The following is a 57,671-nucleotide window of genomic DNA, read 5'->3' on the forward strand; positions in this document are numbered from 1 at the left end:
GAGAGCAGCATGCCGGTGATCCCGGCGGCCTGTACGGCCTCCGGGCCGCCGACGGTGGCCAGGACGATGCCGTCCGCGGCCGTCGTGACCGTGAACAGCCGGGCCCGGTCCGCCCGCGCCAGACCGGCCTCGGAGAGCCGTACGTGCAGGGCCTCGGCGAGCAGCGGGTGGGGGCCCAGGACGTCGGTCAGCTCCGCCCCGGAACCGCTGTTCATGATCGCCTGGCGTATCCGGCGCAGCAGCGCGTTGTCCGGGCCCGCCAGCAGCGGTACGACCACCGCGGCGGGGCCTTCCTCGCCGGACCGCGCACCGTCGCCGCCACGGAGCTTGTGCTCGGCCGCGGCCTGTGCCAGTACGGCCTCCAGCGCGGGGAACTCCGCGTCTCCACCGTCGATGTAGCCGACCCGGGTGTCCAGGCCGGGCAGCTCGGAGCGGGCGAGGAAGGAGATCTCCTCCGCCAGGCTCCGGGACGCCGCGTCGGGTGTGCCGGGAACGGCCAGGACCAGGGCGGGCGCGCCCTCGGGCGCGGCGACCGGCTCCGGTCGGCGGTGGCGTCCGGACTGGCGCGGACGCGGCATTCGTACAGGCAGGCCGGGTGCGGCCCCCGGGCTCGGGGAGACTTCGTCGAAGTGGGGCGAGCCGGGTGCGGGCCCAGTGGGGGAACTCATGGCGTCGGATGCTAACGCCTCGACAGGTTCCGGTGCGGAGGGAGGGCTCGGTCGGGAGGTATCCGTCCCGTTTTATCCCGCGCGTCTTCGCGCACGCGCCGGTCGGGTCAGCCCAGGAGCCGTGTGATCTGCAACAACTTCTCGTCATGGGGCAGCAGGAGCCGGTCGGCGGACAGCGCCGCCGCGATGCGCAGGGCACCGTCGAGCGGAGTGCCCGGGGCCTCGACCGGCTGTGCGTACGGCAGCCGTTCGGCGAGCGCCGCGCGCAGCGGCGCCAGCAGCGGTTCGCCGATGCGGAACAGGCCCCCGGTGAACGCCACCGCGCACCGGCCGCCCGCGGGGCACACGGCCACCGCCGTGTCCGCGATGTGCCGCGCGGCCTCGCCCAGGATCCCTGCGGCCACCGGGTCCCACCCGGCACAGCGGGCGACCTCGGGCGCGAACGAGGCCAGTACGGCGGTGCGGTCGGCGCGCGGATAGAGCCGGCCGGGCAGCTCGGCCACCGGCCCCAGCACCGCTTCGGTACGGGCCAGCAGCGCGGCCGAACCGCCCGTACGGCCGTCGTGGGCCCGCAGCGCCGCCTCCAGGCCGGCCCGGCCGATCCAGGCGCCGCTGCCGCAGTCGCCCAGCAGATGGCCCCAGCCGTCGGCGCGCCGCCAGCCGGCCGGGCCGCTGAGGTCCGTGCCCAAGGCGATCAGGCCGGTGCCGGCGGCGACCACGGCGCCGGGGCGCTGGCCCAGGGCCCCGGCGTAGGCGGTGACGGCGTCCGCCGCGAGCGCCAGATGCCGGATGCCGAACGCGTCGGCCAGTGCGGCGGGCAGATGGGACCGCAGATCGGCGCCCAGGGTGACCATCCCCGCCGCCCCCACGCACGCCGCGTCGTAGCGCCGGCCGCCCACCTCGTGCAGCAGCTTCCGCGCGGCGGGCAGGACCTGGTCCAGCAGGTGGGTGGCGTCCATGCCGCGGGCGCCCGTACGGACCGGTTCGCGTGAGGCGTACGAGGCCAGCGGCCGGGCCTGGCGGTCGTCGGAGCGGGCGACCGCCAGGCGCAGGCCCGAGCCGCCCGAATCGACCCCCAGTACGTAGGTGGCCGGGTCGGGCCGCCGGGCGGACGGAGCGTGTGCCGGGGCGCCGCCGGGCTCGTCCGCCGGGGCGCCGCCGGGCTCACCCAAGGCCGCGGGCATCCTGCTTCAGGGCGGTGTCGACGGTCAGCGCCGTGGCGAGGACCAGGCTGAGCAGCGGATCGGGAAGCTGGTGGTGGATCTGGAGGACGTAGTTGTCCGCGGTGGTGAACATCGTCTTGGCCAGCCCCTCCCAGGTCTTGGTGATCCGGGCGACCTCTTGGTCGGCGTGGTCGACGATGGCGAAGTTCCAGGCACGCCAGTTCTCGGCCTTGATCGCGCCGATCTGCATACCGTCGGCGATCAACGCAAAGTTGATCTTGCCGATGGCGTTCTGCTGTACGATTTCGCCGACCGGCCGGCCGTCGGGGCGCTCCACGACGACCTTGGACTTGATGACCTTGGCCGGGCGGGTCAGGACGAGCTGCGGCTGCCCGTACGCGTCCCGGATCTCCAGCTTGTGCGTCAGGAACTGGTCGAGGCTGGAGACGATGCGCAGCACCTTCTTGGCGGCGCTCTGACCGACCTGTACGACCGTGCCGAGCGTGTTGCCGTGCTGGTCGAAGACGCTGTACTCGTTCGTCACCTCGATCAGCTTGGCCTTCTGGTTCACGACCAGGACCGGCTCGGTGAACAGGGTGCCGCCGCCGGGGGCGGCCGGGGCGATGCCGGCCTGCTGCTGGACCTGCCGCTGGACTTCGGGGTTGACGCCCGGGTGTCCCTGCTGCGGATGCTGCGGAGCGTACGGCTGCGGCCCAGGCTGCTGGTGAGGCGGGTAGCCCTGTCCGCCGCCCGGCTGCCCGCCGCCCGGCTGTCCGTACGGCTGCTGCCCGTACGCCTGGCCCGCTTGCTGGTGAGGCGCCGGGGCCTGAGCGGTCTGCTGCGGGGCCTGCGCCTGCGGGGCCGCCTGGGAGTGCGGCTGTGCCTGCGGCACGGTCCGGGCGGGCACCTGCTGCTCCTGGGCCGGCCGGCCCGGATGGGTGTGCTCGGTCCACCGGGAGCCGTCCCACCAGCGGAGCTGGTCGGGCGTGCCCTGCGGGTCGGCGTACCAGCCCGCAGGGATGTTCGCATTGGTCATGCGGGAACACTATCCCCCGCGGTCAGGGAGGCTTCCAGCCCACCGGAGGTGCGCCGTGCCACGGCAGGAAGCCGCTGGTGCCGCCGGACCGGGCGGCCGGCCGGAAGCCGAAGGCACCGTTCCCACGGCGCGGGGCCACGGCATAAGATCACCGTGGGACGGTCGTGGGACCACCCTGGGGCGGTCGCCGGGCAGGGGTGCGGGGGCTGCTCGATTGGGGGCACGGGGTGCGCGCCAGTAGAGTAACGCGGCGTGGCAGCACGACCGTTGAGTGAACTTGTAGAGCCCGGGTGGGCCGATGCGCTGAGCCCCGTGGCCGAACGTATCGCCGCTATGGGCGACTTCCTGCGCGCCGAGATCGCGGCCGGCCGCTCCTATCTGCCCGCCGGGCCACACATCCTGCGGGCCTTCCAGCAGCCCTTCGACCAGGTACGCGTACTGATCGTGGGGCAGGATCCGTACCCGACCCCCGGGATGGCGATCGGGCTGAGTTTCGCGGTCGCGCCCGAGGTGCGGCGCCTGCCCGGCAGCTTGGAGAACATCTTCCGCGAGCTGAACACGGACCTGGGGCTGCCCCGGCCCTCCAACGGTGACCTGACGCCCTGGACGAAGCAGGGCGTGCTGCTGCTCAACAGGGCCCTGACGACCGCACCCGGCCGGCCCGCCGCGCACCGCGGCAAGGGCTGGGAGGAGGTCACCGAGCAGGCCATCCGCGCGCTGGCCGCCCGTGGCACGCCGCTGGTGTCGATCCTGTGGGGGCGCGACGCCCGCAACCTGCGGCCGTTCCTCGGCGACTTCCCGGCCGTGGAGTCGGCCCACCCCTCGCCGATGTCGGCGGACCGCGGTTTCTTCGGCTCACGGCCGTTCAGCCGCGCCAATGAACTGCTGGCCCGGCAGGGGGCCCAGCCGGTGAACTGGCAACTGCCCTGAAGGTGCCCCGCCGTGCCTCGAAGGCGCCCCACCGTGCCTCTCGGACGGCCATGTTGACATGGCCTTCCAGAGGCGGGCCTGACACACACCTCCTTTGATGCCGGCCCGGCGCGCTACGACCGCCGGGCCGGCCCCCGGGGGCACGTACGGTTCCGTCGGAAGTGCCTCAGGCCACCACCGCCGCCCGTACACACAGGACGTCCGGCAGATGGGCCAGGAGCTGGCGCCAGGTGTCGCCGTCGTCCGCGCTGGCGAACACCTCGCCGTTGCGGTTGCCGAAATACACGCCCGCGGGGTCGCAGCCATCCACGCACAGCGCGTCCCGGAGCACCGTGCCGTAGTGGTCCTCCTGCGGCAGGCCGTCGGCCAGTGCCTCCCAGCTCCCGCCGGCGTCGCTCGTGCGGTACACCCGGCAGCGGTGCCCGGCCGGCACCCGGTCGATGTCCGCGGTGATCGGGAAGACGTACGCCACGTTTCCCCGCGAGGGGTGGGCGGCCGTGGCGAACCCGAAGTCGGAGGGAAGGCCGCCGCCGATGTCCGTCCACCGCGCCCCCGCGTCGTCGCTGCGGTAGACGCCCCAGTGGTTCTGAAGATAAAGACGGTCCCGGTCCGCCGGGTCCTGCGCGATCTTGTGTACGCACTGGCCGAACTCCGGATCCGGGTCCGGCAGGAAGACCGCCTTGACCCCGCTGTTGGACGGCGCCCAGCTCTTGCCGCCGTCCCGCGTACGGAACACCCCGGCCGTGGAGACCGCGACCGTCACCGCGTCGGCGTCCCGCGGGTCCGTGATCACCGTATGGACCGCCAGGCCGCCCCCGCCGGGCACCCACCTCTCCCGCGACGGGTGGTCCCACAGGGGGCGTACGAGCGTGAAACTCTCGCCGCCGTCCTCGGAACGGAAGAGTCCGCCCGGCTCCGTCCCCGCGTACACCACACCGGGCGCGGCGGGTCCCGCCGGATGGAGCTGCCACACCCGCTCCAGCGAAGTCCCGGTATCGGGCGGGTACTTGATCGCCGGCTGCCGTGGCTCCAGCCAGGTCTGGCCGAGGTCGTCGGACCGGAAGACGGAAGGGCCCCAGTGCGCGCTGTCGGCCCCGGCCAGCAGCCGGGGAGTGGGGCGACGGGTGTCGATCCCGATGGCGTACACGGCCTGGGCGGGAAAATGCGGGCCGTCCCAGCCCCATGCGCCGTTTCGTCGTCGGCCGATGAACAGCCCTTTGCGTGTGCCTACCGCGAGCAGTACGTCAGTCATGCCGGACACCTCCGGACGCCGTTGTCTCAGGTAGGTGTCAGTCTGCACCCGGCCACTGACAACGGCGCCCCGGCGTGACAACCGGCCAGGTCACCTCGGGCGGGGCGGACCGCGAGCCGCGTATCGGCCGAAGGGGCGGTGGTGGTGCCGCGCGACGGGGGAAGCGTCGACCGGCGTGCGGGGGGAAGTCGGTGGAGGGCTTGTGACCTGCTCTGTTACGGTTCGGTGGCCGGCCGCGGGACTCCGGCGCGACTTCCGGAACCTGCCTCTGAAGCAACGATTCGCAGCTCGTGCCCCCATTCCCCGGCCGGCATCCGCCAGGCCGGCACACGCGCCGTGCCGGCATCCATGCCGGACCGGCGTCCGTGCCACGGGAAGTGACGGGAATGGAATCGTACGGGGACCTCGTCGCGGCCGACGACGTGCTGCTGTTCGTCAACGCGGCGATCACCTCCACCGGTCAGCGGGAATTCCACGGCGACGTGGACGAGCAGCGGCTGTCGTTGGACTTCCTCCACGCGTACATGCTGGGGAACTACCGTGATCTGTACGCCGGGGTCCTCGCGCTCGACATCAACGACCACAACGCGGCCCTGATCATCCGGCGTCTGCTGGAGACCGCCAAGGAGGCCACCGCCGAGCAGCGCCGCAGCGAGGGCCGGCTGATCGCCTCCCGCCTGGCGACGCTGCCGCCGCAGCGGGTGTACGGACTGTTCGACGCGCTGCGCCGGGCCGGGGTGAACAACCGGCGCACCCGGGCGATCATGCGCGACTGGCTGTCCGCCCGACCGGACCCGGCCTTCGACGCCGTCAAGTACCGCGGCGGCCTCAAGAGGGCCCTTCGGCACGCCCATCTGGCCCCGGCCACCGAAGAGCTGGGGACGTTCGTGTTCGCGCCGCTGAGCCGGCCGCACTATGCGACGCCCCTTTTGGAGACATGGCGCCGCGCCCACTACGAGCAGGCCGCCCTGTACGAGCTGCCCTATACGGCTGCCGAGGGCTTCGCCGCCCGGCACGGCATCCCCCGGGAGGTCTTCCTCAAGCGCATCGCCCCACGGATGACCCGCCTGGAGACCCTGCGGCTGCAGGAGTCCGCGCGCCGGCGCGGGGCGGCGGGCGTGGAGACGGACCTGTCCACGATGCCGCTGACCAGGCTGGCGGCCTACGTACTCTCGCTCCCGGCCGAGGACTGCCTGCGCCGGCGCGCCGAGCTGACCCACGCCCTGGAATCGGCCGCCGGCCGGGTGGCGGGCACCCACCGGGGAAGCTGGGGCAAGGTCACCGCCGTCCTGGACGACAGCTTCTCCGCCTCCGGCTCGGGCCACAAGCGCCGCCGACCGCTGGCCGTGGCTCTGGCCTGCCACTACCTGCTCGCCGCCCTGGCCGGCGACTACACCGGACTGTGGACGTCCGGGCGCAGCGACGCGCTGCTGGCCTCTCCGTACGGGCCGACGCCGCTGGGCCGGCGCATCCTGGACGCGCTGGACACCGCCCCGTCCAGGCTGGTGATCGTCTCCGACGGGTGGGACAACGCGCCGCCCGGCCTGGCCGGGGAGGTGCTGCGGGTCTGGCGGACCCGCCTGGACCCCGGGCGCCGCACCAGCGTCGTCCATCTGAATCCGGTGTACGACGCGGCCGGCTTCGACGTGCGCCGGCTGTCCGCGACGGTGCCCACCGCGGGTATCCGCGATGCCGAGGACCTTCCCGCGCTGGTGGAGCTCGCCCAGTTCGCGGAGGGCCGGACCGGCCTGGCCGAACTGACCGCCTACATGGACAGCCGAGCGGCCCATATGACCAGCGGGCGCCACCGGGAGCGGACGCGATGGCCACACTGGACCTGACCGGCCTGGACACCCGCCCCTCCCAGGTCTGGGGTGGTGTCCGTCTGGTGCCACTGGTACGGGAGGAGCCCGTCGACGACCTCCGTCTGGGCTCGCTGAGCTACGGCGACGCGATGGGGGTGGTGCAAACCGGCCCGCGCCGTGCCTACTTCTCCTACATCCCGCACGGGTTCGTCGCCACGTGGTCCAAGGACGGCACGCCCGCAGCCGCCTACGGCACCCAGCTCCTCGCCGACGGCGACCCGGCTCCCGCCGACACGATGAGCCTGCGCTTCCACCGCGGGACGGCCCGCCGCGAGGCCAGGAACCGGCTGCGGTTCCTCCCCGTGCACCTGGCGCTGGAGGGCTATCTGACGCTGCACTTCGGCGGCCCCACGATCGCCTGGGAGGAGTGGTCGCAGCGGGCGGTACGCCAGGGGCTCGCACCCCGCGTCGAGGAGGCGTACGTGGGGGCGGAGGTGCGCGGACTCGCCGACGCGCTGCGCGTCTTCGAGATCCACCCCGGCCAGTGCGGCGTGCTGGTCCACCTCGCCGACGCCCTCGCGGCGGCGTTCGTGGTCCCGCACCCCGAGGACTACCGCGCGCTCCACCCGACCCTCGTCCAGGACCTGTACGGCGAACTGATCCACCACTACGCCACGCTGATGTCGCCGGTGCCGGACTTCAAGGCCCGCATCCCCGACGCCGGGATCAGCTCCCTGGCCGGCCTGCGCACGGCGGTCGCCGAGCAGGAGGACGCCTGGAAGCGCTTCCACGACACGACCATGGCGGGCGGTCTGCTGGAGCAGGCGTACACCTGGCGGACGGTTCACCGCATGGGGCGCTTCACGCTCTCCCGGTTCCTGCCGCCGTTCCGTCCCAAGCGGGAGAACCACATCGGTGAGGCCATCACCGACGACAGCGGCCGAATCGCCTACTTGAAGACATTCCGCCTCTCGGAGAGCCAGGTCCGCCGCGGTCATCTCCTGAGCCGGCTGGCCGACCACGACTGGCACCTGGGGGACACCGCGGCCGGCCTGGGCATCGACGAGGCTCAGCTCGGCCTGCGGCTGCGGTCCGCGGGCTTCGGCCACCTGCTCCGTCAGGACATCCTGGACGCGTACCGCAAGCAGGAACGGATCCGCCAGGGATGAGCAGGGGCGAGCGTTGAGCAAGGGTTGAGCGTTGAGCAAGGGTTGAGCGATGAGCAAGGGATGAGCGCGCCGCGCCCCGGCCTCACAGCGCCCGGTGGTAGGGCTGCGGCATGGCTGTCTCCACGCCCAGCTCCCGGGCGGCGCGACGGGCGAAGTACGGGTCGCGCAGCAGCTCCCGGCCGATGAGCACCACGTCCGCCCGCCCGTCGGCGATGATCTTCTCCGCCTGCCGGGGCTCGGTGATCAGCCCCACGGTGCCGACCGCCAGCCCGGCCTCCTTCTTCACCCGCTCGGCGAACGGCACCTGGTAGTCGGGCCCCGCCGGGATCCGGGCGTTCGGCGCGATGCCGCCGGTGGAGGTGTCCAGCAGGTCCACGCCGTGGTCGAGCAGGTCCGCGGCGAAGCGCACGGTGTCCTCGGCGGTCCAGCCCTCGCGCTCGTCCTGCGTGTTCTCCGAGAGCCAGTCGGTGGCGGAGATGCGGAAGAGGACCGGCAGTTCCTCGGGCCACACCGCCCGTACGGCGTCCACGACCTCCAGCGCGAAGCGCGTCCGGTTCTCGTACGAGCCGCCGTACTCATCGGTGCGCCGGTTGGTGTGCGGGGAGAGGAACTGGTTGATCAGATAGCCGTGGGCGCCGTGGATCTCGACCACCTCGTAGCCGGCGTCCAGGGCCCTGCGGGCGGCGGCGGCGAACTTCCCGACGATCTCCGCGATCTCCTCGGTGGTCAGCTCCCGGGGCGTGGTGTGCCGCTCGTCGAAGGGCAGCGGGCTCGGGCCCACCGGCAGCCACCCGTGACCCACGCCGGGGGCGAGCGGGCTGCCGCGGTCCACCCAGGTCCGCTCGGTCGACGCCTTGCGGCCGGCGTGTGCGATCTGGATGCCCGGGACGGTGCCCTGGGACTTCAGGAAGCGGGTGATGCGCCGGAACGCCTCCGTCTGGGTGTCGTTCCACAGTCCGAGGTCGTACGGGCTGACGCGGCCCTCGGGGCTGACGGCGGTCACCTCCGTGATGATCAGGCCGGTGCCGCCGACGGCCCGGGCGGCCAGGTGCTGGAAGTGCCAGTCGGTGGGGACGCCCTGCTCGGGTCCCTCGGGTGCCGCCGAGTACTGGCACATGGGGGCCATCCACAGGCGGTTCGGGACGGTCAGCGACCGGAGGGTGATCGGGTCGAACAGTGCGCTCACGGCGGGCTCCCACGTCAGGGGTTCGGTGTGCTGGACGCCTCGTACGATAACTCTCGTAGTACGGCACCTGTCAAACTACGGTGATCCTCGAACAAGAAGCCCGCCGAAGTATCATGGACACGCTTACGGCCGTACGGCGGCTTGTCCCCGGCAGCCCGTAACCCCCTTGCCGTGCCGGCCTCTTCCCCGTGCCGCGCCGTCCGGAGCCGACCTCTCAGGAGCCAGCAGTGCCGATCCCCCCGACGCCGCCGCCCGCCGGGAGCGCCTCCCGCGTCCTGGACCACCCGGAGCCCGCCGACATCTGCCTGGAGGGCGTCCTGCACGCCCTCGCCGACCCGGTGCGGCTGCGGATCGTCCGCCGGCTCGCCGCCGACGGGGAACTCTCGTGCGCGGCCATCGACCTGCCCGTCAGCAAGTCGACGACCACCCACCACTTCCGGGTGCTGCGCGAGCACGGCGTGGTGAGCCAGATCTACCAGGGCACGGCGAAGATGAACGTGCTGCGCCGCACCGACCTCGACGCGCTCTTCCCCGGTCTGATCGACAGCGTGCTGCGCGCCGCGGAGCTCCAGGAGCGGCGGGGGAGCGGGGCCGCCGGACGCGGACCGCAAGGGGAGTGAGGCAGGGGCGGATCAGGGCGGATCAGGCGCAACCGGCTGTCGGCCACTTGACCGCCGGTCAGCCGCCGGACATCCGGTCGCTGCTCAGCCGGTCGCTGCTCAGCCGGTCGTCCGCGCCGCGGCCAGCAGCCCGTCCCAGTCCGGGATCTTGACGACCGTACGGCCCAGCTCCCGGCCCAGCGCCGCCTCCGCCGCCTCGATGCCCAGCCACCCCCGCCACGGCACCGGCCGCTGTCCGGCCTGCCGCAGCACGGTCACCGGGTCCTGCGCCGGCGGCTCTTCGTCCAGGGCACCGGCACCGGCGTCGGCCAGCAGTGAGGCCGCGGTCTGCTTCGCGCACGGACGGTTCGTGCCGATCACCCCGGTCGGGCCCCGTTTGATCCAGCCCGCCACGTACTCCCCGGGGGACGGTACGCCGTCCCGCAGCACCCGGCCTTCCAGATGGGGCACCGTCCCGCCCTCCTGGTCGAACGGCAGTCCTTCCTGGGGCGTGCCCCGGTAACCGACCGAGCGCAGCACCAGTTCGCCCGCGATGTCCTCGTACCGCCCGGTGCCCCGTACCCCGCCCCAGCCGTCGGGCGCGGTCCGTTCGAAGCGCACCCCGCGCACGCCCGATTCCGCGTCGCCCAGGATCTCGGCCGGCCGCAGGAAGAACCGCAGATGGATCCGGCGTACGAGGTCCGTCCCCGGCCGGCCTGTCCCCGGCCGGTCCGTCCCCGGCCGGTCCGGCTCCTGGGGCGCGGGGCGCTCCGCCCACCCGCGCAGTACCTCCACATTGCGCCGGTTCACGGCCGGCAGACCGCCCGGATCGCCGTACGCCGGGTCCAGGGCCAGCTCCTCGGGCCGTACGCACACCTCGGCGTGCGGCAGCGAACCGAGCTCGCGCAGTTCCTTCGTCGTGAACTTCGCCTGTGAGGGCCCGCGCCGCCCGACCATCCATATGTCCCGCACACGGCTGTCCGCGAAGGTTCCCAGCGCCGTCTGCGGCACGTCGGTGCCGGCCAGTTCGGCGGCTTCGCGGGCCAGTACCCGGGCCACGTCCACGGCCACGTTGCCCACCCCGATCACGACCGCCGAGCGGGCCGTGAGCGCGAAGCGGCCGGCCGGGGCGTCCGGATGCGCGCTGTACCAGGAGACGAAGTCGGTCGCCGAACAACTGCCGGGCAGGTCCTCGCCCGGGATGCCCAGACGCCGGTCGGTGGCGGCCCCCACACAGTAGACGACCGCGTGGAAGGCGCGCCGCAGCTCGCGCGGCCCCAGGCCGGGCGCGCCCACGTCCACGTTGCCCAAGAAGTGCACCCGGGGGTGCTCCAGCACCGTACGGAGGTTGTTCTGCAGCGACTTGATCTTCTCGTGGTCGGGCGCGACACCGTACCGGACCAGTCCGTAGGGACACGGGAGCCGGTCGAGCACGTACACCTCGATGCCCGGTACGGCCCGCTGTTCGACGAGCGCCTGCGCGGTGTAGACCCCGCTGGGTCCCGAACCGATGACTGCGACGCGAAGCACGTTGGGCCCCTTCTGTCGGAGTGCCCCCAGGATCCCACCGCGGCGGGGCGGGCGGGAACCGACGCGCCACCGCCGGCACGGGGCACGGCGAGGGGCGTCGGCCGCGCCTCACGGCGACGGCTTCGGTGCTGCCGGCCCTGCCGGCCGCAGGGACCGCATCCGGCCGATCTCCGCGGTCTGCTGGGCGATGACATCGTTCGCCATCTCCTCCACGAGGGTGTTGTTCCCGTCGGACAGCACATCGGTGGCCATCGTCACCGCACCGGTGTGGTGGGTGGTCATGAGCGTCAGGAACAGCTCGTCGAAGCGCTGTCCGCGGGCCTCGCGCAGCGCGGCCAACTGCGCGGCGGTGGCCATCCCCGGCATCGACGCGTGCTCGTGGTGGCCGGAGGTCTTCCGCGGGCCGCCGTGGAGCTTCAACCAGCCCCGCATGGCGCCGATCTCCGGGCGCTGTGCCGCGGCGATACGTTCCGCCAGCCGCTTGACGCGCGGCGAGCCGGCGTACCGGGCCGCCAGTCCCGTCATCGTCAGCGCCTGCTCATGATGCTTGATCATCATCTGTACGTAGCCGAAGTCCGCGGAGTTGGGGGAGTCGTCCCCGACCGCCTCGCCGGCCTCCTCGGCGGAGAGCGTACGGGCGGGTCCGCCCGGTTTCCCCGGCGCGATCACCTTCGGCGCCCGCCCGCCGTCCGCCCGCCCGTCACCCTCCGCGGAACAGGCGGAGACGGCAAGAGCGGCAAGGGTCATGACGAGACAGAGCGCGACGGCGCGGCAGGGCGCGGGGGCACCACTCGGCCTGGTGGGCGTGCGGACCTTTCCGGTACGTGTCAATGCGCGCTCCTCGGTCGTCGCGGCGGCCCCCTTGATATGTACATGAGCGTCGCGATACTACCGGGGGCCAGGATCCTTTCAACTCCCATGGAGACAAGGGAGGGCACCGTGAAACCGCTGTCCAGACCCCGGGCGCCACACAGGCCCCGGACATCACAAAGATCCCGGACATCACCAAGATCCCAAGCGCCATACAGACCACGTGTGTTACGCAGATCGCCGGCACGGCACAGGTTCGGCGGACTCACCGCGGCGGTCGCGGCCTTCGGCCTCGCCGCCTCGCTCCTGGTCGCCGGTCCGGCCGCCGCGATCCCCGGCCCGGGAGACACCCCGGTCCCCGACCGGCCGGTGAGCCGCTCACAGGAGGCCGGCACCCGGGCCGCGATCCGCGACGGCCGGATACCCGGCGTGGACGAGGCCGTGCACAGCGACAACGTCCGCCACCTCGCCAACATCCCCAAGCAGGCCCTGAAGGGCACCAACTCCGACCTGGCGTTCCAGGGGAAGTACGCCTTCGCGGGCAACTACGACGGCTTCGCGGTCTTCGACATCTCCCGCCCCGCGAAGCCCCGGCTGGTGAGCCAGGTCCTGTGCCCCGGGTCCCAGAACGACGTGTCCGTCTCGGGCAACCTGCTGTTCCTGTCCACCGACTCCTCGCGCAGTGACGATTCCTGCGCCAGCACCACCCAGCCCGCGACCGAGAAGTCGTCGTGGGAGGGCATGAAGATCTTCGACATCAGCGACAAGGAGAACCCGCGGTACCTCGCCGCCGTCGAGACCGCGTGCGGCTCGCACACCCACACCCTGGTCCCCGACCGGCGCGACGTCTACATCTACGTCTCGTCCTACTCGCCCAGCGAGGCGTTCCCGGACTGCCGGCCGCCGCACGACGGCATCTCCGTCATCAAGGTGCCCCGCTCCGCGCCCCAGAAGGCCGCGGTCATCGACTTCCCCGTCCTGTTCCCCGACGGCGGCAACCCCGGCGACCCGGTCAACCCCGGTGTCTCGGAGACCACCGGCTGCCACGACATCACCGCCTTCCCCAAGCTGCGGCTGGCCGCCGGTGCCTGTATGGGGGACGGCATCCTGATGGACATCTCCGACCCGGCCGCGCCCCGGGTCATCGACCGGGTCCAGGACAACGTCAACTTCGCCTTCTGGCACTCCGCGACCTTCAGTGAACGCGGGAACAAGGTGGTCTTCACCGATGAACTCGGCGGGGGCGGAGCCGCCACCTGCAACGAGAAGACCGGACCGAACCGTGGCGCCGACGGGATCTACGACATCACCGGCAAGGGGGACCGCCGCAAGCTGGTCTTCCGGAGCTACTACAAGATCCCCCGTCACCAGGCCGACACCGAGAACTGCGTTGCCCACAACGGCTCGCTGATTCCCGCCAGGGGCCGCGACATCATGGTCCAGGCGTGGTACCAAGGCGGAGTCTCCATCTGGGACTTCACCGATTCCGGCCACCCCAAGGAGATCGGGTACTTCGAGCGGGGGCCGCTCTCGGCGGACACGCTCGTGTCGGGCGGCTCCTGGTCGGCGTACTACTACAACGGCCACATCTACTCCAACGACATGGCCAAGGGCTTCGACGTCCTGAAGATCGAGGACCGCCGTACGGACAGCGCCGGGCCGGTACGGCTGCGTGAACTCAACGTCCAGACGCAGCCCGACTACCGGTGACCCACCGCCCGCCGGTGCGACGCGCGTCCGCCGGCCGTGAACCTTCCCGTTCCCGGCACCTTCCGCGACCGCGTCCCTAACCCTGGTCCCGGCCCCGGCTGTCCGGGCCGGGAACCTGGTCCCGGCCCTCCTGGCCCTTCCGGCCCTCCTGGCCCCGGTCCTGGTCGGGCTGCCGTCGCACCAGCCCGCCGGGCGGCTTCTCGCCCGGCGGGTCCCCCATCTCCCAGTCCAGCTCATACCGCTGGAACAGCTCGGCCCGCAGCCGGGCCACCGGCATCGGGGCTCCCGGCAGCAGCACCGCCACCACCGCCCCATGAGCAGCGCACGCAGCAGCCGGTAGTCGGTGTCCGGGTCCGGGGACCCGTACCGCTGGACCGTCTCCCGCAGCAGGGAGGCCAGTTGCTGCTGTTCCGGGCACTGGATGAAGCCCTCGGCCGTCAGGATGCCCGCCATGTGCGTACGCATCAGCATCGGCCGGTCCCGCGCCAGGCCCAGGATCACATCGATGGCGCGCGCCAGCAGCTCCCGCCCCGCGTCGGCCCCGGCCGGCTGTGGCTCCCGCTCCAGCCTCGCCTGGAGCGACAGATGCATCAGCCGGTGCACCGCGGACTGGAGGAGCTGCCGCTTGCCCGGGAAGTAGTACGACACCAGCCCGCGCGCCGACCCCGCCCGGCAGGCGATGTCCCCGAGCGTGGTCGCCTCGTACCCGCGCTCGTCCACCAGTTCGACGGTCGCCTGAAGCAATCGCTCACGTGAACGCCGCCGCAATTCTTCATTGACCGAGGCGCTTCGGGGGGACATGCTATAACTCTCCTGCGTTGACTGGCTCGGAGCCAATATACTCAGTGAGTCTCCGGGTGTCCGGCCTGCCACGGGTCGGTATCCGGCCAAACTGCCTAATTCGGGCGACGCGGGGGATCGCCCGAATTAGGTGGTGTTGCTCTCGGCCGACCCCTCCCACCTGCGCATGTCAGGGGGGGAGGGGTCGGCCGAAGCGGTATACGGAACCGGTGGGGTTCTCCGTGGGGACGGGCCGTCAGATCGGCGGGTCGGCCCCGGCGTCAGCCGGAGTGGGGCTGCCGGGCGGCGGAGGAGAGATGGCCGGCCGCGAGCTGCCACTCACGGTGCAGGGTGCCCAGGGGGATGCGCTTCTGGAAGACCGGGGTGCCGAAGATCGTCAACTGGGTCTGGAGCGCACCGGACAGGTCCAGTCCTCCGAAGACCTTCCAGTCGGCCGTGGCGGAGCCCTTCCCGTCGGAGGAGCCGGTGGCCGTGGCGGTGGCCTCGCCGCGCAGATACGGAGCGATGTCGGCGCTCACCCCGGCCACGCCGTACAGGCCCACGCTCGCCTCGGCGCCCAGGGTCGCCTTCGCCCGGCCCGCCGCCGTCACGGTGGCCCGGACCGGCGTGGAGGTCAGGCCGGACTCGCTGACGGACTTCCAGCCCTTGGACCAGTTGTAGCTGCCGCCGACCCGGAAGTCGCCCTTGATGTCCTGCTTGACGTCGACGCTCACCCGGCCGTCGGCCTCCACCGTGAGATAGCAGGTGAGGTCCAGGTTGACGACCACCGGCACCGGGCCGACCTGGATGACCGGATCGGCGTGCAGTTTGGCGAACGGCATCCGCAGCGGCTTGCCGGCCCCGGTCGAGGCGGCGGCCCGGCCCTTGAACTCCCACTGGGAGGACCAGTCGCCGGACAGCCCGATGAACGCGCCGCCGGGAGCCGTACCGCGGGGGCCGGATCCGGCGGCGGACGAGGCGTGCGCCCGGCTCCCGTCGTAGGCGAACTCCACCTTGGGGGAGAGCTGGAGGAAGCCGGAGACCGAGGCCGCTGCGCTCGCCGGGGCGCCCTCGGCGGTGGCGACCGACGCGCCGACGTCCACCCGCAGGCTGCCCAGGGGCAGCGTGGCGCCGTGCGGGCCGAAACGGCGTTGACCGTTCTTCGCCCAGGAGACCTGTACGCCCTTGACCAGCGGCCGGACGGTGACGTCCGCCGGGTCGACGGGGACCTTGCCGTTGGCCTTGCCCTTGCCCAGCAGCGCGTCGAGGGTGGCCGGGGCGGTGTTGACCTCGGTGCCCGCCCGCGTCGTGCCCAGCACCTTGGTGACCTTGGCCAGTACGCCGCTGGGCGCGCCGGGGGCGGGCGCGGCGGCGATGACGTCACCGACGGCCACGGCCGCGTTCTTCCCGGCACCGGCGGACTCCGAAGCGCCGGGGCTGCCGGTGTTCCCGGTGTTCCCGGGGCTCCCGGAAGGCTGCGGCGACCGGGTGGGCCGGGAGTCCTTGTGGCCGGGGTCGGACGGCGTGGGAGCGGTCCCGGGCTTCTTGGGGGAGCCGGCCGGACCGGCGATGACCGCGCGTCCGCTGCGGCGGTCGTACGAGGCGATCCGCAGCGCGGACTTGTGAGCCCCACGCCCGCCGGCGGACGGGCGGGCGACAGCGGTGGAGCCGGTGGAACCGGAGGAGGCGGGAGCCGCGGCGACCGGCAGCCGCTGTCCGTCGGCGGCGGTGTTGCCGACGGCGCTCCCGGCGGCGTCCGCCTCGGCGGCCGGGGCGGCGGCAGCCGCTTGGCCACCGGCCCCGGCGGACCTCGCGGGGTGGCCGGCGCCGGCCGACGAACAGCCCACGGCCAGCAGGGAGATGGTGGTCAGGGCAGGTATGAATGCCTGCTTGGTGCTTCTGCGCAAAGTGGACCCTTGAAAACGTGGGGTGGGGTGCGCCGCGGCGGAGTCGATGCCGATTCCGTGGACGACGCCTCACGACAACGGGACAACGAAATAACGGAAGAACGGGAAGAACAGGACAGCGGACCGTCCGCGAGCGGTGGCTCGCGGAAGGATCTGCGTGATCATGCCATGATCGCCGCGCTCGGGCGAACCGGGCCGCGTTGGTCCGGTCCAGCCCAACGGACGGCAGCCGCAGGTTGGTTGAGGCGTCAACGGCAGGAGCGTCTCCGCGACACGCCCCGGTGGTCCGGGCGCGGAACAAAGAGCGGGACGAGGAAGCGGGAAGAGGAAGTGGAACGAAGAAAGGGCCGGGCACGAGGAAGGGGCCGGGCACGAGGAAAGTCCTCGCGCCCGGCCCCTTCACGGCCTGACGGCAACCGTCCGGCCGCCCGTCGTCCAGTCGGCCGCCGGTCCTCCGGCAGCCCGCTCAGGCGTTCTTGGCCGCCTCGAACATCAGGTCCGCCACCCGGCGGGACGCCTGCCCGTCGTCCAGGTCGCAGAAGTTGTGGTGGAACCGGTCGTACTGCTCCTGGTACCGCGCCGAGACCGCGTCGATGTCGGCGATCGCGTCGATCAGCTCCTCCGAGGTGTGGATCAGCGGCCCCGGCGCGTCCTGCTCGAAGTCGAAGTAGAAGCCGCGCAGGGTGTCGCGGTAGTGCTCCAGGTCGTACGTGAAGAAGAGCATCGGCCGGCGCAGGTGGGCGTAGTCGAACATGACCGACGAGTAGTCGGTGATCATGATGTCGGCAGCCAGGTACAGGTCGGCGATGTCCGGGTACTCCGAGACGTCGAAGACGAAGCCGCCGCCCGCGCCGGGGATGCTGTCCACGATGTTGGAGTGGCGGCGCACCAGCAGGACGTGGTCGGCGCCCAGCCGACGCTCCGCGTCCTGGAGGTCCAGCCGCAGGTCGAAGCGGAACTGGCCGACGCGGTGCGAGATGTCGTCCCGCCAGGTCGGTGCGTACAGCACGACCTTCTTGCCCTCGGGCAGGCCCAGCTTCGCGCGGATCTCCCGGGCCCGGGCGTCCCGGTCCGGCGCGTAGAGGTAGTCGTTGCGGGGGTAGCCGGTCTCCACGACCGGGCCGTCGAAGGCCATGGCCCGCTTGAGGATCGGGGTGCTGAAGCGGTTGGAGGAGACCAGCATGGACCAGCTCCTGGCCTCCTCGCGCAGCCGCTCGTGGTACTTCGGGTCGAACTTCGGCGCGTCGATGTCCAGACCGATGCGCTTGAGCATCGTGCCGTGCCAGGTCTGCACGATGACCTGGCCCTCGCGGCGCTCCACCCAGTGCGGCAGGTGCGCGTTGGTGACGATGTACCGGCAGCGGGCCAGCGCCTCGTACCACTCGGTGGACTGGAAACGGACCTTCCCCACCGTGTCCGGCAGTTCGACCTGACCGTCGCGCACCACCCACAGGTGCTCGACGTCCGCGCCGCGCCGCAGCAGTTCCTCGTGGATGGCCTTGGGGCTGTCGGAGTACTGCTTGCCGTTGTAGCTGATGTAGAGGACCGCGTCCCGCAGCGGCTGCTGACGGCCCTTCTCGTAGACCTCGGTACGCAGGTGGTACTGACGGTACTTGCCGCGCTCCAGGACCGACAGGTCGCTGACGCAGTTGAGCTGCGGGAAGTCGAACCAGCGCGCCTCGACGGCGTACTCACGGCCCAGGTCGGTGCCCTGCACGGGGAACTTGGGGTTGGCCAGCCGGTCCAGGATGAAGGGCACCTCGCTCTCGCCGTCGGCCGAGCGCAGGAAGAAGTTCCAGCGGCCGGTCTTCAGCGGCAGCGTGCCCTGCGGGCCGCCCATCCGGGCCGGGGTGAACTCCGCCTCGAAGGTGCCGTCATCGAACATCCGGACCGGCACGGTCTTCTCGTCGAAGCGGTCCCGTGCCTTGATCACCAGCACCGGGTCGACGAGGTCGGCCGGGGTGCTGCCGATCAGGGTGAACCGGCCGTCCCGCCAGTACACATCGGTCAGCTTGGCCTGCAGGACGCGGCCGGAGAACTTCAGATAACCGGTCTGCCCGGCGAACACGCCGACCTCGTTGCGGTCCGCGCCCTCGCCGAGCGAGGCGGGCAGCCGCACCTGCGCGTCGGCCAGCCCCGGCCGTACGACCGTGGAGAAGCGCCGCTCCTTGCCGGAGGGCGAGGTGGCCACCAGTACGGTGCTCCAGTTCCGCCGGGCGGCCAGGGAACGGGAGCGCCGTACGCTTTCGAGCGGGCTGTCGGACAGGGCGTCCTGGTGCTCGGGCAGCAGCGCGATGTCCTCCAGCGGCACCGGCACACGGAAGCCCGTGACGCCGTTCGCGGCGGGGAACAGATCGGCCCGGTAGCTGAGCACGTCACCGGTGCCGCGGTTCTTCACCCCCAGCTCCACCACCTCACCGGGCGCCAGGGACTCACGGATCTCGCCGGTGACCTCGATGGTCCCGCCCGCCGCGCGGTAGCCGGTGACCAGCGCCCGGACCTTCTCGATCCGCAGCTTGAGCAGGTCCTTGTCGGGCAGCGGCAGCAGCCGGTGGTTCTCGTCCAGCCAGTGGTACGGGGGGTTGCCCGCGCTGGTGGCGCCGGCCGCGCGCACCGCCCGCTTGCGCACCAGCCCGCCCGCGACCATCCCGATGCCGACGTGCCAGGTGCCCTCCTCCCACTGCTTGCCGCGGCGCAGCTTCCTGGGGTCCAGCAGCAGTTCCCAGCCGGACCAGTCGTAGTTGTGCTGGGTCTGGCCGGACTCGGTGGTGGCCTGGGGGCGGTAGACGTTGCGGACCGGCAGGACCGTACGGCGGCGCGAGCCCTCCTTGCGCAACTGGACGACCTTGACCGCGCTGTGCTTGGCGGGCTGGTCCATCCGCTCGATCCAGGCGTGGCCCAGCAGGCGCAGCTTGCCCTGTTCCCAGGAGATCTCCTGGATCGGGGCCTTCATCTTCAGGTCCTGGTCGATCCGGCGGATCTGCTTGGGCAGCCGGGCCGCGGCCCGGCCCGTACCGGCGAAGCCCGCGTACTTGCGCAGCAGGCCCTGGATCTCGATCGGTTCGCCCTGCCGCTCGGCGTTGAGCATGCCGATCAGCTCGTCCATGGCGTGCTTGCGCACCAGCAGCCACTTCAGCCGTGCGCGGGCGGGCAGCGCCAGCGCCACCTGCGGGTCGACCTGGTCCAGGTAGCGGTTGACGGACTTCAAGAACTCCGCGCGGTACTCGTCGTCGCCGTCCGGCAGGACGTTGAGGAAGATCCGGATGTCACCGGTCAGGGCGGTGCGGTCGTACTCACGCTTGAGGTCGGCGCAGTCCGGTCGGGCGGCCAGGAAGCGGCTGACGGATTCCACGGCCGCGGTGCGGTCGCGCACGGCCTTGGGCTCGGTACGGCGCTGGGTGATCGAGGCGGGGCCGGAGCCGTCGCGCAGCCGCCAGTAGTACGTCGGCTCGCTGACCACGTCCACCGCGTCGGCGAGCACCTGCGCCGGCACGATGACCGGGGTGTCCTCGTACAGGACGCCCTCGGGGAAGCGCAGGCCGTGCTTCTCCCAGAAGGTGCGGCGGAAGACCTTGTTGCAGGCGATCCGGTCGGTCAGCAGCCGCTTGTCCTCGGTGACATGCGTACGCCGCCGGGCGCCGCCCGCCAGGATGCGGTGCATCGGGGACTGCCAGACCCGGGTGGAGTTGATGTGGTGGACGTTGCCGGTCACGAAGTCCGAACCGGACTCGTCCAGGCTGGCCAGCATCATCCGGTAGGCGTCCGGCGGGATCACGTCGTCGCTGTCGACGAACGCGATGAACTCGCTGTGCGGGTGGATGCGCTCCAGGCCGGTGTTCCGTGCCGCGCCCAGACCCGCGTTCTCCTTGCGGATCAGGATGAAACGCGGGTCGCGGGCCGCGTACTCCGCCGCTATCGCCGCGCAGTCGTCGGGGGAGCCGTCGTCGACCACGATGATCTCGATCTCGCGGAGCGTCTGCTCCTGGAGCGAGTCCAGGCAGGCCGGGAGGTACTCCTCGACGTTGTAGACGGGGACGATGACGCTGAGCCGTGGTGGCATGGGGAGGGAGTTGCCTTCCTGAAGGAGTGGTGCGAGGCGCCGGGCGCGGCGGCCGGTCGGGCCGCCGCGGCGCGGGCGCCGGACGTAACGGTCGGTCAGAGCGCCGGACGCAGCGGCTCCGTGGTGCCCGTCGTCGTCCGGGGCGCGGTCGCCGGGTTCAAAGGCTCGGTGGTGGCCGCCGCCGTGGTCGTGGCTGCCGTGGTGGTGGCCGGCGTGGTCGTGGCCGGCGTGGTCGTCACCGCCGTGGTCGTCGCCAGGGGAGGACCAGGCGCATCTGCTCGGGGGCGCTGCTCGGCGTACGGTCCGTCCGTGCCGTGTCCTGCCGCGGTGCGGCGCTCTGCGGCGGTACGGCCTTCTGCGGCGGTACGGCGCCGAGCAGCAGGGCCGGGGCCGGCGCGGGGACGCGCTGTTCGAGGGGGACGATCGCCGGCAGGTCCGTCTGGCCCAGGAAGACCCGGCGTACGACCCGTTCGGCGGCCCGGCCGTCGTCGAACTCGCAGAACCGCTCCCGGAAGGCCGCCCGGCGGCGGGCGGCCCGGGCGTCCTGCCAGGCCCCGGAGCGGAAGACCTCCACCAGCTCGTCGGGGGTGGTGGCGACCGCGCCGGGCCCCTCCTGGAGCAGGTCGAAGTAGACACCGCGGACCGCGGCGTAGACGTCCCAGTCGTCGGCGAAGGTGACGATGGGGCGGTCCAGGTTGGCGAAGTCGAACATCACCGAGGAGTAGTCGGTGATCAGGGCGTCCGAGGCCAGGCACAGCTCCTCGACCGAGGGGTGCCCGGAGACGTCCAGGACCCGGCCGTCGGCCCGGAGCTTGGCCAGGTCCGGGGAGTCCTTGTAGAAGTAGTGGGCGCGCACCATCAGGGTGTAGCGCGGGCCCAGCCGCTCGGCGAGGGCGGCCAGGTCCAGCCGGGGGGTGAAGCCCGGCTCGTGGTCGCGGTGGGTGGGGGCGTACAGCAGGGCGACGGTGCCCTCGGCCAGACCCAGGGAGCGGCGAGCCCGCGCGACCTCGGCGGCACCGGCGTTCAGCAGGATGTCGTTGCGCGGGTAGCCGTATTCCAGGGAGGTGTACGAGCAGGGGTAGACCCGCTCCCAGATCTCCGTGGAGAAACGATTCGCCGAGAGGCTGAAGTCCCAGCGGTCGCACCGCCTCATCAGATCCTCGAAGTCCACGCCCTTGGCCGAGGCGGGGAACCTCTGCTGGTCCAGGCCCATCGACTTCAGCGGGGTGCCGTGGTGGGTCTGGAGGTGGACCGAGCCCTCCCGCTTGACCACCTTGTCGGCGAAGTTGGCGTTGTTGACCAGGAACTTCGCCCGCGCGACGGCCGTCCAGAACTCCCGCGAGCCGACCCGTACGAACTCGGTGCCCGCCGGCACCTTGTCCTCCTCGCCGGCCTTGATCGCCCACACCCGGCGGATGTGCGGGGCCAGCCGGGCCAGCTCCCGGTCGATGGCGGCCGGGTTGCAGGCCACCGAGCGGCCCCAGTAGGAGGAGAACACCGCCAGGTTCTCCTCCAGGGGACGCCGCAACTGGGAGCGGTAGTGCAGGTCCATGCCCGTGCGCTTGGCCTGGCGCAGTTGCTTGCCCGCCTGCCGGCGCAGTCCCCGGTGGATCCGCCCGGCCGACTTCACCCCGGCCAGGGCCGGGTAGAGGTCGCGGGCGAGCACGGCGTACTTGCCGCCGGCCACGCCCCCGGGCCGTACGAAGCCCTCCGGCTCCAGACGGCGGTAGTCGGACGCGGCCCGGTGGAAGAACTCCGCCCGCGCCTCCTGGGGCAGCCGGCCCGGCTTGTCCAGGACCGTCAGGTAGTGGTCGATCATCTTGCGGAACAGATGGGGGTGCCAGGTACGCAGCTCGGGGTGCGCGTCCAGGTAGGCGAAGACCCGCGCGTACTGGTCGAAGACGTCGAAGTGCTTGCGGCTGGTGGTGCCCAGGATGTTGCCGCCCTGCCGGCGCTGGCGGTAGTGCAGGCAGACGCGGTCCAGTACGGCGATCCGCTGCGCGGTGATCATCGTGCAGAACGTCCAGGGGGCGTCCTCGTAGTACCCGGGCGGGAAGCGGAAGCCGTGCTCCTCCACGAAGGAGCGGCGGTAGGCCTTGTTGCAGGCGATCTGGAGCAGGTCCAGGAGCTCGGGTCGCTCGGCCAGGGAGAACACCGGCGCACCGGACTCGGCGAGCAGCGCCGCGAGCTGGTTGCGCAGCACCTTGCCGTCCCAGTAGGTGCGCGCGTAGTCGAAGACCAGGATGTCGGGGTCCTCGGTGCCGGACAGCCGCGCGGCGAGCGCGCCCAGCGCGCCGGGTGTGAGGGTGTCGTCGCTGTCCAGGAAGAGGAGGTAGTCACCGCGGGCCCGCTCCAGGCCGGCGTTACGGGCCCGGCCCAGTCCGCCGTTCTCCGGCAGGTGCAGCACCTTCACCCGCCGGTCGCGCGCCGCGTACTCGTCCAGGATCTCGCCGCTGTGGTCGGGGGAGCGGTCATCGACCGCGATGACCTCGAAGTCCGTGAAGTCCTGCCCGAGCACCGAGTCCATGCACTCGCGAAGGAGCTCGTGCACCTTGAACACGGGAACGATGACGCTGAAGCGCGGGCTGCTGCCCAGGCCGGTGTCGGACATGGTCGGTGTTACTCCTCGTAACGGGCATATACGCAATTTCGGAAAAGACCCGCCGAGGCCCTTTCGGTCAACTAGTTGACATTAGTCGACGCCGAAAGGTTGTTTATTGTTGGCCTGCTGTTTCTGTGGTATGCGTCACGTCCGCTTGTGGCGGACGAGTCTGCCGAGCCGCGTCAATCGGTCGATCCATGGGCATCATACGGGGTTGGCCACCGGACCCTCCGGCATGGGAACGCCGCCCCGGCAGCGGCGGTGGGCTCCACCGCCGGAGCGGGGCCGGCGGGCCGCGCCGAGGGGCGCGGCAGGCCCGATACGATCGGCGTACGTGGTCGTCGCCGGGAGGGCGGGAGGAAGAGATGGGCCTGTTCCGTCGCGGACCGAAGCGGGACCCGCGCGAAGCCCCGCGCGATGGCGAGTTCGCCTTCTTCTCCGACCGGGAGGGCGGCTTCTTCAGGTCGCAGGTCCGCCAGGCGTTCGCCGAACAGGGGCTGGAGGTCACCGTCTACGCGGGCGTGGTCGCCGACTCCTCCGGGCGCCAGTTCGGACTGGGCAACCTCGCCGCCGTCTGCCACCGCGACCGGCGCGGCGAACGCTCCTGGCCCGCGATGATCCGGGACCACGTCGGCAAGGTGCTGCGGACGATGGACGGCCCGCAGCCCCTGGAGACCCTCTCCGAGGACGAGATCCGGGCCCGCCTGTACCCCCGGGTCGTCGCCGAGGACACCCTGCCGCCGTCCGACTCCTTCCGGTACGGACGCAGCCCGGCCCCGGGGCTGCGCGAGGTCCTGGCCCTGGACCTCCCCGAGGCCGTACAGATGCTCAGCGAGGACTCGCTGCTGGACCTGGGCGAGGTGCCCGAGCTGCGCATCCGGGCGATGAACAACCTGCGCGCCCTGCCGGTCGAGGGACACGAGACGGTGCGGCGCGGTGACGGCTCGGCCTTCGAAGTCGTCCTCGGCGACTCCTTCTTCACCGCCAGCCGGGTACTGGTGCTGGACGAACTGGTCCAGCGGGTCGTGGGCACACCGCTGACCGCGGACGGGGCCCTGGTGGCCCTGCCCTTCCGCCACCAGCTCGCCTTCCACCCCATCCGCGACGCACAGGTCATCCCCGCGCTCCAGTCCATGGCGCAGTTCGCGGCGTCGGGCCACGAGGACGCGGCGGGGGCGATCAGCCCCAACGTCTTCTGGTGGCGGCGCGGAACGATGACCCGGCTGAGCGAGCCGGACGGCGACGGGCTGCGGGTGGTCGTCGACGTGGACTTCCAGGACATGCTGGAGCGCCTGGTACAGGACGAGGCGTAACGTCACCGAAGCGGCAACGAGAACATCGATGGCGTTGACGGCCCCGGGTGGCGAGCCGTCGTCTGCCCGTACCGCCGTCTCAGCCGTCCAGCAGTTCCCGCTCCTCCTGACTGAGCAGCCGGGAGCGGATCAGGAAGCGGACCCCCTCGGGCGCTTCGAGCGAGAAGCCGCCGCCGCGCCCGGGAACGACGTCCACCGTCAGATGCGTGTGCCGCCAGCGCGCGAACTGGTCCGCCGACATGTAGAAGCCGACCGGTTTCCCGACACCGCGCACGGCCAGCCGCCCCAGCAGCACGTCCGAGGCACCCGTACGGAACTCACCGGCCGGATAGCACATCGGTGAACTCCCGTCACAGCAGCCGCCCGACTGGTGGAACATCACCGGCCCGTGGGAGGCGTACAGCTCGCGGATCAGCTCCTCGGCGGCGGGGGTCAGCGCGATCCGCGCCACCTCCCGCGCGGACCGGCCGCCCTCCTCCCGGCCCCGGGACACGGGCTCCACGGCTTCGTCACCCGGCATGCCTGGCTCCTTCCTCGCCTGCCTCGCGCCGAACGCGGCCGTCACCGGCCGCCGCTGATGTGAGACTCGGCCACCTCCCGGCACGCCGCAAGGGGGGCGGCTGAGCACAGAGCCGCCGGTTATCGCTCCTCAGTTCCACGAGGGCGTCACGCATCCGCTCCGCCTGCTGACGACCGGCGGCCCCGGTGAGGGGCGACGCCGAGGTAAGCCCAAAAGCCGCCAGTACTTGATCTTGATTGCCTGCCCGGCCCCAGCCGTCACCCATTCGGCCGAAGGTCGTTGGTGCTGATACCGACTGATCTCTGGGCCTGGGGCGGGACTTGTGACCTCGATCGGGCGGACCGCGTACCCGCGGTTCAAGCGGCTGATCACCGCGCATGAGCTGCATCTCCTCTTCGCGCCGACGAGGGAAGAGGCTGCGTGGGCTGCTGAGCGGATGGACTCCGACGGGCATCAGCTCGCCCTGTTGTTGGCGCTGAAGTCGTATCAGCGGATGGGCCGGTTCCCGAAGCCGGACGAGTATTCGGAGATGGTGGTCGACTTCGTCCGCCGTACGGTCGAGCTGCCGGAGGGCACGCTCCCGTCGTACGAGACGGGCCGGACCGCTGAGCGGCAGCGTGCCGAGGTGCGCCAGTGGGTGGGGACGAAGTACCAGCAGTCCCGGGCACGGCAGATCGCTGAGGGACAGTGACGGCACCACGCAGTTCAACCGGCTGAAGCAGACCGCCCAGGGCCCGAGCTGGTCGTACTTCAAGCGCCTGTTCACGCACCTGGAGTGGCTGGACGAGCTCGGCGACACCGCGGTGTGGGTGGACGGCGTCGCCGCGCCGAAGGTCACCGACTTCGCCGGGGAAGCGGATGCGGCGGACGCCTCCGAACTGCGGGACTACGTGGTCGTCAAGCGGATCGCGCTGCTGGCCTGCCTTGCGCACAAGGCACGGATGCGGGTCCGGGACGATCTGGCGACGATGTTCTGCAAGCGGGTCGCCATGAAGATCAAGAAGGCCAAGGAGGAGCTGGAGAAGATCCGGCTCGCCGAGCGGGAGATCGCCGATGCTCTGATCGGGAACTACCGCACCGTGCTCAAAAGCCTCGACGACGGCGGGCCCGCGCAGGAGGCGCTGGCGAAGGCTGAGGCGATGACCGCCGAGGCGGTGAAGGCCCTGGACGGGATGGACGAGGCGGCGCCGGTGGAAGAGGTCGCCCGGCGCCTGGGCGGGGAGGCTTCCCCGGCCGTGCTCGCCCTGGCTAAGGCCCAGTTGGTGCAGGCCGGCGGCGTGGGCGCGGTCACCAGGGCGGTGGAAAGCTTCGGTGGATTCGCGGGGCAGTACGAGCAGATCGAGAAGGTCTCCGCGCATCACGGCAACTTCTGGGAGGTGCTGCTGTACGGGCAGCTCGGCCGGGACCGGTCGGGGACATCCAGGAGAAGCTGGCCGACTACCTGGTGGAGGTCGGTTTGTGCGAGGAGGGCGGTGGCGGATGCCGGGTACCCGGACAACGAGGGCCTGGTCATCGACCCGCAGACCGGCATCCCGTCACTGAAGCCGCACCGCTCCGAGGGACAGCGGCCTTCGGCGAAGCGCCTGGAGCAGGAGGTCAAGGCCCGGATGCCGGAGCGCACACTGATGGGGATCGTGGCCCGCACCGCCTACTGGGTGGAGTGGTGGCGCCGCTTCGGTCCGCCCTCGGGCCACGACCCGAAGCTGAAGGACCCGTTTGGCCGGTACGTGCTGACCACGTTCGTCAAGGGCACCAACATGAACATGGGCCCGTACGAGGCGGCGAAGCACATCCCGGGGGTGTCCGGGCATGATCGACTCCCTGTTCGGGGAGGCGGGCAAGAACGTCATCGACTGGGATCTGATCGAGTCCCAGTTCCGGCACCTGATGAAGGTGGCCGTGTCCGTGCGGGAGGGCGCCATCTCCTCCGCGACGCTGCTGAAGCGGCTGCAGTCGGGCTCGCACAAGAACTCCACTTACACCGCGTTCCGCGAGGTCGGCCGCGTGATCCGCACGGTGCAGATGCTGCGCTACCTCTCGGACGCGCCGCTGCGCCGGCGGGTGACCGCGGCGACGAACAAGGTCGAGTCGTTCAACCGGTTCTCCCAGTGGGTCGGCTTCGGCAACCAGGGCGTCATCGCCGACAACGACCCCATCGAGCAGAAGAAGGCGATGAAGTTCAACGCCCTGCTCACCAACGCCATCATCTTCCATAACGCCCTGGACATCGCCGAGATCGTCCGCCAGCTCCTGGAGGAGGGATGGAAGATCGACCCGGAGGACCTGGCCCAGGTCTCCCCGTACCTGACCGAACACATCAAACGGTCCGGCGAGTACAGCACCCACGAACTCGGCATCCGGCCCGAGGCATACGACCCCAAGCTCGACGTTGACTTCACCCAGCTCCGCGAACAGGAACCGGCAGCCTCCGGCTTCGGCACGGTCGCCTGAGCACCGAAAGGGGCTCCGATCAGGAAAAGGACCAGGAAACCGGTGTTGAGCAGCTCAGGAACCGGCCAGGACGCTGATGATCTTCCCCGGAGGCATACGATGAACTGACCTGGATCGGGCCCGTGCTCGCTCAATCGACCCGTCGTCCGACGCGCCGCGCGAGAGCCGGATCGTCCCGTCATCCCGTGACTCGAAAGCGATGTCCAGCACGGCCCCCGGCCCCACGCGTCGAAGCCGTCAGCAGGTGCTCCTGAGCGAAGACAGCCTCGCCTCTCAGCGTCAAGAACCTGTACCTACAGAGCGTCACAGATCACCGATTGTGACATGGCTTCTCACCAGCATCGAGGAATTGCAGATCGGGCTGTGGACCGGGCTGGAAAGCCTTCAGCCGCGGGAGCGCAGTATGCGGCGCATCCGGTCGGCCTGGTCCAGGAGGTTCGTTCGGACGACCGGGACAACCTGTGCCGCGAGGTCTTGTGCTCGTTCCACGAAGGTCAGGTCGATACCGAACACCGGGAAGAGGCTCTTGGTGTAAGTCCGTGCCGGCATGGTTCCGCTGTGGTGGATAGTTTGCACGAGATCGAGGTAGGCCTCCGTGTGGGGCCTGAGCAAGTCGTCCTGACCGGCGCTCCAGAACAGCGTCGCAACTGACTGGATTGAAGCGAGGGGCACCGCGCAGTCTGTCACCAGCGCCTGCCACACCGCTTTCTTCTCTGCCGCGTCCAGGGTCGCCGCGCGGACCTGGAGCCTGCTGATCCATGCGTCGGGATCCGGGTCGCGGTCGAGCAGCGCCTGTGCCTCGACTGCGGTCGGGCTTCCGAGCTGAGCCTTGCGAACCAGTGCTCGCCACTGGAGATCGATGTCCTCTCCGGCCTTGGCCTGGAGCCAGGCAACTTCCTCCGGTTCGGTCGCGGTGCGAGCGAAGCCGCGCAACGCCGCTTTGCGGTAGGCGCCGACGCCGGAGAGGCTGCGGCACGCCGCGGCTACTGCTCGCAGCAGCTCGTCCCGCTCCGACTGTGGGCTCCACAGATCTGCGGCCTCGACAGCCAGGTTGAGATACGGCTCGATCACCGACGCGGACGTCTCGACAGCGAGCACTCCGGTCAGGCACTGCACGGCTTCGGCGGCTGTCGCTTCGCCGTTGATCAGCATGTCCCAGGCCGTGGCGACGGCGACACCTCGCGCGGTCGCGGTGGGCAGGCGGGCGGCATTGCGGAAGAACGCGTCTCTGGTTGTGGCGTCAGGTCTCGTCGAGGTGAAGGTCAGGTCTTCATCGTTGACCAGATAAAGATCGGCTCCGGCAGGCAGGTCGAGCCGGGTTCGTTCGCCCGCTACCTCGACTTTGACGAGTGCCATGCGCTCAAGATGATCCCCGGAGCCCTCGTAGGCGCCGACGGCAAGCACATGCGGGCGTGGACGGCCACCCGGTCCTTGAGCGACGAGGGTGAACCCGTCTGTGTCGTGGTCGAGAGTGAGCCGGTCGGTGCCCGCTGTTTCCAGCCATGCCGTGCGCCATTGGTCCAGGTCACGTCCGCTGGCGCCGGCGACGGCGTCGATCAGGTCCTGCAGCGTGGTGCTGCCCCAGGCATGCGTGGCCAAGTAGTTGGTGAGACCGGCAGAGAAGTTCGCTTCGCCGACGTACGTCATCAGCTGGTGCAGTACGGATGCGCCCTTGGGGTAGGTGATGGCGTCGAATGTCGCTTCGGCCTCGGAGACGTCGCGGACCTGCTGGCGGATCGGATGCGACATGGGTCCCTGATCCATGAAATACGCTTTGAGTTTCTCGCCGACCAGGTGTGCCGTCCAGGCATCGGTGTACGACGTCACGCTCACGGCGGCCCAATTGCTGGCGAACTCCGCGAATGCCTCGTTCAGCCACAGGTCGTCCCACCAGCGCATGGTGACGATGTTGCCGAACCACATGTGCGCGAGTTCGTGCAGCAGGTACCGCGAGAAGATGTCCCACTCCGCTCTGGTCGGCGTGGTCCTGCGCAGGAACCAGTCCATCCAGGTGACGCAGCCGAAGTTCTCCATCGCGCCGGGGTACTCGGGCGTGAAGACCTGGTCGTACTTGTGCTGCGGAAACGGCATGCCGAACTTGCCGGCGAAGAACTCGAGCCCCTGGGTGGTCAGGGTGAACAGTTCGTCGGCGTCCCGGTCCAGGATGGAAGCCAGCGACTGCCGGCAGAAGAGCCCGAGATCATGACCAGCCCCGCGACGACGCAATTCGTAGTACGGGCCCGCATTGATCACGGTGTTGTACGCCGCGAGCGGCGGCGTGGGCGGGAAGGTCCAGCGTCGCACGGAGCCGAGGTCTTCGATCTGCGGGTCACCGCTGTTGCTCAGCACCCGCCAGCCGGCGGGAGCGGTCACGGTGAACGCCCACGGCGCCTTGAGGTCCGGCTGATCGAAGCAGGCCGACACATGGTGGGCGTAGTCGGGAGCGAAGTCGGTGAAGAAGTACCTCTCGCCGTCGGCGGGATCGACCGCCTTGTGCACGCCCCAGCCATCGGCCGAGCACTCCGTCACCGAGACCACCGTGAGGACGTTGTGCTCGGCAAGATCGGTCAGCGCGATCCGGCCCTCGACAGCCGACCGCAGCACGACCCCGTTGAGTGTGGCGCTCTCCACCGCCGCCGGACAATCGACAAAGGTCTCGGCCCCGGGCTGGTGAGACGTAAAGGTGATCGTCGATTCGCACCGGACCCGCGAGCCGGTCAGCAGATCCGAAAGGTCGACGGCAACGTCATACCGCTCGACCGTCAGCAGGCTTGCGCGCCCCTCGGCCTCAGTTTGGGTCAGACTCCTGCCGCTCACTGATTTCCCTCTCCGAGATTCGTGCATTCGCTGCGAACCACCCGCTCAGCAGCAACCAGCCCACGTGAATCGGGGTGTGTGTCCATCGCGTCGCCTATCGGCTGATCGGCGGCTTCCTCCTAGACCTTGGAGGGCAGAGCACCCGGAAACGGCATATGATCACCCCCTGCCGCATTGAGTAGTCCCTGCTCGGGTGCCGTAAACGAAGGGCGAACCAACCGACATGTAGCTGAGCGTGGCATTCAGGTCGGCGGCTCGGCAGTGTGATACCGGTCAGGCGACATCGTCGGCGACAGGCCCGACGAGTCTTCCGCTAACTTCCGGACAGGTCGCGCATCTGCTCCGCGTCAGCAAGCTGAGTCAAGCGCCGACGCCTCGCCTGCCTGTCGTCAAACGATCGAATGACGACAGGCGCGAAGGACGTCCAATGAGCCCGGACTCTCCGGGGCCTGATGACGGCTCAGGTCCAATGGGATCCGATGCCGGTTGACGACAGGATTAGATGACATCTGGCGTCCGGTGCAGGGCAGAAGCGAGGGACAGCGTGGCCAATCCCGTCTACAAGCGGGTGTCGACCGACCAGCAGTCGACCGACCGCCAGAACCTCGTCCTGGACGAGGCCGGGATCGAGGACCCGGTCGTCTTCGAAGAGGAGGCAGGAACCTCCAGCCGCCTGCATGAAGTTCATGGTGCAGACCCTCGCCGCCGTCGGCGAACTCCAACGCGATCTCCAACGGGAGCTGACGTACGACGGGCTACGGACCGCCGAGGCCAAGGGCAACATGGGCGGACGCCGCCCCGTCCTCGCGGGCGAGACGGTCGCCGACGTGCGCACCGCCTACCTGGAAGGCCAGTCCCTCGCCGCCCTGGCCCGTGAACACGGCGTCAGCCGCGGCGCCGTCCGTACCGCCGTCGCCGACCTCCTGCCCGAGCACGTCGCCGACGAGAGTGCCCCGGTCCCGGAACTGCCCGTCACCCTTGACATGCCCGGCAAGGTCGCCGGCTTCCTCCGCGCCGCTGAGCTGGACGACGCCGGGCGGGTCGCGCTCGACCACGGCGTCGCCGTACGACGCGGCACGGGCTAAGCCCTCCGCGTCACCGCCCCGCCCGCGATCCACCGCCAACTCCTAGTCCGCTGCCGGACCCTCGACGGCGCTGGGCGATCCCCGCCCAGCGCAAGGCCCGCCGCGAGTACGAGAACCGTGTCAAAGCCCTCGCGCCCGACACTCCGTAGGAAGCTCTTCGGGCGCCAAGACCAAGTACTGGCGGCTTTGGGGCTTACCTCGGCGCTACCCCGGTGACGGACAGGGCAAGATCAATACTGACCGGTGTGCGGGCCGGACCAGGGCATGCCACCGACAGGCCATCGCCGGGCGGAAAGCCGGGAGCGGAACGCGGCCGTGCGGGAAAGGGCCGCACGGGAAAAGGTTGTACGGGAGAGGGAAAGCCACCCCGGAACGGGGCCGTCCGTCCAGCGGCCGGTGATGCAACGAGCGCATCCGTGCCCGGTGCACTGCGACCACCTCTTGTCCCGTGCCACGCAGCGGTGTTCGACTCTCGGACGCCTCCGGCCGGGAGGCCCGGACACCCCGGGAGGGAGGGCCCATGCCCGTACGCGCACGTGTGCTCCTCGGTGGCGCGCCGGCCGTCGCCTGCTGCGCCGCCGCGCTGCTCGCACCGCCCGCCGCAGCGGGCGCGGGCACCGGCACGGAGAGCGCCCACAAGCCGCGTACCGAATGGGCATCGGCGCCGTGGCAGGGCGCGCCGGACAGGCTCACCGCCACGGCACCCGCCGTCAGCGGCAACGGCCGGTACGTCGCCTTCCAGGCCGGGCCCCGGGTGACCGGCCCGCCCGGACCACCCTCCGGAAGTTGGCAGATCCACGTCCGCGACCTGTGGACCGGCGCCGTCGAGACGGTCAGCGTCACCGCCGACGGCAGGCCGTCCGCCAAGAACGCCTCGACCCCGGCGATCAGCGACGACGGCCGGTACGTGTCCTTCACCTCGCCCGCCTCCGACCTGGTGCCGGGCGACACCAACAACGCCTGGGACGTCTTCGTCCGCGACCGGCACACCGGCACCACCCGGCGGGTGAGCATGGACCAGGACGGCGGCCAGATCGCCGGCGGCGCCTTCTACCCGGCTCTGAGCGGCGACGGACACCATGCCGCCTTCCAGACCCGGCAGGCGCTCGACCCGGAGGACACCAACAAGGCGGGGGACATCTTCGTACGCGACCTGCGCGCGGGCACCACGCGTCGGGTCAGCCTCGCCGACGACGGCGCCCAGAGCGACGGCGAGTCGCGCTACCCCGAACTCAGCCGGGACGGCCGGACGGTGGCCTTCATCTCCGACGCCGGCAACCTGGTCCACGACGGCCCGCAGCGGCCCGGACAGAAGTTGTACGTACGGGACCTGCGCGCCGGTACGACGGTGCGGGGCAGCGTGTACCCGGACGGCACCGTCTCGGGCGTCTCCCTGTCCGACGGCGCACTGAGTCCCGACGGCCGGTACGCCGCCTTCACCTCGGGTGCCCACGTCTACCTGCGTGATCTGCGCGGGCGCAGCACCCGGCAGGTGGACGTCACCTACGACGGCAGCGAGCCGTCGATGTGGTCCTACAAACCGAAGGTGAGCCCCCAAGGCCGGTACGTCCACTTCGGCTCCAACTCCGACAACCTGGTGCCGGGCGACACCAACGGCTGGTCCGACGTCTTCGTACGCGACCTGCGTGAGGGCACCACCCGCCGGCTCAGCCTGACCCACGACGGCGCGCAGGCCGAGCGCGGCATCTCTTCCTCCCCCTCACCGTCCCTGTCCGGACGCGTCGTCGCCTTCGAGTCCAACGCCGACAACCTGGTCCCGCAGCCGACCGGGGGCACGGACCAGGTCTTCGTCCGGCGGTCGGACCGAGCGGAACGGACTGACAACAGCGGAACGGGCTGACAGCAGTGGGCCGGGAGACCGGGCACAGGGGCCGGACGGCAGCGCCGCACGGAGCGCGCAGCGAGGGAGTCGCGACATGGTGATGCAGTGGGAGGCGTTTTTGGACCAGGTCATGGAGCGGGGCGGCTACCCCTCACGGCAGGAGGCCGAGCGGGCGGCCCGCGTCGTGCTCGCCCTGCTGGGGGCGCACGTGGTGGGCACGGAGCGCGCGGAACTGGCCGCCCGCCTCCCGGAGACCTGCGCCCTGGTCCTGCTCAACCCCCTTCAGGCCGCCGAACCGCTCACACCGGAGCGGTTCGTACGGGCCACCGCCGCGTGGATCGAGGGAGCCACCGACGAGACGGCGAAATGGGACGTCAGCGCCGTGCTCAGCGTGGTGGCCGACGTCGCCGACGAAGAGCTGATGCACCGTGTGCTGCTCCAGCTCCCGCCCGGCTACGCCGCCCTGTTCGGGCGCCCCCAGGCTCTCTGAGCGACAACCGCCCCGCGCACATCACGCCCACTCCGGGACGGTTCAGGACGGCCCGGACGCCGATGACTCGTCGTCGACGATCTCGGCGTCCACCACCTCGTCCTGCCCCTCCGGCCGTCCGGCTCCTTGATCACCCGGCCGTCCGGCTCCGGCGTCCCGGCCGTCCTGCCCGGCCTTGCTGTAGAGAGCCGTGCCGATCTTCTGCGCAGCCGCCGCGGCGGACTCCACGGCCTGCCGCAGGGCGGTGACGTCCTCGCCCTCGCTCTCCTTGAGCCGGTCCTTCAGGACGGCGAGTGCGGCCTCGGTCTCGCTCCTGGCGTCGGCGGGGATCTTCTCCTCGTTGTCCTTCAGGAGCCGCTCGGTCTGGTAGACGAGCTGCTCGGCCTGGTTGCGGGTCTCGGCGGCCTCACGGCGGCGACGGTCCTGCTCGGCGTACTGTTCGGCCTCGCGCATCATGCGGTCGATGTCGTCCTTGGGCAGCGCGGAGCCGCCGGTGACGGTCATCTTCTGCTCCTTGCCCGTGCCCAGGTCCTTGGCGGCGACGTGCATGATGCCGTTGGCGTCGATGTCGAAGGTGACCTCGATCTGCGGGACGCCGCGCGGGGCCGGCGGCAGACCGGTCAGCTCGAACATGCCGAGCTTCTTGTTGTACGCCGCGATCTCGCGCTCGCCCTGGTAGACCTGGATCTGCACGGAGGGCTGGTTGTCCTCGGCGGTGGTGAAGATCTCCGAGCGCTTGGTCGGGATCGTGGTGTTCCGCTCGATCAGCTTGGTCATGATGCCGCCCTTGGTCTCGATGCCCAGGGACAGCGGGGTGACGTCCAGCAGCAGGACGTCCTTGACCTCACCCTTGAGAACGCCGGCCTGCAGCGACGCACCGATCGCCACGACCTCGTCCGGGTTGACGCCCTTGTTGGCCTCCTTGCCGGTGAGTTCCCTGACCAGGTCGGTGACGGCGGGCATCCGGGTCGAGCCGCCGACCAGGATGACGTGGTCGATCGCGGGCACCTTGACCCCGGCGTCCTTGACGGCCTGGTGGAAGGGGCCCTTGCAGCGCTCCAGGAGGTCTGCGGTCAGTTGCTGGAACTGGGCGCGGGTGAGCTTCTCGTCCAGGTGCAGCGGGCCCTCGGCGGAGGCGGTGATGTAGGGCAGGTTGATCGTCGTCTCGCTGGAGGAGGAGAGTTCCACCTTCGCCTTCTCCGCGGCCTCGCGCAGCCGCTGGAGCGCCATCTTGTCCTTGGACAGATCGATGCCGTAGGCGTTGCGGAACTGCTTGACCAGGTGGTCCACGATCCGCTGGTCCCAGTCGTCGCCGCCCAGACGGGTGTCACCGTTGGTGGCCTTCACCTCGAACACCCCGTCGCCGATCTCCAGCAGCGAGACGTCGAAGGTGCCGCCACCGAGGTCGAACACGAGCACCGTCTGCTCGCTGCCCTTGTCCAGGCCGTAGGCCAGCGCGGCGGCGGTCGGCTCGTTGATGATCCGCAGCACCTTCAGCCCGGCGATCTCCCCGGCCTCCTTGGTGGCCTGCCGCTGGGCGTCGTTGAAGTACGCCGGGACGGTGATCACGGCGTCGTTGACGTCCTCTCCGAGGTACGCCTCCGCGTCCCGCTTGAGCTTCTGCAGCACCCGCGCCGACAGCTCCTGTGCCTTGTACCGCTTGCCGCCGATGCTCTGCGACCCGGCTTCGGGGAACCGCCAGTCGCCGTCGCCCATGTGGCGTTTGACCGACCGTGCCGTACGCGTCACGTTGGTGACCGCCTGGCGCTTGGCGACCTCGCCGACCAGCACCTCGTCGTTCTTGGCGAACGCGACGACGGACGGGGTGGTACGGGCCCCCTCGGCGTTGGTGATCACGGTGGGCTCGCCGCCCTCCAGCACCGCCACCACGGAGTTCGTCGTGCCCAGGTCGATTCCGACCGTACGTGCCATCTCGCACTCCTCCCAGGGATGTCGGGCCCCGCCCGGGCCCGGAGTCCGCCGGCCCCGTGCGGCCCGCCCCCTCGCGTCCACTGCTCATGTCCCACGCCGGAACCGGCCTGCGGGCCGCTCGCTCGTACCCGGCCGTACAGGTGCGCGTACCTGTGCGTGCCCGTACCGCGCGTGCGTCCGTACGCGCGGGTACCCGGTACGCGGACCCCCGCTCGGAGCCGAACCTCTCTGTCTGACTACATAGAACCTGAGCGCACCCGTGTCAAGGTGCCGTCGGGCCCGGGGAAGAGCGCAGCGCCGACAGGTCGGCCTGCAACCCGGCGACCTGCTCCCGCAGGGCCAGGACATGGCGCACCCCGACCAGCGTCACCCCTTCGTCGATCAGCTCCACCGCCTCCGCCACCCGGTCGATCTCCCGGCGGGAGTAGCGGCGCTGGCCGCCCGGAGAGCGGCCGGGCACCACGATGCCCTGCTCGTCCAGCCGTCTGAGGAAGGCCAGTTGGACTTCGAGCAGGGCGGCGACCTGCCCGATCGTGTACAGGGCGGCGTCCTCGTCGTCGATCGGCAGCGTTCCCACCGGCGGCCTCCCGGGTCGGGCGGAGCAGAAACGTGTCACTGAGTTTAGACAGCGGCTCCACCGCGGGTAACAGGAATGGTTCCGGTGCGTATGTCCGGGCGGCGGGGGAGGGGTGAGTCAACTACCCGGCGCGCGACGCCCGTTCGGTGCCACCACGGCTGTACGGCCGCGAGAACGGCGAGAACGGCGGAAAGACGCCGGGAACGGCGGAAAGACGACGGGAGCGGGCGGGGCGGGCGTGACCCGGCGGCCTTGCAGGGGGGCGGTGCGCCCGCACGCGCCCCCGCACGCGTCCGGACGCACGGCCCTCCGGCACGTTCTGGAGACTCGCACGCGGCGACTGCCGGTGGCAACGGCACGTAGCCACAGCTTAATTACGCGGGACCCGGCGCTGCGGTGTCACCCCCGGACGGGCGCCCCGCCGCTGGCGGGACGCCCGTCCGGGAGCGCTCAGAGAGCAGCGGGCACCGGTCAGGGCCAGGGAGCGGGAAGGGGGCGGGGCGGGGCTCAGTGGCCCAGCGCCTTGGCGAGCTGGTCCTTGTTCATCGAGGACCGCCCTTCGATGCCCTTCTTCTTCGCTTCCTCATAGAGCTGGTCGCGGGTGGGGCCGCCCGATCCCGAGCGCGAGCCCTGGCCCGTGGACTTCCCGGACCTGCCGGACCGCTCCCCGCCCCGTTGTGACGGCGACTTGCCCTTGGTGGAGCCGCTGCTGGAGGACTTGGCCTCACCCGACCGGGCGCGCTCCTTGTTCACCGTCCGGGCGGCCATCTCCTTGGCCCGGCCCTTGGACGCCCCGCGCTCCTCGGCGCTGTCCTTGATGTGCTCGTACTGGCGCTCCCGCTTGGAACTGGAACCTGCAGGCATGATCGGTCTCCTTCCGGTGCCGGCCCGCTCCGCTCGCGCCGTCTGTCCTGGCAGGCGTGCGGGCCCGACGGGTGGATCCAAGACCGGGTTTCCTGCCGGTGCGCCGGTGAAACGGCCGGAGCGCGATGTGTCGGCGCCCGGTGGAACGGGCGGGATCAGACGCAGGAGGTGAAGTTCGGACTGGTGTTCGCGATGTAGACGGTCGCGCCACCGCTGGGGTCGCCCTTGAGGGGTACGGTGACGGTGTCCTCAGCCGTCCAGGGGAACCCGTACGCGTCGAACGTCCAGGTCCCGGTCACCTTCTTCGCCAGCACCGACAGCGTCACCCAGCCGTACTGCTTGGTGGGAACGGACACCGTGACGGAGTCGTTGACGCTCTTGGAGCCCTGCCAGATCTGCTGGAAGGACACACCCGAGGCGACGGTCGCCTGCAGGACCTCCATGGCACCGCCGGCGAGCTGCGTCTTGAAGTCGGTGCCGATGCTGCTCTGCCAGCCGCTGGTGTGGGTCACCGAGAAGGCCTGCGAGATCGGCCCGTCGGTGTTGTTGTACCAGACCGCCGACGCGCAGACCTTGGGCAGCGGCGCCGCGGGGGCCTCGCTCTTCGTCGCCCAGGTGCAGGAGGAGGCGTCCCTCTGGCACCGCTTGGCTCCGTGGTCCACGGCCAGGTTCCGCGCCTCGGCGGCCGTGGTGGTCCACTGCTGGTTGGTCCTGCCGTGGCAGGTGGACTTGCTGGTCCAGGCGTCGTCGTACTGGGCGCTGTTCAAAAGGTCCAGGCACGAGTTGTCGCTCTCGTTACGGATCATGAACGCCTGACCGGCCGGACCGGCCCCCGACACCGGCTGGAAGTACCACTTCTGGCTCTTCTGGCCGCGACAGGTCTGCTGCCGCAGCGCCGGCCAGCTCAGGTCGACGCACTTGCCCGTCGTGTTGTTCACGATGGTGAAGGAGGAGTCGGACGGGTCGACGCTCAGGCGCCAGGACTGGTGGTAGCCCGGAGCGGTGTTGGTGACGATGATGGCGCCGTCGTCACGCGATCCGTTCTGTACGTCCAGCGCGCGGCCGTTGCTCACCGACGTGAAGCTCACGCACTGGAGCCCGGTGCCGCAGTTCGCCTCCGCGTGGGCCCGGTCCGTCATGAGCGGGGAGGCCGACAGCCCCAGGGCGACGCACAGGACCGTCAGGACGGCGGCGATCACCCGCAGGCGGGGGAGCGGACTTCTCGGGGGGTGGGCCGGAAACAGTGTCACAGGGTGGTTCCCTTCTTATGGGGGTTCCGGGGATTACGGGTCTTTCCGGTCGTCCTGGTCTCTCCGGTTCTTTCCGGACCCGGTGTCCTGTCGGCAGCGGGCGGCCGGTACCGGCCCTTCCGCCGGCGGATCAGGTGGCGGCGGCGAACGCCGCCTCCAGACGCGGGACGTAGTCCACGAGGTCCTGCGCCCAGCAGCCCCAGGTGTGGCCGCCGTTGCACTGACTGCCCCAGCCGGAGCCGCCGCGGTAGTTCACGTAGTGGTACGGGTGGCCGAGGGCGTCCAGCCGTTCCTTGGCGTGCTGGGCCGCCGACTGGACCCAGAACTCCGGGTTGGCGGCCTCGCCGTTGCCGTCGCCGGTGTAGATCGCCACGCCCGTACCGGCCCTGGCCAGGACGTCCATGTGCGCGACCGGATCGGCCTGGTTCCAGCGCCAGTCGGCGTCGAAGACCGGATACGGCGTACCGAAGACCGCGTCGCTGGACACGGTGGGCCCGAAGTTCAGGGAACAGGCGGGGCTGGAACTGCCGCACAGCGGGGCGCCGATGTTGGTCAGTGTGGCGACGACCGCGGCACGGATGACGGCGTGGTTCCTGGAGAGCTCGTTGGCACCGGAGAACGTGGCCACCTGGCTGAACAGCCCGGGGTACCGCTGGGCGTAGTGCAGGGCGCCGAACCCGCCCATCGAGAGGCCGCCGACGGCCCGCCCCTGCCGGGTCGCCAGGGTGCGCAGGTTGGCGTCGATGAAGGGCATCACCTGGTTGATGTGGAAGTTCTCCCAGTTCTGCGCGCCGGCGGCGGTGTTCTGGTCGAGCCAGTTGGTGTACCAGCCCCGGCGGCCTCCGTCCGGAATGACCGTGATCATCGAGGTGGCGGCGGTGAGGGCGGGGTAGGCCAGTCCCGGATTGCCGGGGTCGTCGGACGCGCCGTGCAGGAAATAGAACACCGGGTAGCGTTTGGCGGGCTGGGCCGCGTAGTCGCCGGGCAGCAGGATCCGGATGCGGTGCTCCCCGGCGACCTGCGCCGTTTTCACGGTGATCACGAAGTTGGTGGCGGTGCCGGCGGGAGCGCCGACCTGGGTCAGGCCGAAGCCGTCCGTCATCGGGGGCGGGGCCGGTTCGTCGGCCCGCGCGGGCGGCGCGCCCAGCAGGAGGACGGCGGCGGCCACGGAGGCAGCGGCGGTCCTCCTGCGCGAGGGCCGGAGGGTCAAGGCCCGGATACGCGGGTGACGGACACGTAAGAGCCGGGCGAATAAGGAACGGGGGCGGAATGAGGCGACTGCTGAGTCGGGGTTCGCCATGTCCCGCACCCTAGCCAGGACCAGAACGATTTTCTATAACTCCGCTCCAGTACAAGCGCATCGGCAACCCCCTGATCCCGCACCGCACAGAGAGGTTGACCGCTTTCACCGCACCGGAGCAGCCAGGACATCGGGACGCCGCCCGAGCGGTATCGTCCTGGCGCCACCGATTTAGGCTGTCCGCATGGTGAACACCATGACGCAGACGGCCCCGGCGACGGCCCGCCGGAAGCGGACCTCACTCACCACACCGAGGAGGCCGGGCGATGTCCCCTAAACAGCAGCGCGGCCAGGCCACCGTGGAGCACCTGCTGACCGCCGCACTGCACGTGTACGCCACCTCCGGCCGGCAGGGCTTCACCGTGAACGCGGTCACGGCGGCCGGCGGGGTCAGCCTCGGCAGCCTCTACCACCACTTCGGCAGCTTCGACGGCCTCGCCGCCGCCCTCCACACCCGCTGCACGCAGCAGCTCCGCGACGAGATGAGCACCGCGCTGCGCCGCTGCCGTACGCCCCGCACCGGTATCCGCGCGCTCGTACGGGCCTATCTGCGCTTCACCGAAGAGCACCGTGACATCGCCCTCTTCCTCCACACCTCCGCCCACTCCGGCTACCTCGCCGGGCCCGCGGAGGAGATCCGCGCAGCCAAGGACGTCACGTTCGCGACCGTCACCGACTGGCTGCGACCGCACATCGAGGCCGGCAAGGTCGCACCCCTGCCCAAGGCGCTGATCGAGGTGCTCGTCATCGGCCCGGTCGCCGAGACCGCGCGCCGCTGGCTGACCAGCACCTACGACATCGACCTGCGCCAGGCCGCCCGTGTCCTCCCCGACCGGATCTGGCGCTCCCTGCGCCCCGACTGAGGCAGCTCGCCCCGCCCGCGCCGGCCGGCCCCGCCACCGCCACGTACGGCGATCACGCCGGCCGGGCGCCCTGTTCACCGGCGGGTTCGCGTGCTCGAAAACGCCTTGCGAGGACGGGTGGCCTCCCGCGTACCATCCCCGGCGACAGTTTTGACTCTCAGAAGGGGACGACGGTGCGGACGGCACTACCTGCCGTGGGTGGCACGAGGGCGGGCCGCAGGCCGCTGAACGCCCATGCCACCTGGTGGCCGTTGGTCCGAAGACCGGTGCCGGCGCGCCGCTGAGCCCTGCCGAGGACGGCACGGCCCGGCGGAAGGCGCCTGCCGTCTTCCTCCATCAGCTCCGTCCCCCATGAGGCCATGACACAACACAACAGAAGATTCCTGCCTGCCCTGCTGCTCGTGACGCTCGTTGCCACGATCGTGGAGCTCGACATGTCCGTGCCCAGCTTCCCGGACATCGCCGAGGAGTTCGGGACGTCCGCGTCCGCGGTGCAGTTGACGATCACGTACAACTTCTTCGGTTACTGCCTGGGTGCCCTGGTGTACGGGCCGCTCTCGGACCGCTTCGGCCGGCGCCGGGTCATGCTGGCCGGCAACACCGTGATGCTGGCCGGCGCGCTGGGCTGCGCGGTGGCTCCGGCCGTCGAGTTCCTGCTCGCGTCCCGCTTCGTCCAGGGCGTCGGCGCCAGCACCTCCGTGGTGCTGGTGTTCGTCATCATCGGCGACGTCTACCAGGGCAACCGGCTCTTCAAGATGTACGGACTCACCAACGCCGCGATGTCCGCCTTCATGACGGCCGCACCCGCGCTGGGCGGGCTCGTCAACCGGATGCTCGGCTGGCGCGGCAACTACGCGACGGTCCTCGGCATCACGCTGGTCTCCCTCCTTCTGATGGCGCTCTTCCTGCCGGAGACGAAGGGGGAGCCGGCCGAGGTCACCGTCAGGCAGGTGGCCGCCGACTACCGGAAGCTGCTGACGAGCAAGGAGTTCCTGGCGGCATCGCTCGTCCCGAGCCTGCTGTTCGCCGCCTACATGGTGTTCATCGCCGCCAGCTCCTTCCTCTACACCGGCACCTTCGGGCTCTCCACGGTGGCGTTCGTCGGCCATCTGCTGATCATCGTGACCTCCTTCGCGGTGACCAGTCTGTTCGCCTCGAAGCTGATCACCGTGTGCGGCGGACCCGAGAAGACCGTGGTCTACAGCGTCCTCGCCACCGTCCTCGGCATCGCCCTGTTCGTGGTGTTCGGTGACGGCCCCTGGACGACCACCGGCCCGGTCGCCGTGTTCTGCGCCGGGTTCGCCGCGCTCTACCCGGTCGTCTTCGGGCGCTCCCTGGAGATCTTCCCGGGCCTCCAGGGAGCAGCGTCCTCGCTGAACATGAGCGGACGGGCGTTGCTGGTGTCGCTGCTCACCGGCGTGGCCGGCGCTCTGTTCAGCGGCGACTCGCTGGTCACGGCCGGGGTGATGGGCCTCGTCGTGGCGATCGCCGTACCGCTGGCCTTCGTCGCAACCAAACCGGACCGGACCCGGAAGGAGGCTGCCGTGGCGGACACCCGCTGACACCCGCCGGCCCGGTAACGTCCTTCGGGCAAGGTACGGGGGAGGGGGCGGTTCGCGGTGATGGCTCGTCGCCCGGGAAGGGCCGAAGACGGCAAACGCGGGTTCGACGCGTTCATTTCCTACAGCAGTGCCGCGGACTCCGAGGTGGCGCCGGCGATCCAGCAAGGGCTGCACAGGCTGGCCCGGCCCTGGTACCGCCGGCGGGCCCTGCGGGTGTTCCGTGACGGGTCCGGGCTGGAAACCTGCCCGGACCTGTGGCGGAGCCTGGCGGAAAAGCTCGGGCGCACGGACAGTTTCATCCTGCTGGCTTCACCTGAGTCGGCACGTTCGGAATGGGTCGCCAGGGAAGTCGGATTCTGGCTGCACCACAAATCCACCACCGACTTCTACATCGTGCTCACCCGCGGAGAAATCCACTGGGACGCCTCCCGGGGCGACTTCGACTGGCGGCGTACCGATGCCCTTCCCGCCATCCTGGAAAACCGGTTCGCGGCCGAGCCCAAGTGGGCGGATCTGCGATGGATCCACGAGGAAATGGAGCGCCGCCACGGCACTGCGGACGCCAAGCAGAAAGCCGGGAACCCCCTTTCCCTGAAGCACCGTGACTTCCACCGCGAAGTGTGCTCGCTGGCCGCTCCTTTGCACCGGATGGACATGGACCATCTGTACGCCGAGGACGCGCGGCGGCACCGGCGGGCGATCGGGGCCCTGTGGAGCGGTATCGCGGTCGTCACGGCGCTGTCCTGTGTCGCGGGCCTGGCGATCCACGACTCCATTCAGGAGGGGCAGGACCGGGACCGCCAGCAACGGACCGCCCGGGAACAGCAACTGCGGCGTACCCGCGGCGACTTGATGGGTCAGGCCGCGCGGCTGCGCGATGCGCGGCCCCAACTCGCGCTGCGCATGAACCTCGCGGCCGACACCATCCGGCCCACGGCGCAAAGCAGGGAGGAACTGCTGGCCTCCCTCACCGCCACCCACTGCCTGGGGAGCGCGCACGGCCCGGCCGTGCACCCGGGAATCGAGGGCGGCGCCTCGGTGGTGTCCGGCTCCGGGGGCGGATTCTTCGTCGTACGGTTCAACAGGTCCAGCGCCGCCGCGTTCAGCCCCGACGGCACACGGCTGGCCGTGGTGGGAAAGTCGGGGAAACTGGAACTCCGGGACGTGGCGAGCCCGGGCCGGCAGCGCACCTTGGCCACTCTCGGCAACATGTCCGAAGGGGCGAATTCGCTGTCCTTCAGCCCCGACGGCAGGCAACTCGTTGCGGTCGGGGTCGACAACGGGAACGTCCGCCTGTGGGATGTGAGCGATCCCCGCCGTCCGTACGCATCGTCTCTCCCCCATACGGACAAGGCGACCGGCGCGGCCTTCGGTCCCGACGGCACCAGGCTTCTCCTCGCGACCGACAGCACCGCGAACGAGCTGGACGACCAGCCGAACGGAAAGATCTCGTTCTGGGCTGCCGGAAACGGAAAACCGTCGTGGCAGGGCGAATACGCCGGGCTCCGGGACGCGTCCGATGTCGTGGTCAGTCCGGACGGACGGACTCTGCTGACCGTCAACCGCAGGGAGATCGGAGTGGGCAAGGCGGGGGGAGGAATCAAGAGCAGAACCCCTGCGGGCGTCTCGGTCTTCGACGTGCGCAACAGCGCACAGGCCGTTCCCCGCGGAAGGATCGACGGCTGGGTGTCCGGTCCCGTCTTCAGCCCGGACAGCAGCATGTTCGCCCTGGCCGACGGCCCTCGGATCACCTTGTGGAGCAATGCCCCCGACAGGCCGCCGAAGCTGCTGGCCACTTTGAAAGGGCACCGTAAGACCGTACGGGACCTGGGATTCAACAGGGACGGGACCCTGCTCGCCTCCGGCGGTGACGACGGAAGGGTCATCCTGTGGGACACGGCACGACCGAGCGGAAAGATCACGGCGGCACACCTGCTCGGTCACCCCGGCGCGGTCCAGGCGGTCGCCTTCCGGCCGGACGGCGAGCACGACCGGGTCGTCAGCGTCGACGACACGGGAGCCGTGTTCCACTGGAGGGCCGCGAATCCGGGTCCCTCGCGGCTCGCCGCGGACCACCGTCCCTACGCCGCGACCCTGCAGCTCAGTTCGGACGGGACCATGGCCGCCACCGGGGAACCCGGCGAGTCCCTGCAAGGAGCCGGGGAACGTACGGAGGCCGTGGCGCTGTGGGACATCCGCCACCGCACCCGGCTCGCCCTGCGCTCCACGTACAAAGTCCACCCGGCGGGAACACCGGTGGCGTTCAGCCCTGACGGCAGGCTGCTGGCGACCGGCGAGGCCGATGACTCGGCAGCCGAACTCGACCTGTGGCGCACCTCCGGCCGGCGCGGCACCGGGCCGGCCTCCACCTGGACGGTCAAGGGGAACGCGGTACTCGCCCTCACCTTCTCCCCCGACGGGAAACGGCTGCTGACCGCCGGAGAGGCGGGCACGACGGCCTGGCACCTGACGGGGCCCAAGCCGGTCAAGGGCGCCTCGCTCCCCGCTCTCAAAACCTCCGACACTTCCGGCACCTCCGATCCACAGCCATGGGAACTGACCTACCTGCCTGCCGCTTCGGCGACCGGCTCCTCGGTGGTGATGCTCACCGGCGATGGCGGCACCGTCCTCGCCGACGAACGCGGGAAACGCCTGCGCACAGTCAAGGGCGGCCACGCCGCCGTGGCGGGGAACGGAAAGGTGATGGCCACCGTCACCGGAACCGGCAAAAAGGTCGCTCTGTGGGACATCCGATCACCTCTGCGCCCCCGCCCGACCGGTGAACTGCCCGGCACGGTCACCACGGTGGGCCGACTGGCGGTCAACCCGCGAGGGACACTCCTGGCGAGCTGGGAGAGCGACGGCACGATCACCCTGTGGGACATCACCCGCCCCCGCGAGCCCGTCCGTGCCGGCTCCCTCGCCCACGACACCGCGGAACCCGGGCCCCTGGCCTTCACCCGCCAAGGGGACGCCCTGGTGACGGGCGGCGGAGACGGCATCACCGTCTGGGGCCTCGGCGCCCTGACCGACATCATCACCGACCCGGTGGGCCGGGCATGCCGCATCGCCAACGGCGGTCTGAGCAGGGCGGAATGGAAGCGGTACGCCCCCGGCATCCCCTACCAGGACGGCTGCGCGCCCTGAGCCGGTGGCGTACTCCTGTACGTACGTGGGTTGCCGAGGCGGCAACAATGGTTGCCGGAACAGGTGCAGTGGCCGCAACCTGATGTCCGGCCGAAGGCCCTCGAAAACATCAGGAGGCCCCACGATGACCACCCATGAAGGCATCCGTTCCGCGGTGAGCACCGACGGCGATGCGCCGCTGAACAACCGTGTCCACCACGTCCGGTCCGGAGAGCTGGACGGCTACGCCGCCATCAGCGGCAGCACCGTCGGCTCGAAGAAACTGTGGATGGGCCTGGTGGAGAACCCGCCGCTGAGCGCGACGGACAACCACCACCACGGCGCATCGGAGGCGGGGATCTACGTGGTCAGCGGACACCCCGTGTTCGTCTACCACGACGGCACGCAGGAGGTGCGGATCACCGCCCACCCCGGCGACTTCGTCCTCGTCCCCCCGAACGTGCCCCACCGGGAGGAGAACCCGGACCCGGAGGAGCCCGTGGTCGTCGTGATCGCACGGACCACGCAGGAACCGATCAAGGTCTCGCTGCCCGAGCTGTACCAACTCAAGGAGGCGGAGACGGAGACGGAGGCGCAGGCGCAGGCGCGGTAGGGAGTGGAGGTGAGGGGCTGAGCGGGCAAGGATGTTCGCTCAGCCCCTGGTCGCCTTGAGCATGTCCAGGTAGACGGGGAGTTTGTCGACGGCCTTGCGCGATACGGGGGCCACATGCCGGATTCCGCGTACGCCGTCCGTCACGGTCAGCGTGTAACGGCCGTCTTTGTAACGGAGTTGAGCGGTGTAGACCACGGTTCCGGCCTCGGTGTCCTTCTCCTCGGGCTCCGTGGTCACGTGGTCGGCTCCTTCGGTCATACGCGTTCTCCTTTTCTCCTGCCTTCTCCGCCGGCGGAAGTCGCAGAGCAGGTGCGGTTCACGGGGCGGTCGCATCGTCCGCGAGGCGGAGTGCCTCGCCTACCCGAACGGGTGAATACACCTGTTTGGTCTGGTCCGGGGTACGGGATACCGCCTAGGCTGATCACGCAGGGCTTCAGTGTATACGCGCTAAGTGATACCCGACCCGTCCCGGGTGCAGTCCGCAGGGGGAGCGAGACATGACGACAGACCGCACGGTCTGCGGTGGCAGACACATGTGACTCGCTGCGGTGTTGCAACAGAGTTCGCGGGATCGCCTCACGGTTTCGCGTCAGGCGATCCGACCGTCCCCCGTACGCGCACCGGATGAGAGGACCGAACCACCATGGCCGCATTCCCTCCCTTTCTCGCTGGACTATTGGTGATTCCCGTCGCGAAGCGAGTGGTCAAACCACTCGCTCGGGGTGTGGTCAAGACGTCGCTGAAACTCGCCATGGACGCCAAGAAGGCCGTTCACGAGGCGAGCGAGGAACTGCACGACCTCGCCGCGGAGGTGAGTGCCGAGGCGTTCATCGAGGAAGCCGCCGACACGACGAACAAGGACGACCGCAAGGCCGCCCCGAAGCAGCGCTCCGCGCCGGCGAAGGCCCACTGACGTACGCAGGTGTGTGCGTGCGTACGTACGCGCCGGGCAAGGCTTCCGTTCCGTCCGCCGGCCGTACCGTCGCGCGCCCACCAGGCTTCCTCACAGGGGCCGTACGGGATGAGGCGTGCACGTACGCACAGTCGGCCCTCATCACCGGTGGTTCTCAGAACATGCCCTTTCTCCTGGACGCGTCACGCACGGGCGTGCCCGCACGAGGCCGTGCCCCGGCGGTGCTGCCCCTGCGGCCACGGTCCGTCGTTCCCGGACGTCAGCGCTGGGACGTCGCCCCCATCCTGCGCCGCCCTGCCCTCGCCCGGCTCGTGGAGACGACGCTCCTGGCCGTGCCGGGCTTCCATGAAGTGCGGGCCAACCCGGTCACCGGCCGGGTGCTGGTACTGCACGACCGTGCCCTTGACCCGGAGCAGGCGGAACGGCTGCTGCGCCGGGCCCTGTCGAGTGTGCCCGCGAAGGCCGCCGGACAACGCCACCGCTCCTGCGGTGCGAGGACGACGGGCAGCGGCACCGCGGGCGACGACGGTGCCGGGGCACGCGTACGGGCCGCCGGCGGGGAAGCGGCCCCGCGCCGTCCCCGCTCCCCGGCACGGCTCGCCGGGGTCGCGGCGGCCGGACTGGCCCTGGGGTGCGGGACATTCTGCGCCAAGCTTCTGCTGCGCCCCCTGGTCAGTCTCGGTGTCGTCGCCGTCGCGACGGCCGTCGTCATCAGACGGGGGTGGCGGCGGCCCCACGGCGAACAGCCCGAACCCGCGACCGGGCAACGCCACCCGCTGGCGCGCATCATCGGTCCGCACCGGCGCACGTTCGGTGTGGCCGCGCTGCTCTCGGTGCTCGGCCAGATCGCCGAGTCGGGCCTGTTCATGCTGGTCTCCTTCGCCGTCATGACCCTGAGCCAGGGGGAGAGTTCGGTCCTGGCGGCTCTGGGGCTGACGGCCACCGCGAGCCAGGTGCTGTTCCTCGCCGGAGCCGCCGCGCTGGTGTGCGTGGCGGTGGCCGGCCTGTCCTACGGCGCCCACGTCACCTGGCGAGGGCTGGGGCAGACGGTCGAGCACGAGTGGCGCACCACCACGTACGCCCACGTGCAGCGGCTGGCCCCGACGGACCTGGAGAGCGGCCGGACCAGCCGCACCTCCCAGGTGCTGACCGAGGACGTCACCCAGATCGGCACCTTCGTCGGGCACACCCTGCACGAGACGATCCAACTGGCCACCTGCTTCGCCGTGATGGTACCGGCGTTCCTCCTGCTGGCCCCCCAGATCGCCTGGGTCGCCTTCGCGCCCGTACCGCTCGTCGCCTGGCTGTCGCTGCGCTACCACGAGCGCGCCGTCGCGGACCGGAGCACCTCGGGCGAGAACCGGGCGCGGCTGCACGCCCGGCTGGTGGACAACCTCCAGGCCGGTACGACCGTGAAGGCGTCCTGCGCCGAGGACCACGAGGAGGCCCGGATCGCCGCGATGAGCGCGGAATACGGCGAGACCAACCGCCGTACCGACCGCAGCGCGGTGCGGCAGGCCCAGATCGTACGGCTGTGTGCCGTGGCCGCGGTGCCGGGAACGCTCTTCGCGGGAGGCCGGGCCGTCATGAAGGGCGAACTGGCGGCGGAGGCGTTCGGCCCGCTGCTCGACCTGCCCGTGTCGGCGCTGTGGCGGCTCAACCGGCTCGGTCCCCTCACCGAGCAGTACCAGCGGACCCTCGCCGCCTTCGACCGGGTACGGCACCTGCGCGCCCTGCCCGTCGAGAAGGACGGGGGCGCCCCGCGACCGCGCGGCCACCGGGTCACCGGCGCCATGGCCCTGAAGAAGGTGACCTTCGCCTACCCGGGCCGCCCGGCGGCACTGCGCGACCTGTCGATGTACATCGCGCCGGGGCGGGTCACCGGAATCGTCGGCGCCACCGGCGCGGGCAAGACCACCGTCGCCAAACTGCTCATGCGCCTGCGGGAACCGGACGCGGGGCAGGTACTGCTGGACGGCGTCGACATCGCAGACCTGGCCCTGCACGACCTGCGCGGCGCGATCGGGTACGTCGCCCAGGAACCGTACATGTTCGACGGGACGATCGCCGACAACATCCGCTACGGCACGTTCGACGCCGATGACGCACGCCTCGCCGCGGCGGCGCGCACGGCCGGGGCGGACACCTTCATCGAGACGCTGCCCGACGGGTACGACACCGTCGTCGGGGAGCGCGGCGCCGCCCTGTCCGGCGGCCAGAAGCAGCGCATCGCCCTCGCCCGCACGATCCTGAAGAACCCCCCGATCGTCCTTCTGGACGAGGCCACCTCCGCGGTCGACAACGAGACCGAGGCGGCCATTCAGCAGGCGCTCAACACCTTCGCCGAGGACCGGACGCTGGTGGTCATCGCCCACCGGCTGTCCACCATCCGCAACGCCCACCACATCTACGTGCTGGCGCCGGGCGGCATCGTGGCGGAACAGGGGACCCATCCGGAGCTGGTGGGGCGCGGCGGGATCTACGCGGGTCTGTGGCAGCTCCAGGCGGGCGAGGAACCGCCCGTACCGTCACTGTCCCGCGCGCGGGGGGCGCCGGCCCGGGCCCGGGAGGCGGGACGCTGAGCGAGGGCGCCGGTCCGCGGCGCACGGAGCGGGTGCCCGTGCGCCGCGGACCGGCGCCCCCTCAATGCTCCCTGGCCGGTGCCCCGCCGGTCACTCTCCGGTCAGCGGATCACGATCACCGGCCGCCCGCCGCCGCGTCCGCAGCGGGTCGACGGCGATGACGCGCAGTTCCGCCGTGTAGCGCTCACCGGCCGCGTCGGTCAGCCAGGTCTCGTCGGCGTCGGGCAGCGTCTCCGTGAGCGTGATCACCGCATCGGCGTCCCGTACCGCCGCCCGCCGTACCGCCGTGGCGAACAGGTTGACCAGAGCCGGACTCGTGAAGTCGGCATACATCGGCTTGTCCTCCGCCGGCGAGGTGTAGAACAGCCGGTCCGGGAGCGCCCGCGCGCCGCGCCAGGCCCGCGCGCCGAGGTAGCGCTCCGGTTCGTCCCGCAGCGCAGTCCAGGACAGGTCGGCGACCGGGAAGGACCAGGACTCCCGTGCCAGTACGAGACGGTCGACGGTGACGCGCGGCCGGTGCCGGGCCGGTGCGAAGGGGGCGAAGCTGTTGACGGCGACTCCGGACAGCGGCTCGGACAGCACCTCCAGCAGCGGCGCGCGGAAGGTTCCCGCGCCGTCGCGCACCACGAGCCGGCCCTCCCCGTCGGAGTGGACGGACAGGTCCGCCAGCGCCAGCACCGGGCCCGTCGGCTCCACGCAGGGGTGACGTGTGGTCCAGTAGACGGTGTCCCGCCCCATCAGGGCCGAAGGCGGCGTCAGCCGGGGTCCGATCGACAGCCACCAGTTCTCCCGGGGAGGGATCATGTAGACGCGCTGTCCGGCGTGGTCGGCGGCGTCCGCGTCCATGAGGGCGCCGGGGTCCGGGTGCTGTTCCACCGCGGCGCGGTTCTCCAGGGTGTTGAAGGAGACGTGCAGTTCGCCCAGCACCACCTGGTAGTCGCCCGCGCCGACCGCCTCGGCCGAGGCGGCGGCGATCATCAGGTCGGGCGCGTGGTGGATCGCCGCGGACCAGGGGGGCGGCGCGGGCGGGAACTCCTCGCGTACGAGACCGGCGAGCCGCCCCGAGGAGAAGGTCCGCCGCGCGCCCGGGGCCGTCCCGCCCTGCGGCAGCGCCGTCCTGCCCTGCGGCAGCGCCGTCCCGTCCTGTGGCCCCGCCGCCTCGCCCGGCGGCAGCGCTTCGAGGGCATCCAGCACCCGCGCCCACCGCTCCTGGAACTCACCGACCGCCGCCCGTACGGGAGCGGGAGCGGTCCGCAGCGAGAAGACGAGGTGCGGTGCGGCAATCTCCAGCAGCGCGGCCAGCGGCATGGCTCCGGGGCCGGACCGGCTCGCCGACCACTCCCGGTGAATGGCGTGGAACAGCGCCTCGTACTCCGTGGCGATCCGGCCGACGAGCCACCGGGCACTGTCCAGCACCGGCCCGAGCGCGCCCGCCAGTTCGCCGCGCAGCCGGGCGCCGAGTGCCACCCGTACGTCCCGGACGGTGTCCTCGTAGACCAGGGTGCGGCTGGCGTAGGTCTGCCCGTGCAGACGTACCGCCTCCTGGCCCGTGATGTCCTCGAACGTGCTGTTCAGCCGGTCCATCGCCGAGGCCAGCGCGTCCGGGTCACCGGCCGCCGCGGCGACCTGGCGCCGGGCGTTCAGCAGCCGGTCCAGCACCGCCAGCGCCCGCTCGCGCGGCTCCGGGTCGCCGATCGCCGCCAGTTTGTGCCGCAAGGTGCGCTCCGGCCACGCCTCGATCGGGCCTTCCAGGTCGACGGCGGCCAGGCCGTGCTCCTCGAAGCGGGCCAGCGCCCCGGTCAGGTCCGCCGGGTGTGGGAACGGGCGCTGCGCACCGACCAGTTCACGGATCAGCTCCCGCACCGGCCGCCCCGCGTCACATGCCTTGAGCAGCATGGTCTCGGCAGCCGTCAGGCGCAGCGGCGCCCCGTACGGGCGGCGTGCGAGGTCACCGTCGAGTACGACGGCCGGGTCGCGGCGCGGCACCAGCCACGGCCGCAGCGCCGGATCCGCCGCCAGGGCACGGGCGAGTGCGTCGATCGCCCAGCTCTCGAAGTACACCGTCCGGCGGGCGAGCAGACGCGGCCCGGGCACCACGCGCAGCGGCAGGTCCTGGGGGGCGTCGGTCCAGGACGCCCAGCCGGTCGGCCCGAAGAAGCCGATGGTGTCGTTCTTCAGGGCATAGCGCTGCAGGTGGGCGGCGATGGTCTTCTCGTGGTCCCGGCCGCGCTTGTTGCGCCGCTCCCCGGCTGCCGCCTTGTCCAGACAGGTGGCCACCAGCGCCCGGTTCTGCCAGGTGACCGCCTCCCGGAAGCGGCGGTCGGCGGCGATGTCGCGGACCGCCGTACGCAGCCGCTCCACCGAGGCGTCGAACACCGCCCGGAAGTCCCGGGTGCTGGAGGACCCGTCGAGCACGGCGTTGGCGGCCATGGCCAGTTGAGGATCGGCGAGCTCGTGGACCAGCCGGGCGGGGAACCCGGCGCCGCGCAGCAGGACGTCCCGCCACAACTGCCAGCCGGACGCCCCCAGCGGGAGGAGATGGGGCGCGCTGCCGGGCGCGCTCGCCGGCGTCATGTCATCGCTCCGGAGGTACGGGGCCCCTCAGCGGGGCCGGTGCGCCTGCCGGAGCCATCGGTGACCTGGGAGGCCCGGCCCTCACCCATCAGCTCCTGGACGTGCCGGCACAGGGCGGACAGGTCGGGCTGCCGCAGCAGCCGCGAGACCCGCACCCGCACACCGCAGTGCGACTCGACGGCGTGGATGAGTTTCATCGCGGTCAGGGACGTGCCTCCGGCGGCCAGGAAGTTGTCGTCCGGCCGCAGCCCGCCGATCCCCAGCAGATCCTCACAGGTACGCAGCACCAGAGCCGTGACGTCGGACGGGGCGGCGGCCACCGGCGTACGGTCCCCGCCGTCCGGGCCGTCCGGGCCGTCCGGGCCGTCCGGCCGTCGTGGCGGCCCGGCGCACCGGGCGGCGGCTGCCAGCGCCCGGCGGTCCACCTTGCCGTTGGGCGTACAGGGATACTCCTCGACGACGGTGACGTGGGCGGGCAGCGCCTGTACGGGAAGCAACTCCCGGCAGCGCCGCAGGATCTGCGGCACATCGATGTCCTCACCCCGGCGTGCGCCCCGCAGGAAGGCGGCGAGCCGGGTCTGCGCCGGGGCCTCGCCGACGGGGACGACGACGGCCTGCCGTACGGAGCCCGCGCCGGCCCGTTCCAGCGCCGCCTCCACCTCCGCCATCTCGATCCGTACCCCACTGATCTTGATCTGCTGGTCCAGCCGTCCCAGGTACTCCAGCACTCCGTCCCGCCGCATCCGCACCTGGTCGCCGGTCCGGTAGACACGCGTGACGCCTTCGCCGAAGCCGGGCGGCGGGGCGGTGAACCGGCAGGCCGTCTCGGCCGCCCGGCCCAGGTAGCCCAGGCTGAGCTGCGGCCCGGCGAGCACCAGCTCGCCCGTGCCGCCGCGCGGCAGCAGCCGCCCGTCCTCACCGATGACGCCCAGCCGTACACCGCCGACAGGACGCCCGATGGGCGGCGCGCCCTGGGCCCGGCCGTCGGCGAACTCCTCGGCGAGGCGGTGGGTGACGCAGAAGACCGTCGCCTCGGCGGGGCCGTACACGTTGTGGACCGCGGCCGTGGGGCGCCGCGGGCGGGAGCGCAGCTTGTCACCGCCGACGAACAGATGGCGCAGCGCCAGTCCTTCGGGCCACGGCGGCTCGAAGAGCAGCTCGGCGAGCGGGGTGGGCACGATGGCGTGGGTGACGGCGCGTGCGCGCAGCCAGTCCACGAGCGCGCCGACCGAGCGTGCCACCTCTTCCGGGGCCTGCGGTACGCACAGGGTGGCGCCGAAGGCCAGGGCCGGCCACAGGTCGCCCAGGTGCGCGTCGAAGCCCGGCCGGATGAGCAGGGCGTGCCGGCAGCCCGGACCGGCGCCGTATGCCTGGCCGTAGCCACGCAGGAAGCCGCCCAGGGACGTGGCCGTGACGCCGACGGCCTTCGGCGTGCCGGTCGAGCCGGAGGTGAGGACGGCGTAGAAGGCCGCCTCGCACATGCTCCTGGTGGCCGAGGGCAGTCCGGGCCGGCCCCGCGGCGGGTGGAGGGTCAAGGCGGTGTGCGGGGCGAGCGGCAGCCGCAGGTCCCGGCCCGGTCCGTACGCCGTGCCGGGGGCGGCCTGCCCCTTCTCGGTGATCAGGGAGCCGACGGGCAGGTCGCGTACGAGCGCGGTGACCCGGCCGGCCGGGGGCCGTGGGCCGAGCGGGAGGTAGACGGCGCCGAGCCGGGCCGCGGCCAGCGCCACCGCGACCAGCGCCGGGGAGTTCTCCAGACAGACGGCCACGACGTCGCCGGGGGCGACCGTGGGCGCCAGCCAGGAGGCGACCGCACCGGCCGCCTCGTCCAGTTGCCGGTACGTCCAGGTGCCGCTGCCGAAGTCCACGGCGGGCGCCCCGGGCGTGGCCTCCACCCACCTCCGGTACCAGTGGTAGGGAGTGGGGCCGGGGGCCGGGGGCGGCGGCAGCGCGGGCCCCGAGGCGAGGCTGAGCCGGTCCGCCTCCGCCCGGACGCCGGGGCCGGGGCCGGGGCCGGGGCCGGCCAGGTCATCGGGCGGCCGACGGCGCTCACCGGCCGGATGGTGTTCAGGGGCTGGATGGTGTTCAGAGGACGGATGGTTTTCACCGGGCAGACGGTGCTCGCTCGGCGGTCGGTGTCCGCCCGGCGGACGGTGCTCGCTCATACCGTGACCTCCGGCAGCAGCCGCTCTTCCTCTGCACGCCGCCCGGGGGCGCCGGGGGCGGGCCCCTGCGCCAGGCTGCCCAGCCCCAGGGCATGGGCGATGATCACCTTCTGGATCTCGGTGGTGCCGCCGACGATCGGCATCATGCGGGCGTAGCGGTAGAGGTACTCCAAGGGGTGCCCCTTCATCCAGCCGCGCCCGCCGAGCACCTGCAACGCGTGGTCGACGGCCCGTTTGAGCAGCTCGGTGGCGGTGATCTTGGCCATCGCCGCGTCCTCGGACGTCAACTCCTTGTACTCGTCGGCCTGGTGGGTGCAGGCCAGGGTCAGCAGCTTGGACGCCGCCAGTTCGGTCCTGGTGGTGACCAGGTGTTCCTGTACGTGCTGGAAGGTGCCGACGGGCCGGCCGAACGCCACCCGCCGGCGGGCATGTTCCAGGCCCAGGTTCAGGGCGTACTCGGCCAGGCCGTTGCAGTCCGCGGCGGTCAGCACCCGGCCGCGCGGCAGGCTCAGCATGCTGTGCGCAACGGCGAGATGCGCCTGCTCGGGGCCTCCCAGGACGGCGTCCGCCGGCAGCCGGACGTCGTTGAGCAGCAGCTCGTACAGCAACTCCCCGGACATGCCCTGGAAGGACTGCCGCACGGTCAGGCCGGGGGTGCCGGTGTCCACGATGAACACCGCCGTGCTGTTCGGGCCGCCGTGCTCGTCGGTGGCGGCGAAGACCAGGACGAAGTCGACGACCTCCAGGTTGCTCAGGAAGATCTTGTGGCCGTTCAGGACCCAGTCACTGCCGGACCGGCGGGCGCGGGTGGCCAGGTGGTAGGCGTCCGAACCGGCGAGGGGTTCGGTCAGTCCCAGGCTGCGCATCTTCTCGGCCCGTACCAGCGGGGCGAGATAGCGCTGCTGCTGTTCGGGAGTGCCGTGGGCCAGGAGGGGTGTGGGGCCCTCGGGCCCGGGGAGGGCCAGCGGGGCGAGCGGACAGCCACTGCCGCCCGCCAGGTGCCGCAGCACCGCCACCGCCGTCAGCGGCAGGCCGCGTCCGCCCACCGCCTCGGGGAACTCCGCGCCGTAGAAGCCGAGTTCGGCCGAGCGGCGGCGCACATGGCGCTTGACGTCCTGCGGGATGTGCTCGGGCGTACTCTCGCCGAACTCCTCCCACAGTGGTTCCAGTTCGCCGGTGACGAAGCGCCGGAACGCCTCGATGGTGGGCTGGTGCCGCGTTTCGAACACGGCGGTGAGGCTGGCGTTCACGGTGTCCTTTCGTGTTCCTGTGGTGTGCGTGCCGGCCCGTCCTCGGACTCCTCCTGGCTCCCTCGGTTCGCGGGGACGGCGGCAGGCGTCAGGCCGGCAGCGGATCCCGTTCCCCCGCCCAGACGTCCAGGGCCTCGGCCAGCGCCTCGAAGACCGGGTTCTCGAAGACGATGCGCAGCGGTGGCCGGGCGCCCAGGCGGTCCCCGAGCCAGCTCACGAGGTGGATCACGAGCAGGGAGTGGCCACCGACACGGAAGAAGTGCGAGGAACGGGTGAAGGCGTCGTGCCCCAGCACCTCCCGCCAGCCCTCGGCGAGCACCTTCCGTACGCCGTGCCCGTGGCCGGCCGGTGACGGACCGGCTCCGTCCCCGCCACCGTTGTGCTCCTCGCGCGGTTCCGGAGCCGCCCGCCGGGCGATGCGCTCCAGCGCGGCCCGGTCCGGCTTGCCGCCCGGCAGGCTGGGCAGGGTCTCCAGCCGCACCCACAGGGCGGGCAGCAAAGGGCCCGGAAGGCGCTCGGCCAGCAGCTCGGACACCCGCTCCGGCGGCAGGGAGCCGCCGCTGAAGAAGCCCACCAGGCGCGGCGCCAGGGGTCCCGATCCGTCGTGCACGACGGCGCACGGCAGGTCCCCGGTCACCTGGCGGGCTGCGGCCTCGATCTCCTCCAGTTCGATGCGGTGCCCGCGCAGCTTGACCTGGTTGTCCGCACGGCCCAGGAAGTACAGCTCCCCGTCGGGGCCGAGGTAGCCGCGGTCACCGGAGAAGTACGCGCGAAGTTCCTTCCCGCCCGGGCCCGGCAGGGTGGCGAAGCGGGCGGCCTGTGCCTTCGGCGCGTCCAGGTACCCGTCGGCGAGGGCGGGGCCGCAGACGGCGATCTCCCCGACCATGCCGGGCGGCAGCGGGCGGCGCAGCGCGTCCAGGACGTACACGGTGGTGCCGGGCAGCGGGCGCCCCAACGGCAGCTCCCCGAGCGGGTGGTGATCGTCCCGGGCACCGACCTCGTGCACGGTGGAGGTGACGGTGGCCTCGGTGATGCCGTACGCGTTCAGGACCCTGCCGCCGCCCAGCGCCTGGGCCGCATCGCACGCCGCGCCGGCGTGCAGCCGCTCACCGCCGAGCACCAGCAGACGCGGGCGCCACCGGCGCTGCCGGAAGCACCCGGTCAGCTCGCCGCGCACCGAAAGGAAGTAGCTGGTGGGCAGGTTGACCACGCTGACCTCGCGGGCCGCGGCCAGCGCGATGAGCTCCTCGGCGGAGGGGAGGTCCTTGCGGGGCAGCACCACGGCCCCTCCCGCGTGGAGGGTGGGCAGGATCTCCTCCAACGAGACGTCGAACCAGGGTTGTGCGAAGGCCAGGGCCCGGTCCTGGGAGGTGAGCTGGAACCGCCGGGTGATCGCCGTCAGGTAGTGGGCGAGGGCCGTACGGCCTACGGCCACCGCCTTGGGGCGGCCGGTCGAGCCGGAGGTGTGGATCACGTACGCGGCTCCCGGCAGCCGGCGCGCCTCACCCTGGCACCCGGCGTCCCGGCCCGTCTGCACGCGCAACGGCCGGGGCGCGGGCGATGCCGGTGGCGGTGGCGAAGGAATGGCGGCTGCCGGGGACCGGGGCGTGGCGTACGGGGACTGTCCGGGCACCTGGGTGTCCGCATGGCTCAGCACCACCTGCGGACGCAGCCGTTGCAGCGCCGCCGTACGGCGCGAGGGCGGGTCCTTCGGCGACAGCGGGCAGGCCACCGCCCCCATCCGCAGACACGCCAGCAGCGCCACGATCCAGTCGGTGCCCTTGGGCAGTACGCAGGCCACCAGGCCGCCCTCGCCGACGCCGTGGGCCCGCAGCACCCCGGTCAGGGCGACGATGCGCTGTTCGAGGGCGCCGTGGTCCAGCGTACGCAGTCCGGTGATCAGCGCGGGGCGGCGCGGGTCCCGGGCGGCGACCGTGCGCACCAGCCCCGTCAGGATCTCCTCGGCCTGCGCGGCGCACAGGTCTGCCGCCGCGGCGTCCGTAACCGTCGTGTCGTCCGGCGCCGTCGTGTCGTCCCGGGCCGTCCCGGGCTCCTCCCCGGTGGAGTCGCGCGGTGTGGCGTCGAGCAGGGCCAGGGGCGTCCCGGGCCGCTCCAGGTAGTCCCGTACGAGGGCGTCGAACCGGGTGTGCAGCGTGTGCACCGTGGCCTCGTCGAAGAGGTCGGCGTCGTACTCCCACAGCAGGGTCGCCCCGCCCTGGCCCGCGCGCGGGCCGACCGTACGCCGGGCGTCCGGCAGCAGTACGACGTCGAGGTCGAACCGTACGGTCCCGAAGTTCAGGCCCTCCTGTACGGTCACCTCCAGGCCGGGCACCTCGCCGTCAGGCAGCACCGCGTCGTGCGCGCTGAACATCGCCCG

The 57,671-nt window shown here is 71.3% G+C and carries 40 protein-coding genes and 1 pseudogene (2 of these 41 only partly in view); 17 read left to right on the forward strand and 24 right to left on the reverse strand.

The window, feature by feature from the left end; all coding sequences use genetic code 11:
• From KGS77_RS32525 to KGS77_RS32535, 3 genes are all read right to left on the reverse strand, one after another.
• A protein-coding gene (locus KGS77_RS32525) for a hypothetical protein (protein ID WP_242587820.1) crosses the window boundary here: on the reverse strand, positions 1-578 show its 5' portion. The gene continues 295 nt to the left of window position 1, outside the view; the window shows 578 of its 873 coding nt (coding positions 1-578); it begins with the start codon at positions 576-578; its stop codon lies beyond the left edge, outside the window.
• Between the two features lie 197 nt (positions 579-775).
• Positions 776-1,747: a BadF/BadG/BcrA/BcrD ATPase family protein gene (locus tag KGS77_RS32530; RefSeq protein WP_242587821.1), complete on the reverse strand. Its 972-nt coding sequence runs from the start codon at positions 1,745-1,747 to the stop codon at positions 776-778.
• Between the two features lie 85 nt (positions 1,748-1,832).
• Positions 1,833-2,867: a phospholipid scramblase-related protein gene (locus KGS77_RS32535; RefSeq protein ID WP_242586863.1), complete on the reverse strand. Its 1,035-nt coding sequence runs from the start codon at positions 2,865-2,867 to the stop codon at positions 1,833-1,835.
• A 252-nt stretch (positions 2,868-3,119) separates the two neighbouring features.
• Here KGS77_RS32535 and KGS77_RS32540 point away from each other — a divergent pair, with 252 nt between their 5' ends.
• On the forward strand, positions 3,120-3,797 hold the full coding sequence (locus KGS77_RS32540) for a uracil-DNA glycosylase (RefSeq protein WP_242586867.1): 678 nt from the start codon (positions 3,120-3,122) through the stop codon (positions 3,795-3,797).
• 166 nt (positions 3,798-3,963) lie between these two features.
• Here the strand turns inward: KGS77_RS32540 and KGS77_RS32545 are convergent, their stop codons facing one another.
• On the reverse strand, positions 3,964-5,049 hold the full coding sequence (locus KGS77_RS32545) for a sialidase family protein (RefSeq protein ID WP_242586870.1): 1,086 nt from the start codon (positions 5,047-5,049) through the stop codon (positions 3,964-3,966).
• 386 nt (positions 5,050-5,435) lie between these two features.
• Between KGS77_RS32545 and KGS77_RS32550 the strand changes: the two genes are divergently transcribed.
• Positions 5,436-6,890 (forward strand): hypothetical protein, encoded by a 1,455-nt coding sequence (locus tag KGS77_RS32550; protein WP_242586872.1) that lies wholly within the window; start codon positions 5,436-5,438, stop codon positions 6,888-6,890.
• The gene (locus tag KGS77_RS32555) at positions 6,872-8,023 is read left to right on the forward strand and encodes a hypothetical protein (RefSeq protein WP_242586874.1); all 1,152 of its coding nucleotides are present in this window, start codon (positions 6,872-6,874) and stop codon (positions 8,021-8,023) included. Before KGS77_RS32550 ends, KGS77_RS32555 begins: the two co-directional genes overlap by 19 nt.
• 82 nt (positions 8,024-8,105) lie before the next feature.
• On the opposite strand, the gene KGS77_RS32560 is transcribed toward KGS77_RS32555, so the two are convergent.
• Positions 8,106-9,209 (reverse strand): NADH:flavin oxidoreductase/NADH oxidase, encoded by a 1,104-nt coding sequence (locus KGS77_RS32560; RefSeq protein ID WP_242586875.1) that lies wholly within the window; start codon positions 9,207-9,209, stop codon positions 8,106-8,108.
• Positions 9,210-9,436: 227 nt separating this feature from the next.
• Between KGS77_RS32560 and KGS77_RS32565 the strand changes: the two genes are divergently transcribed.
• Positions 9,437-9,829 (forward strand): helix-turn-helix domain-containing protein, encoded by a 393-nt coding sequence (locus KGS77_RS32565; protein WP_242586877.1) that lies wholly within the window; start codon positions 9,437-9,439, stop codon positions 9,827-9,829.
• Positions 9,830-9,928: 99 nt separating this feature from the next.
• Here the strand turns inward: KGS77_RS32565 and KGS77_RS32570 are convergent, their stop codons facing one another.
• Both KGS77_RS32570 and KGS77_RS32575 read right to left on the reverse strand, forming a co-directional pair.
• Complete coding sequence (locus KGS77_RS32570; protein ID WP_242586879.1) at positions 9,929-11,338, reverse strand: FAD-dependent oxidoreductase; 1,410 nt, start codon at positions 11,336-11,338, stop codon at positions 9,929-9,931.
• Between the two features lie 108 nt (positions 11,339-11,446).
• Positions 11,447-12,085, reverse strand: a complete 639-nt coding sequence (locus KGS77_RS32575) for a DUF305 domain-containing protein (protein WP_242587822.1) — start codon at positions 12,083-12,085, stop codon at positions 11,447-11,449.
• A gap of 288 nt (positions 12,086-12,373) precedes the next feature.
• Here KGS77_RS32575 and KGS77_RS32580 point away from each other — a divergent pair, with 288 nt between their 5' ends.
• On the forward strand, positions 12,374-13,858 hold the full coding sequence (locus KGS77_RS32580; protein ID WP_242586881.1) for a hypothetical protein: 1,485 nt from the start codon (positions 12,374-12,376) through the stop codon (positions 13,856-13,858).
• 76 nt (positions 13,859-13,934) lie between these two features.
• On the opposite strand, the pseudogene KGS77_RS32585 reads toward KGS77_RS32580, so the two are convergent.
• From KGS77_RS32585 to KGS77_RS32605, 5 genes and pseudogenes are all read right to left on the reverse strand, one after another.
• A pseudogene (locus KGS77_RS32585) lies at positions 13,935-14,659 on the reverse strand (helix-turn-helix domain-containing protein).
• A gap of 260 nt (positions 14,660-14,919) precedes the next feature.
• Positions 14,920-16,545, reverse strand: coding sequence for a hypothetical protein (locus KGS77_RS32590; protein ID WP_242586883.1), 1,626 nt, complete (start codon positions 16,543-16,545; stop codon positions 14,920-14,922).
• A 466-nt stretch (positions 16,546-17,011) separates the two neighbouring features.
• A complete protein-coding gene (locus KGS77_RS32595) occupies positions 17,012-20,605 on the reverse strand; it encodes a bifunctional glycosyltransferase family 2 protein/CDP-glycerol:glycerophosphate glycerophosphotransferase (RefSeq protein WP_242586885.1) in 3,594 nt (1,197 codons plus the stop codon).
• Positions 20,606-20,700: 95 nt separating this feature from the next.
• Entirely contained in the window at positions 20,701-20,844 is a 144-nt protein-coding gene (locus KGS77_RS32600) for a hypothetical protein (protein ID WP_242586887.1), read from the reverse strand.
• Complete coding sequence (locus KGS77_RS32605; RefSeq protein WP_242586890.1) at positions 20,841-23,216, reverse strand: bifunctional glycosyltransferase family 2 protein/CDP-glycerol:glycerophosphate glycerophosphotransferase; 2,376 nt, start codon at positions 23,214-23,216, stop codon at positions 20,841-20,843. The genes KGS77_RS32600 and KGS77_RS32605 overlap by 4 nt, the downstream gene beginning before the upstream one ends.
• A 356-nt stretch (positions 23,217-23,572) precedes the next feature.
• Here KGS77_RS32605 and KGS77_RS32610 point away from each other — a divergent pair, with 356 nt between their 5' ends.
• Positions 23,573-24,520: a DUF1444 domain-containing protein gene (locus KGS77_RS32610; RefSeq protein ID WP_242586892.1), complete on the forward strand. Its 948-nt coding sequence runs from the start codon at positions 23,573-23,575 to the stop codon at positions 24,518-24,520.
• Between the two features lie 79 nt (positions 24,521-24,599).
• On the opposite strand, the gene KGS77_RS32615 is transcribed toward KGS77_RS32610, so the two are convergent.
• A complete protein-coding gene (locus KGS77_RS32615; protein WP_242586894.1) occupies positions 24,600-25,040 on the reverse strand; it encodes a DUF779 domain-containing protein in 441 nt (146 codons plus the stop codon).
• Between the two features lie 322 nt (positions 25,041-25,362).
• Between KGS77_RS32615 and KGS77_RS32620 the strand changes: the two genes are divergently transcribed.
• The gene (locus KGS77_RS32620) at positions 25,363-25,731 is read left to right on the forward strand and encodes a DUF4158 domain-containing protein (protein ID WP_242586896.1); all 369 of its coding nucleotides are present in this window, start codon (positions 25,363-25,365) and stop codon (positions 25,729-25,731) included.
• A gap of 1,118 nt (positions 25,732-26,849) precedes the next feature.
• The gene (locus tag KGS77_RS32625; RefSeq protein WP_242586897.1) at positions 26,850-27,491 is read left to right on the forward strand and encodes a transposase; all 642 of its coding nucleotides are present in this window, start codon (positions 26,850-26,852) and stop codon (positions 27,489-27,491) included.
• Between the two features lie 384 nt (positions 27,492-27,875).
• Here KGS77_RS32625 and pepN read toward each other — a convergent pair whose 3' ends face one another.
• A complete protein-coding gene (gene pepN / locus KGS77_RS32630; protein ID WP_242586899.1) occupies positions 27,876-30,308 on the reverse strand; it encodes an aminopeptidase N in 2,433 nt (810 codons plus the stop codon).
• A gap of 677 nt (positions 30,309-30,985) precedes the next feature.
• Here pepN and KGS77_RS32635 point away from each other — a divergent pair.
• The 3 genes from KGS77_RS32635 to KGS77_RS32645 all read left to right on the forward strand — a co-directional run bounded on the left by KGS77_RS32635 (position 30,986) and on the right by KGS77_RS32645 (position 33,726).
• Positions 30,986-31,393: a hypothetical protein gene (locus KGS77_RS32635; RefSeq protein WP_242586901.1), complete on the forward strand. Its 408-nt coding sequence runs from the start codon at positions 30,986-30,988 to the stop codon at positions 31,391-31,393.
• A 520-nt stretch (positions 31,394-31,913) separates the two neighbouring features.
• Positions 31,914-33,254: a hypothetical protein gene (locus KGS77_RS32640; RefSeq protein ID WP_242586903.1), complete on the forward strand. Its 1,341-nt coding sequence runs from the start codon at positions 31,914-31,916 to the stop codon at positions 33,252-33,254.
• A 76-nt stretch (positions 33,255-33,330) separates the two neighbouring features.
• On the forward strand, positions 33,331-33,726 hold the full coding sequence (locus tag KGS77_RS32645) for a DUF2267 domain-containing protein (protein ID WP_242586905.1): 396 nt from the start codon (positions 33,331-33,333) through the stop codon (positions 33,724-33,726).
• Between the two features lie 42 nt (positions 33,727-33,768).
• Here KGS77_RS32645 and dnaK read toward each other — a convergent pair whose 3' ends face one another.
• The 5 genes from dnaK to KGS77_RS32670 form a co-directional block, all read right to left on the reverse strand.
• The gene (gene dnaK / locus KGS77_RS32650) at positions 33,769-35,658 is read right to left on the reverse strand and encodes a molecular chaperone DnaK (RefSeq protein ID WP_242586907.1); all 1,890 of its coding nucleotides are present in this window, start codon (positions 35,656-35,658) and stop codon (positions 33,769-33,771) included.
• A 262-nt stretch (positions 35,659-35,920) separates the two neighbouring features.
• Positions 35,921-36,235, reverse strand: coding sequence for a MerR family transcriptional regulator (locus KGS77_RS32655; protein WP_242586908.1), 315 nt, complete (start codon positions 36,233-36,235; stop codon positions 35,921-35,923).
• 507 nt (positions 36,236-36,742) lie between these two features.
• Positions 36,743-37,099 (reverse strand): plasmid stabilization protein, encoded by a 357-nt coding sequence (locus KGS77_RS32660; RefSeq protein ID WP_242586910.1) that lies wholly within the window; start codon positions 37,097-37,099, stop codon positions 36,743-36,745.
• A gap of 155 nt (positions 37,100-37,254) precedes the next feature.
• Entirely contained in the window at positions 37,255-38,349 is a 1,095-nt protein-coding gene (locus tag KGS77_RS32665; RefSeq protein ID WP_242586912.1) for an RICIN domain-containing protein, read from the reverse strand.
• Between the two features lie 130 nt (positions 38,350-38,479).
• Entirely contained in the window at positions 38,480-39,517 is a 1,038-nt protein-coding gene (locus tag KGS77_RS32670; protein WP_242586913.1) for an alpha/beta hydrolase-fold protein, read from the reverse strand.
• Between the two features lie 398 nt (positions 39,518-39,915).
• Here KGS77_RS32670 and KGS77_RS32675 point away from each other — a divergent pair, with 398 nt between their 5' ends.
• The 4 genes from KGS77_RS32675 to KGS77_RS32690 all read left to right on the forward strand — a co-directional run bounded on the left by KGS77_RS32675 (position 39,916) and on the right by KGS77_RS32690 (position 45,813).
• Positions 39,916-40,512 (forward strand): TetR/AcrR family transcriptional regulator, encoded by a 597-nt coding sequence (locus KGS77_RS32675; RefSeq protein WP_242586916.1) that lies wholly within the window; start codon positions 39,916-39,918, stop codon positions 40,510-40,512.
• 359 nt (positions 40,513-40,871) lie between these two features.
• Positions 40,872-42,074: an MFS transporter gene (locus KGS77_RS32680; RefSeq protein WP_242586917.1), complete on the forward strand. Its 1,203-nt coding sequence runs from the start codon at positions 40,872-40,874 to the stop codon at positions 42,072-42,074.
• Positions 42,075-42,134: 60 nt separating this feature from the next.
• Positions 42,135-45,221 (forward strand): TIR domain-containing protein, encoded by a 3,087-nt coding sequence (locus KGS77_RS32685; RefSeq protein WP_242586919.1) that lies wholly within the window; start codon positions 42,135-42,137, stop codon positions 45,219-45,221.
• 124 nt (positions 45,222-45,345) lie between these two features.
• Positions 45,346-45,813 (forward strand): cupin domain-containing protein, encoded by a 468-nt coding sequence (locus KGS77_RS32690; protein WP_242586921.1) that lies wholly within the window; start codon positions 45,346-45,348, stop codon positions 45,811-45,813.
• A 39-nt stretch (positions 45,814-45,852) separates the two neighbouring features.
• On the opposite strand, the gene KGS77_RS32695 is transcribed toward KGS77_RS32690, so the two are convergent.
• Complete coding sequence (locus KGS77_RS32695; protein WP_242586923.1) at positions 45,853-46,071, reverse strand: hypothetical protein; 219 nt, start codon at positions 46,069-46,071, stop codon at positions 45,853-45,855.
• Between the two features lie 385 nt (positions 46,072-46,456).
• Here KGS77_RS32695 and KGS77_RS32700 point away from each other — a divergent pair, with 385 nt between their 5' ends.
• Both KGS77_RS32700 and KGS77_RS32705 read left to right on the forward strand, forming a co-directional pair.
• Positions 46,457-46,726 (forward strand): DUF5132 domain-containing protein, encoded by a 270-nt coding sequence (locus tag KGS77_RS32700; RefSeq protein WP_277994296.1) that lies wholly within the window; start codon positions 46,457-46,459, stop codon positions 46,724-46,726.
• Positions 46,727-46,887: 161 nt separating this feature from the next.
• Positions 46,888-49,308, forward strand: coding sequence for an ABC transporter ATP-binding protein/permease (locus KGS77_RS32705; RefSeq protein WP_242586927.1), 2,421 nt, complete (start codon positions 46,888-46,890; stop codon positions 49,306-49,308).
• 90 nt (positions 49,309-49,398) lie between these two features.
• Here the strand turns inward: KGS77_RS32705 and KGS77_RS32710 are convergent, their stop codons facing one another.
• From KGS77_RS32710 to KGS77_RS32725, 4 genes are all read right to left on the reverse strand, one after another.
• Complete coding sequence (locus tag KGS77_RS32710) at positions 49,399-51,882, reverse strand: lantibiotic dehydratase (RefSeq protein ID WP_242586929.1); 2,484 nt, start codon at positions 51,880-51,882, stop codon at positions 49,399-49,401.
• Entirely contained in the window at positions 51,879-54,044 is a 2,166-nt protein-coding gene (locus KGS77_RS32715; protein WP_242586931.1) for a non-ribosomal peptide synthetase, read from the reverse strand. Before KGS77_RS32715 ends, KGS77_RS32710 begins: the two co-directional genes overlap by 4 nt.
• Entirely contained in the window at positions 54,041-55,294 is a 1,254-nt protein-coding gene (locus KGS77_RS32720) for an acyl-CoA dehydrogenase family protein (RefSeq protein ID WP_242586933.1), read from the reverse strand. Before KGS77_RS32720 ends, KGS77_RS32715 begins: the two co-directional genes overlap by 4 nt.
• Positions 55,295-55,382: 88 nt before the next feature.
• Positions 55,383-57,671, reverse strand: partial view of an amino acid adenylation domain-containing protein gene (locus tag KGS77_RS32725; RefSeq protein WP_242586934.1) — the 3' portion only. Its footprint extends 1,032 nt past the window's final position; the window shows 2,289 of its 3,321 coding nt (coding positions 1,033-3,321); the start codon falls outside the window, past its right edge; its stop codon occupies positions 55,383-55,385.

Source organism: Streptomyces sp. MST-110588, assembly GCF_022695595.1.
GTDB lineage: Bacteria > Actinomycetota > Actinomycetes > Streptomycetales > Streptomycetaceae > Streptomyces.

Bases quoted from the DNA above. Each gene is read 5' to 3' on its own strand.
- KGS77_RS32710 (WP_242586929.1), bottom strand. From the start codon at position 51,882: ATGACGCCGGCGAGCGCGCCCGGCAGCGCGCCCCATCTCCTCCCGCTG.
- KGS77_RS32660 (WP_242586910.1), bottom strand. From the start codon at position 37,099: ATGCCTGCAGGTTCCAGTTCCAAGCGGGAGCGCCAGTACGAGCACATC.
- KGS77_RS32695 (WP_242586923.1), bottom strand. From the start codon at position 46,071: ATGACCGAAGGAGCCGACCACGTGACCACGGAGCCCGAGGAGAAGGAC.
- KGS77_RS32715 (WP_242586931.1), bottom strand. From the start codon at position 54,044: ATGAGCGAGCACCGTCCGCCGGGCGGACACCGACCGCCGAGCGAGCAC.
- KGS77_RS32555 (WP_242586874.1), top strand. From the start codon at position 6,872: ATGGCCACACTGGACCTGACCGGCCTGGACACCCGCCCCTCCCAGGTC.
- KGS77_RS32595 (WP_242586885.1), bottom strand. From the start codon at position 20,605: ATGCCACCACGGCTCAGCGTCATCGTCCCCGTCTACAACGTCGAGGAG.
- KGS77_RS32700 (WP_277994296.1), top strand. From the start codon at position 46,457: ATGGCCGCATTCCCTCCCTTTCTCGCTGGACTATTGGTGATTCCCGTC.
- KGS77_RS32690 (WP_242586921.1), top strand. From the start codon at position 45,346: ATGACCACCCATGAAGGCATCCGTTCCGCGGTGAGCACCGACGGCGAT.
- KGS77_RS32610 (WP_242586892.1), top strand. From the start codon at position 23,573: ATGGGCCTGTTCCGTCGCGGACCGAAGCGGGACCCGCGCGAAGCCCCG.
- KGS77_RS32615 (WP_242586894.1), bottom strand. From the start codon at position 25,040: ATGCCGGGTGACGAAGCCGTGGAGCCCGTGTCCCGGGGCCGGGAGGAG.
- KGS77_RS32675 (WP_242586916.1), top strand. From the start codon at position 39,916: ATGTCCCCTAAACAGCAGCGCGGCCAGGCCACCGTGGAGCACCTGCTG.
- KGS77_RS32625 (WP_242586897.1), top strand. From the start codon at position 26,850: ATGATCGACTCCCTGTTCGGGGAGGCGGGCAAGAACGTCATCGACTGG.
- KGS77_RS32575 (WP_242587822.1), bottom strand. From the start codon at position 12,085: ATGACCCTTGCCGCTCTTGCCGTCTCCGCCTGTTCCGCGGAGGGTGAC.
- KGS77_RS32685 (WP_242586919.1), top strand. From the start codon at position 42,135: ATGGCTCGTCGCCCGGGAAGGGCCGAAGACGGCAAACGCGGGTTCGAC.
- KGS77_RS32545 (WP_242586870.1), bottom strand. From the start codon at position 5,049: ATGACTGACGTACTGCTCGCGGTAGGCACACGCAAAGGGCTGTTCATC.
- KGS77_RS32535 (WP_242586863.1), bottom strand. From the start codon at position 2,867: ATGACCAATGCGAACATCCCTGCGGGCTGGTACGCCGACCCGCAGGGC.
- KGS77_RS32705 (WP_242586927.1), top strand. From the start codon at position 46,888: ATGCCCTTTCTCCTGGACGCGTCACGCACGGGCGTGCCCGCACGAGGC.
- KGS77_RS32640 (WP_242586903.1), top strand. From the start codon at position 31,914: ATGCCCGTACGCGCACGTGTGCTCCTCGGTGGCGCGCCGGCCGTCGCC.
- KGS77_RS32680 (WP_242586917.1), top strand. From the start codon at position 40,872: ATGACACAACACAACAGAAGATTCCTGCCTGCCCTGCTGCTCGTGACG.
- KGS77_RS32550 (WP_242586872.1), top strand. From the start codon at position 5,436: ATGGAATCGTACGGGGACCTCGTCGCGGCCGACGACGTGCTGCTGTTC.
- KGS77_RS32635 (WP_242586901.1), top strand. From the start codon at position 30,986: ATGAAGTTCATGGTGCAGACCCTCGCCGCCGTCGGCGAACTCCAACGC.
- dnaK (WP_242586907.1), bottom strand. From the start codon at position 35,658: ATGGCACGTACGGTCGGAATCGACCTGGGCACGACGAACTCCGTGGTG.
- KGS77_RS32605 (WP_242586890.1), bottom strand. From the start codon at position 23,216: ATGTCCGACACCGGCCTGGGCAGCAGCCCGCGCTTCAGCGTCATCGTT.
- KGS77_RS32645 (WP_242586905.1), top strand. From the start codon at position 33,331: ATGGTGATGCAGTGGGAGGCGTTTTTGGACCAGGTCATGGAGCGGGGC.